Raw genomic sequence first — 54,451 nt, forward strand, 5'->3', positions numbered from 1 at the left:
ACAGGGTTTCCGCAACGCCGCGCTCGCCAACTACATCCGCAGCTTCGGCAACCTGCAACAGCCGGTCGACGCGGTCCTCGGCACCTATTTCCACCAGTGCGCGATCGCCATGTCCTGCCGCCAACTGGCACTCGCCGGGCGCTACCTGATGCTCGGCGGCCGCTCCCCCGGTGCGGGGCGGATCGTCACGCCGCAACGCGCGCGCCGGATCAACGCGATCATGCTCACCTGCGGCCATTATGACGCGTCGGGCGACTTCGCGTTCCGCGTCGGCCTGCCCGGCAAGTCCGGTGTGGGCGGCGGTATCCTCGCGGTCGCGCCCGGCCGCGGATCGATCGCGGTCTGGTCGCCCGGCCTGAACGCACAGGGCAATTCGCAGCTGGGCACGCTCGCGCTCGAACGCGTGTCGGCGGCGCTCGGCTGGTCGATCTTCGACCCGGTGACGGCATGACCGAACCCGCCAGCAACGAAGGCCCGGATCTCACCCGGAAGATCATCCATGTCGATATGGACGCCTTCTTCGCCTCGGTCGAACAGCGCGACGATCCGGCACTCCGCGGCAAGCCCGTCGCGGTCGGCGGATCACGTGAACGCGGCGTCGTCGCGGCGGCCAGTTACGAGGCGCGGCGCTACGGCGTGCGCTCCGCGATGGCGTCGGTCACCGCACGCCGCAAATGCCCCGACCTGCTGTTCGTGCGCCCGCGGTTCGACGTCTATAAATCGGTCAGCGACCAGATTCATACGATCTTCCGCCGCCACACCGACCGCATCGAACCGCTCTCGCTGGACGAGGCCTATCTCGACGTCACCGGCGTGCCCTCCGCGCGCGATGTGGCGGAGGCGATCCGCGCCGCGATCCGCGCCGAAACCGGGCTGACCGCATCGGCCGGCGTGTCGTACAACAAGTTCCTGGCAAAGGTCGCGTCGGACCAGAACAAGCCCGACGGCATCTGCGTCATCCCGCCGTCCGCCGGCCCGCGCTTCGCCGCCGCCCTCCCGATCGGCCGGTTTCACGGCATCGGCCCGGTCACCGCCGCCAAGATGACCGAACATGGCATCCTGACCGGTGCGGACCTGCTCACCCGCCCGGCCGACTGGCTCCGCACGCGGTTCGGCAAGGCGGCCGACTATTATCTCCGCGCCGCCGCCGGGCTGGACGACCGCCCCGTGCGTTTCAACCGTATCCGCAAGTCGATCGGCGCGGAACGGACCTTTTCGGCCGACATCAGCGACGATGACGGGCTGATGGCCGCCCTCGATCCGGTGCTCGACGCGGTGTGGGAACGGATTGCGCGATCGGATGCCGCCGGAAGGACCGTGACGTTGAAGGTCAAATATCAGGATTTCCACCAGATCACCCGCGCCCGCAGCAGCCTTCACCCGGTCGCCACACGCCCGGTGCTCGACGATATCGCGCGCGGCCTGCTCCGCGATCTGCTGCCGGTGCCGAAGGGGGTGCGGCTGCTCGGCGTCACGCTGTCCGCGCTCTGCGATCGCGAACCGGTCGGCGTGACGGGGCTGCTGCTGTGACGGCGCCCGGCACCTTCATCCGCGTCGTCGACCTCGAAACCACCGGATCGCGCCCGCCCGCCCATGCGGTCTGCGAAATCGGTTGGCAGGACGTCGTGCTGGGTGACGACGGCATCTGGCAGATCGGCGGCGCGGACGGCGCGCACCTCGTCAACCCCGGCCGCCTGATCCCGCCGGTGACGCAGGCCGTCCACCACATCATCGACGAGGACGTCGCCGACGCGCCTTACTGGCCCGACATCGCGCCCACCGTGTTGCGCAGCAACGCCGTCGCGCTCGCCGCCCACCGCGCCAGCTTCGAACAGCGTTTCTGCACGCCCGCGCTGTCCGGCAACGCCGCCTGGATCTGCACCTGGAAATGCGCGCTGCGGCTCTGGCCCGGCAGCCCCTCCTTCTCCAACCAGGTCCTGCGCTACTGGCGCAAGCCCGAGGGACTCGACCGCGACCGCGGCCTCCCCGTCCACCGCGCCTTTCCGGACGCCTACGTCACGGCGCACCATCTGCGCGACATGCTCCGCACCACGCCGGTCGAAACCCTGCTCGAATGGAGCGCCCTCCCCGGCCTCCTCCCCCGCGTCCCCGCCGGCCCCTTGCGCGGCACCGCCTGGACCCTGATCGACGCCGAAGCCCTCGCCCGCTTCGCCGGCGACCGCGACGAAGACGTTCGGTACTCCGCTCAATTCGAACAACGCCGCCGCACGGGGGAGACTGAGGCTATGGTCGTGGCAAGCCCGGACCAGTCGGAGCTGTTCTAGCCCCGCTTGCAGCTTCGCCTGCCGCCTGCAGCTCGCAGCTTGCCCTAATCCCTACCCCAAACCCGTTCGGTTCGAGCCTGTCGAGAACGCCGCGCAGCGTTCTCGACAGGCTCGAACCGAACGGGAAAGGGAAAGCGAAAGCGCTCGGGGTCAGAAAACACAAACCCCGCCCGTCCCGAGCGAAGTCGAGGGACCCTTCGAGCGAAGTCGAGAAGCCAACAGCACCCCTCCGCTACGCTCGGGGGAAAGCGCGCCGCGAGTGCGATCGGCATGAACGGGGTGGGGCTTCAGTCCTTAGCTAACCAACGCCCCCAACCCCTCAACGCGTAGCGTTATACCGCAGCTGATCCTCGGTCATCTGGAACCCCACCAGCAACTCGAAGCTCGCCCGTGCCACCGCCGCCCGCGTCGCCGGATCGTTCATCGGATCGATCGACGCATCCGCATCGGTCGGCTTCCGTCGCCGCGTGACCTTCTCCAGGATATCCGCCGGCAGCGTCGCCGCCGCCGCCTTCACGCTCGCACCGGCCGTACCGACTGCGCTCGCCCGCAACTGCCCCTCGGCAAAGCGCAAAGTCACCTGCTGTACCTGCTTGGACACCACCACCGTGCCGCCGCGCATCACCGTGGCGAAATAGGGCAGCACCACGTCGCGCGCCGGCCCGACGGTCGCGCGCCGCGCCTGCACGTCGAATGTCGCGTTCGTGGTGATCGGGTCGGTCGGCCCGCTGCAGGTCGACTTCAGGTTGGTGATCGTCGCGGTCACGTCGATCGCGCGCGCGTCCCGGCTGGCGGGCGGGTTGAACAGCGTGATGTCGCCCGTATAGGCCGGCACCGCCACCGCGGGGCAGGCGGATCGCGTGATCCGCACGCCGCCGGTTTCGTCGAATTCGCCCGCGGAGGAGCAGGCGGACAGCGATACGGCCGCGACGGCGCCGATCAATACGGGGGTCAACAGGCGCAAGGCGTCACTCCGAAACACGGGAGGGTGTAGAGCGCGATCATAGGAACCGGCTTCCGGACAGGCAAGCAATCGCGTAAAGCATGTGCCATGTCCGATCCGTTCACCGCCGCCGCTCCCGATGCCCCCGGCAACGCCGGCCCGGCACTCCCCCCGCTGACGCTGCTGATCGCGGCGCCGCGCGGGTTCTGCGCCGGGGTCGATCGCGCGATCCGCATCGTCGAACTGGCGATCGAGAAGCACGGCGCGCCGGTCTATGTCCGCCACGAAATCGTCCACAACAAGTTCGTCGTGGATTCGCTGAAGGCCAAGGGCGCGGTGTTCGTCGAGGAACTGGACGAGGTGCCGGACGGCGTCCCCGTCGTGTTTTCCGCGCACGGCGTGCCCAAATCGGTGCCCGCCGACGCCACCGCGCGCGGCCTCTATTATCTCGACGCCACCTGCCCGCTGGTGTCAAAGGTCCACCGCCAGGCCGAACGGCTCGTCGACATGGGCCGCCACATCCTGTTCATCGGTCACGGCGGCCATCCGGAGGCGATCGGCACGTTCGGTCAGGTTCCGCCCGGCGGCATGACACTGATCGAAACCGCCGGCGATGCCGAAATGCTCGTCCCGGCCGATCCGGAAAATCTCGCCTTCCTGACGCAGACGACGCTGTCGGTTGATGATACCGCCGACGTCATCGAAATCCTGCGCCGCCGCTTCCCCTCGATCCTCGGGCCGAAGGGCGAGGACATCTGCTACGCCACGTCGAACCGCCAGGCCGCGGTAAAGGCGATCGGGCCGCAGTGCGACGCCATGCTGGTGATCGGCGCGCCCAACTCGTCCAACTCGCTGCGGCTGGTCGAGGTCGCGGCCCGCGGCGGCACCAAGGCGAAGCTGATCCAGCGCGCGACCGAGATCGACTTCGACTGGCTCGCCGGCGTCCGCACGCTCGGCATCACCGCCGGGGCCTCCGCGCCCGAGATCCTGGTGCGGGAAGTCGTCAACCACCTCGCCACGCGCTTCGCGGTCGTGGAGCAGGAAGTCGAAAGCGTCGAGGAAACGATGGTGTTCAAGCTGCCGCGCAGCCTCGAAGCCGCCTGACGCCACCCGACCGAAAGACCTGCCATGGCCGTATTCACCCCCGTCTCCGCCGAGGAGCTGGCCGATCTGCTCGCGCGCTACTACGCCGGCACGCTCGTCTCGGCCAAGGGCATCGCCGAGGGGGTCGAGAACAGCAATTTCCTCGTCGACACCACGACCGGCCGCTACATCCTGACGCTGTACGAAGGGCGCGTCGATGTCGCCGACCTGCCCTTCTTCCTGACCCTGCTCGATCACCTCGCCGACCGCGGCCTGCCCGTACCGCGCGCGATCCGCGACCGGACGGGCGTGCAGGTCCAGACCGTCGCCGGCCGCCCCGCCTGCCTGATCGAATATCTGACCGGCGTCTCGGTCACCCACCCGACCGCGGCGCAGGCCCGCGCGGCGGGCGCGGCACTCGGGTCGCTCCACGCCGGCCTGCGCGATTTCGCCCCCCGCCGCCCGAACGCGCTCGGCATCACGGGCTGGAACGCGCTCGCCGACCGCTGCGGCGCCGATCTCGATCGCGTCGCACCCGGCCTCGCCGCGCGGGTGGCCGAGGAACGCGCCTATCTCGACGCGCACTGGCCGCACGACCTGCCCGTCTCGGTCATCCATGCCGACCTGTTCCCCGACAACGTCCTGATGCTGGGCGACGCGGTCACCGGCATCATCGACTTCTACTTCGCCTGCGCCGACATCCGCGCGCTCGACGTCGCGATCACCCACGCCAGCTGGTGCTTCGACGCGGACGGCAGCACCTTCCACGCCGACCGCGCGGCGGCCTTGCTGGCGGGCTACACCGAAACCTTCGGGCTGTCCGATGCCGAACGCGCCGCACTCCCCGTCCTCGCCCGCGGCGCATCGCTCCGCTTCGCGCTCACCCGCGCGTGGGACTGGCTCAACACGCCGGCCGATGCGCTTGTGACGCGCAAGGACCCCGCCGCCTTCGTCCGCCGCATGGACGCCTATCGCGACCGCCCGATGAAAGAACTCTTCCCGCAATGACGACCGACGACGCCGCCCTCACCACCGTCGAAGTCGCCACCGACGGCGCCTGCAAGGGCAACCCCGGCCCCGGCGGCTGGGGCGTCCTGATCCGCGCGGGGGCCAAGGAAAAGGAACTGTCCGGCGGCGAGCCGCTGACCACCAACAACCGCATGGAACTGATGGCCGCGATCCGCGGGCTGGAGGCGCTGACCCGCCCGTGCCACGTCATTCTGTCGACCGACAGCCGCTACGTGATGGATGGCCTGACCAAGTGGATCAAGGGCTGGCAAAAGAACGGCTGGAAGACGTCGGCCCGCCAGCCGGTCAAGAACGCCGACCTCTGGCAGGACCTCATCGCCGCCTCCGCCCGCCACCGCATCGAATGGAAATGGGTCAAGGGCCACGCCGGCCACCCCGACAACGAACGCGCCGACGTGCTTGCCTCGACCGCAGCGATGGCGGCGCGGCGGTAGGGGGCAGGCTCCCCCTGCCCCAAAAATCCGTTCGGTTCGAGCTTGTCGAGAACCCACCCCACCCCGTTCGGTTCGAGCCTGTCGAGAACTCGCGCAGTTCTCGACAAGCTCGAACCAAACGGGGTGGGGGACGTGCGAAAAAACACCGCCCATCCCGAGCGAAGTCGAGGGACCCTTCGAGCGTAGCCGAGAAGCCGACGCCCGAAGCAGCAGCTCACCCAAACCGCCCAGGCGCATACCGCTCCACATCGACCCCAGCCACCGCCCCCGGCAGCACCCCCCCGGTCAACAACGCAGCCCCGACCATCGCCGCGGCCGGCGCAGTCTGTATCCCGAAACCGCCCTGCCCCGCGAACCAGAAGAACCCCGGCGCACGCGCATCAAACCCATAAACCGGCGCCCGATCCGGCGCGAAACTCCGCAACCCCGCCCAGGCCCGCTCGCGCGCCACCACCGTCCAGTCGACCGTCCGCTCCAACCGGTCGATCGCCACCGCGACGTCAAGCTCGTCCGCCGCCGCATCGCCCGCCGGGGCCGGCGTCTCGTCATGCGGCGACAGCCACAACCGCCCGCCCACATCGGGCTTCAGGTAGAACCGCCCCGCGATATCGATCACCAGCGGCAGCGTCGGCGCAGGCGCAGGCGAGACCGCCAGCTGCACCATCGTCCGCCGCAACGGCGCGATCGCGATCGGCGACGCCCCCGCCAGCGCCGCGACCGCCCCCGCCCAGGCTCCCGCCGCATTGACCAGCACCCGCGCAGCGACCCGCCGCCCGTCCGCCATCACAAGGTCCCACACCCCGTCGCGCCGGTCAGCCGCCACGATCTGCGCATCGCACAACAGCTCCACCCCACCCCGCCGTCCGCGCGCCAGATAATCCGCATGCAGCGCCGCGACATCGATGTCGCACGTGCTGGCCTCCAGCAAAGCCCGGTCATACCCTTCGCGAAGTCCGGGAATCATCCCCTCCAGCGCGTCACGGTCCAGCCGCTCCAGCGCGATCCGATCCCCGAACGTCGCCAGCATCGCATCGAGCAGCCCGGCATCCCCCGGCCCGGCCAGATGCACCGCTCCACGCGGCGTCAGGAACCCGCCCGCCGCCAGCCAGTCGTGCGACGCGGTCGTCAGCGGCTGCACCGCCGGCCCGCCATAGCTCTCGGTCCAGAACGCCGCCGACCGCCCGGTGGCATGATAGCCCGGCTGCGACTCCGCCTCGATCAGCACGACGCGCCCCGCACCGAACAGCTCGCTCGCCAGGCTCGCCCCCGCCATCCCCGCCCCGATGATCGCAATGTCGTAGGTCATGTCGCGTCGTCCAGATGCGCGTCGATCCGCGCCAGCACCGCGTCGCGCACCGCATCCACCTCGCGCAGCAATTCGTGCGCCGCATCGCTCCGCATCACCAGGCTCGCCGCGGGCATCCGCGCCGCCGCCGCCCGAATCGCCCGCGCATCGACCAACTGGTCGCGCTCCGCCCCGATCAGCAGCGTCGGCACCCGGACAGCCTCCAGCACCCCCGCCGCCTCCAGCCGCCCAATCGACGCATAAGCCTCCGCCAGCCAGCGCCAGCGCGGCGGCAGCACGCGGTACGCCGGGTACAGCCCGACCCAGTGCGCCTCGTCGGCATAGCGTTCGCTATCCCCGGTTAGCCGCCCCTGCCGCCCGATCGCGCCCGCCGACCGCGCCGCCAGCAACCGGTCGCCCAGCCCCAGCGCCACGGCGGTCCGCGCGATCGCGCCGCCCACCCACGCCGGCAGACCATCCGCCTTCAACCCCAGCATCGGCGCGACCAGCACCGCCCGGTCCACCTCGAAACCCTCCGCCAGCAACCGCAGCAGCAGATGCCCGCCCATCGAATGCCCGACCGCGACATGACGCATCCCGTCCGCCCGCCGCCACTCCGCCGCGAACGCGCGCAGATCGTCCAGCATGGCGCCAAGACCGGCCTCCCCGCCGTCCTCCCGCTGCGACCCACCCTGCCCGCGCCAGTCGAACCCCGATATGTCCCACCCGCGCGCATGCCAGTGCGCCATCGTCTCGAGATACTTCTCCGCGAAATCCGCCCGCCCGGTCTGGAACAGCATCCGCTTGCGACACGGCCGGTCGACCGGTGCGGGCCAGTGGAAGCGCCGCAGCACCCAGCCGTCCGGCGCGGTCCACGGCGCAAAGGACAGTCCCGGCGGCATCGCGCGGCGATCGAAGGGCGGCGTCGGCATGGCCCCCGTTACGGTTTGCTAAGCAAGTCCGTCTAGGGGCCTTGGTCATGCCGACATCGATCGCCCTGCTGCTGGCCCTGTTTTCCGGGGCGCTGCTCTACGCCGCGTGGGGCGATATCCGCACGCGCACGATCCCGAACGCATTGAACGCCGGGATCGCGCTCGCCGCGCCGCTGTGGTGGTGGACGACCGGCGTCGATCCGTGGCCGGACATGGCGCTGCATCTGGCCGTCGGCGTCGTACTGTTCGCGGTGTTCGCGGGCTTCTTCGCGCTGGGCGCGATGGGCGGCGGCGATGTGAAACTGATCGCCGCGGTGGGCCTCTGGCTGCCGTTCGGCGCGATCATGCCCATGCTGATCCTGATGGCGCTGATCGGCGGCGTGCTGACGCTCGTCGTGCTGATCGCCCACCGCATGGCGAAAAAGCCGGGCCAGCCGGAGGTGCCGTACGGCGTCGCCATCGCCGCCGCGACGCTCTGCATCATCGCAAACGATATCTTAAGCACCCTCGCCCATTAAGGACGTCGGGTTGGTTAACCCGCTCAGGAGGCTGTTGACGACATGGATGGTAAGAAGCTTGGCCTGCTCACCGGGGCATTGCTGATGGCAGGCATTTCCGCCTTCGCCGTCCGGTCGATGATCTCCGGCGGCGGCGCGCCCAGCGCACAGGCCGCCAACGTCGAAGCCGTGCCGGTCGGGCCCGAAGTCCTGGTCGCGACCCGCGCGCTGCCCGTCGGCACCATCATCGGCCCGGAAAGCTTCCGCTACACCGCATGGCCGAAGGACCTGATCGAGAAAGCCTATTTCCTGAAGGGCGAGACCGATGTCGCCGCGCTTCAGGGCACCGTCGTCCGGTCGGAAATCACGGCCGGACAGCCGGTGACGCAGGGGTCGCTGGTGAAGCCCGGCGACCGCGGCTTCCTGGCGGCGGCACTCGGCCCCGGCATGCGCGCCGTCACGCTGGCGATCGACAGCGCAGCGGGCGTCGCCGGCTTCGTCTTCCCGGGCGACCGCGTCGACGTGGTCCTGACGCAGTCGGTCGCCGGCGGCGAGGGCGAACCGCTGAAGGCCGCCGAAACCATCCTGCGCAACGTCCGCGTGCTCGCCACCGACCAGCGCACCGACAACACCGTGAACGAGGAAGGCAAGTCGGTCGTGTCCACCTTCTCCAGCGTCACGGTCGAAGCCACGCCGAAGATCGCGGAGAAGCTCGCCGTCGCGCAGACGGTCGGCACGATGTCGCTGTCGCTCCGCTCGATCGCGGACAACACCGCCGAACTGGAACGCGCCATCGCCGCGGGCGAGGTCAACGTCCCCGACTCCGCCGATCCGAAGGCGGAACGCCGCATGCTGCTGGAGGTCGCGAACCGCCCGCAGGAAGGCGACTCCAGCTATTCGACCGGCGCCGACGTCTCGCGGTTCCAGCGGTCGACCGTCCCCCGCCCCGCCCCCCGCTCGGGTCCGTCCGGGCCGGGCATGCCGATGCCGGTCATGGTCGCCGCGGCCCCGACGGGCGGCGCCCCGATCATCTCCGGCGGCCCCATGGTGCGCGTCGCGCGCGGCAACGCCATCACCGTCGTTCCCGCAGGAGGGAAATAAGATGCGTCCGGATTTCACCGCGCCCCGCAACGGCGCGATCGGCCTGACGGTCGCGGCCGGCCTCGCCGCCGCCATCGCGCTCGCCACCCCGCTGCCGGCCTCCGCCGCCACCCGCACCGCACCCGTACAGTCCGAGATCGGCACCCGCGTGTTGCAGGTGTCGGTCGGCCGCGGTCAGATGATCCGCCTGCCCCGCGCCATGTCCGACCTATTCGTCGCCGACGAAAAGATCGCCGACGTCCAGGTCCGGTCCGCGAACCAGCTCTATGTGTTCGGCAAGGGTCCCGGCGAAACCACCGTGTCGGCCACCGACAAGTCCGGCGCCGTCGTCTGGTCGGCCACGGTGCGCGTGGGGCAGAACATCACGAATCTCGATCAGATGCTGCAACTGGCGCTGCCCGATGCCGCGATCGTGGCGACGCCGATCAACGGCATGGTCCTGCTGACCGGCACCGTCGCGACGCCCGACGACGTGGGGGAGGCCACCCGCCTGGTCCAGGCCTTCTCCGGCGCCACGACGCAGATCGTCAGCCGGCTCAAGACCGCCACCCCGCTCCAGGTGAACCTTCAGGTCCGCATCGCGGAGGTCAGCCGATCCTTCCTGAAGAATGTCGGCGTGAACCTGCTGACGAGCGACAGTACCAGCGGCTTCAACTTCGGTATCGCGCAGGGCAGCGCCATCGACGTCGATACGGGAAAGGTCACGCGCGGTAGCATCGGATCGACGCTGAGTTTCGCCGGCAAGCTGTTCGGGCTCGACATCATCTCCGCGCTCGACCTCGCCGAACAGAACGGCTTCGTCACGACGCTGGCGAACCCGAACCTGACCGCGCTATCGGGCGAAACCGCCAGCTTCCTGGCCGGCGGCGAAATCCCGATCCCGATCAGCCAGGGGCTCGGCGCCGTCTCGGTCGAATATAAGCAATATGGCGTCAGCCTGTCGTTCACGCCGTTCGTGCTGTCCGACGGCCGCATTTCGATGCGCGTCCGGCCGGAGGTGTCGCAGCTGTCCAGTGCCGGTTCTGTGACGCTCGGCGGCTATACGATCCCGGGAATCACCACCAGCCGCACCGAAACGACGCTGGAACTCGGCTCGGGTGAATCGATGGTGATCGGCGGTCTGCTGTCGAACAACCAGAACAATGCGATCACCAAGGCGCCGTTCCTGGGCGACCTGCCCGTGATCGGCGCGCTGTTCCGGTCGAACAGTTTCCAGCGCAGGGAAACCGAGCTGGTGATCGTCGTGACGCCGTATCTGGTGAAACCGACCGATGCCAACCGCATCGTGCTGCCCACCGACGGCTATCGTTCGCCGAACGACGCCGCGCGCATCCTGGGCGGCCAACTGGCGGAGGGCAGCAACAGCCCCCGTCCCGTCCCGCGCGCGGTACCGTCCGCGCCGGTCCGGCCGATGACCGTCGCGCCGGCCGCGCGCGGCGGCACCGCTGCCGTTCCGCCCGGCACCACGCCGCCCGTCGCCGCTCCCGGCTTCTCATTCTGACGACCGACGAAAAGGAAGCCGCTCCGATGCGCCCGATGCGTCCCCTCATCACCGCCCTCATTGCCGGCGGACTTGTCCTCACCGGTTGCGGCCCCGCCGCCCGTTCCGTCACGCGCGGCATGGAATCGATCAACCAACCGCTCGTCGCGCGGCAGGATTACGCGCTCGACGTCCGCACCGGCTATGACGGTCTGGCCGACGGCGAGGATCGTCGCCTGACCGGCTGGTTCGATGCGCTCAAGATCGGTTATGGCGACCGTATCACCGTCGACGACGGTGCGCGCGGCGGCCGCCCCGCGCAGGATGCGGTCGCCCGCGTCATTGCGCGCTACGGCCTGCTCGTCGGCGAAACCCCGCCCGTCACCGAAGGCGCCGTCGCCGACGGCATGGTTCGCGTGATCGTCAGCCGCAGCACCGCCTTCGTCCCGAACTGCCCGAACTGGTCCCGCGCGTCGCAGGCCTATGACGACGGCTCCACCGATCGCAATTTCGGGTGCGCCACGAACAGCAACCTCGCCGCGATGATCGCCGACCCGCAGGATCTGATCGCCGGCCGCAAGGGCCCCGCCGCGCGCAGCACGACCGCCAACACCCGCGCACTGAAGGCCTATAACGACCTCATCCCGACCGGCGTCAGCGGTGCGGTCAAGGCCGAAAGCGCCAAGGGGGGGGGCCAGTAATGAACGCACCCTTCCAGATCCGCAGCAGCGTCCTCAAGGAACCGTTCGCTGCCTATGTCTGCGACCAATCGACCGCCGACGTCCTGAAACCCGTCGCGGCCGAACTCGGCTGGCCGACGGAGAAGATCTTCCTCGGCGGCCTGCGCGCCGCGGTCCAGTCGCTCTCGGTCTCGGCCAGCCCCAACATCCTGTTCGTCGACATGTCGGAAAGCGGCGATCCGCTCAACGACATCAACGCGCTGGCCGAGGTGTGCGAACCCGGCACGATCGTGATCGCCGCCGGCATGGTCAACGACGTCCGGCTGTACCGCGATCTCGTCGCCTCCGGGATCCAGGATTACCTGCTCAAGCCATTCTCGACCGATCAGGTCCGCGACGCCTTCACCCACGCGCAGATGGTCGTGTCCGGCCCGCGCCATGCCGACCCGTCGACGGACCGGATGCACCTGATGTGCGCCGTCATCGGCGTCCGCGGCGGCGTCGGCGCGTCGACGGTGGCGACGTCCTGCGCCTGGCTGTTCGGTGAAAAGCATGGCCGCACCACCGCCTTGCTCGACCTCGACGTGCATTTCGGCACCGGTGCGCTGGCGCTCGATCTGGAACCGGGCCGCGGCCTGACCGACGCGATCGAGAATCCCGGCCGTATCGACGGCCTGTTCCTCGAACGCGCGATGGTGAAGGCGAACCAGCGGCTGTCCGTCCTGTCGGCCGAGGCCCCGATCACCAGCCCGCTCGCCAATGGCGGCGGCGCCTATTTCCAGTTGCAGGAGGAGATGAAGGGTGCCTATGAATGCACCGTCATCGATCTGCCGCGCCACGTGCTGGTCGAACATCCGCTGCTGATGCACGATGCGCACACCACGGTCGTCGTCGCGGATCTCACGCTCGCCGCCACGCGCGACACGATCCGCATCCTGTCCTGGCTCAAATCGTCCGCCCCGCAATCGCGCGTCATCGTCGTCGCGAACCGCGTCCCCGCGACCGGCCCGACCGAGGTCAGCCGCAGCGATTTCGAAAGCTCGATCGAACGCAAGATCGACGTCGTGCTGCCGTTCGATCCCAAGCTCGCGGCGCAGGCGGCAAAGCTCGGCAAGCCACTGGCGGAGGTCGCCAAGGCCACCAAGCTCGGCCAGCAACTGCAGGACATCGCGGCGCGCATGATGGAGACGGCCGACACGGCGGTCATCGCCGGCACACCCGCCGCACGCTCGCTGCTCGGCAAGTTCGGCGATCTGAAATCCATGCTGCCCGCGCGCAAGCTGAAGCCGGTCAAGGGCTGATGCATCCGGTCGCCCTCCACGCGCCCGGTTCCGGGGGAGGACTCCGTCCATGCCGATGATGCCGATGCTCGTCCTGCTGGGCGCGATGCTGTCGGCCGGCATCATGCTGGTCGCGGCCTTTTCCGGCCCGTCCGCGGTGAAGGCGCAGAACCGCCGGATCGGCGCGATCAAGCTGCGCCATGCCGAAGGCAACATCGTCGAGGCGCAGATGCGCCGCGTGCTGCAACAGCGCGAAACCCGGCTGGACAGCTACTTCACCCGCCTCCTGCCGAACCCGGAATCGATCGCGCGCAAGCTGGAGGCGACCGGCAAGGACTGGACGATCGGCAAATATGCGGTCGTATCGATCGCGATCGGCTTCGGCACCTTCATCCTGCTACTGTTGCGCGGGGCGCCGTTTCTGCTCTCTCTGTCGGTCGGGTTGTTCGCCGGCATCTGCCTGCCCTACAAATTCATCGGCATCGTCACGGCCCGTCGGATCAAGGCGTTCACCGCGAAGTTCCCGGACGCGATCGAACTGCTCGTCCGCGGCCTGCGTTCCGGCCTGCCCATCTCCGAGACGCTGGGCGTCGTGGGATCGGAGGTCCCGGGCCCGGTCGGCATTGAGTTCCGCAGCGTGGCCGACAAGATGAAGATCGGCCGCAGCATGGAGGCGGCACTCCAGGAAACTGCCGACCGGCTCGGCACGCCGGAATTCCAGTTCTTCGTCATCACCCTGGCGATCCAGCGCGAAACCGGCGGCAACCTCGCCGAAACGCTCAGCAACTTGGCCGATGTCCTGCGCAAGCGCAGCCAGATGAAGCTGAAGATCAAGGCGATGGCGTCCGAATCGCGCGCGTCCGCCTACATCCTCGGCTCGCTGCCGTTCGTCGTGTTCGGCATGATCTACATGGTCAATTCCGGCTACATGCTGAAATTCTTCACGGACCCGCGGCTGATGATCGCCGGCGGCGGCGGCATCGTCTGGATGTCGATCGGCGCCTACATCATGGCGCAGATGATCAACTTCGAAATCTGAGCGGGGACGGACGATCATGCAGACCACCGGCCCGACGCTCATGGGGATCGACGTCCTCTGGGCCGCCACGCTCCTCTCCGCCTTCGCCACCTTGTGCCTGGTCTACGCGATCTACACCGCGCTCAGCGTGCGCGATCCGATGGCGAAACGCGTAAAGGCGCTCAACGAACGGCGCGAACAGCTGAAGGCCGGCATCACCGCGTCGACCTCGCGCCGCGCGAAGCTCAAAAGCTCGAGCCAGGCGACCGACCGCATGCGGACGCTGCTCGCCTCGCTCAAGGTGTTGCAGGAATCGCAGCTCGAGGACGCGCAACGCAAGCTGGTGCAGGCCGGCCTCCGATCGAAGGACGCCGCGATCGCCGTCATCTTCGGCCGGCTCGTCCTGCCGATCGTCATCGGCGGGGGCGCGGCCCTCTACATCTACGGGATGGACGGGTTTCCGGAATGGAGTTCATTCAAGAAATTCGCGGTCTTCGCCGTCGCGCTGATCATGAGCTACAAGGCGCCGGACCTGTTCGTGCAGAACAAGATTTCGAAACGGTCGAAGGAGATCCAGAAGGGCCTCCCCGACGCGCTCGACCTGCTCGTCATCTGCGCCGAAGCGGGCCTGACCGTCGATGCCGCGTTCAACCGCGTCGCGCGCGAACTGGGCAAGGCCTACCCCGAACTGGGCGACGAATTCGCGCTGACCGCGATCGAACTCAGCTTCCTGACCGACCGCCGCTCCGCGTTCGAAAACCTGGCGCAGCGCGTCGCGCTCGATGCGGTCCGCGGGGTCGTCACCACCATGATCCAGACCGAGAAATACGGCACCCCGCTCGCCTCCGCGCTCCGCGTCCTGTCCGCCGAATTCCGCAACGAACGCATGATGCGCGCGGAGGAAAAGGCCGCGCGCCTGCCCGCGATCATGACGGTGCCGCTGATCCTGTTCATCCTGCCCGTGCTGTTCATCGTCATCCTCGGCCCCGCCGCCTGCTCGATCTCGGACAACCTAATCAAGTAAGACCGGCGTCCGGTTGCACGCCTCACCGACCGGTCGTAACCCGGGCGGAACGACTGTGCGTGCCGCGGTGTTTTTGCCGCACAGAAAAGGGAGGTTGAAGATGCCGGCTTTCACGACGAACCAATGGGCCATCCTGCTGCTCGTACTGGTGCTGGGCTGGCTGCTCGGTCTCGCCTCCCGCTCCGGTGGGCGGAAATGGCGCCGCGCCTATGAGGCGGAACGCGCCGACCATGCCGCCGCACGCACCGCGCACGACGCGCGCCTTGCCGCCGCGAACGACCGCATCGTTCAGCTCGAACGGTCCAACCACAACGGGAATGGCATCGCGACCGGCACCGGCCTCGGCGTCGCCGGCGGCCTCGGCGCGACCGGCGCTGGCCAGCGCGACGACCTGTCGCTGATCCGCGGTGTCGGTCGCGGCGACGAAGCGCGCCTGAACGACCTTGGCGTCCACAGCTACCGCGACATCGTCCGGATGAGCGCCGCGGACGAAGCCGCCCTCGAAAACAAGCTGGGTGCCGCCCCCGGCGTCATCGCCCGCGAACGCTGGCGCGAACAGGCCGAACTGCTCGACACCGGTCGCCACGACGACCACCGCCGCACCTTCTCGTAAGCCAACCAATAGCCCTCCCCCCACCGGGGGGAGGGAGCTAGCAGCTACCGAGCCCGCAACGCAGCCTGCGCCGCCGCCAATCGTGCAATCGGCACCCGGTAAGGCGACGCCGAAACATAATCCAACCCGGTCTTCTCGCAGAAGGCGATGCTCGCCGGGTCGCCGCCATGCTCGCCGCAGATGCCGAGCTTGATGTCCGGCCGTGCCGCACGCCCGCGCTCCGCCGCCAGCGCGATCAGCTCGCCGACACCTTCCACGTCCAGGCTGACGAACGGGTCCTTTGCGTAGATCCCCTGGTCGACATAGACCGACAGGAACCGGCTCGCGTCGTCGCGGCTGACGCCCAGCGTCATCTGCGTCAGGTCGTTCGTGCCGAAGCTGAAGAACTCGCCGTACTCGGCGATCTCGCCCGCCTTGATCGCGGCGCGCGGCACCTCGATCATCGTCCCGACCAGATATTCGACCGTCCGGCCCTTGTCGGCGAACACCGCGGCGGCGGCCTTGTCGATCACCGCCTTCATCAGTTCCAGCTCGCGCGCCGTGCCGACCAGCGGCACCATCACCTCGGGGATCGGCGCGGCACCCGTCCGCTCCGCCACGTCGACCGCCGCCTCGAAGATCGCGCGCGCCTGCATCTCGTAGATTTCGGGATAGGTCACGCCCAGCCGGCATCCGCGATGGCCCAGCATCGGGTTGAACTCGTGCAGCTCGGTCGACCGCCGCTTCAGCGCCTCCAGGCTCAGGCCGGTCGCCTTGGCCACCTCGACGAACTCCTCCTCCGCATGCGGCAGGAATTCGTGCAGCGGCGGATCGAGCAAGCGAATCGTGACCGGCAGGCCCGCCATGATCTCGAAGATCTCCGCGAAATCGGACCGCTGCTCGGGCAGCAGCAGCGCCAGCGCCTTCCGCCGGCCCGCCTCGTCCTCCGCCAGGATCATCTGGCGCACCGCGGTGATCCGTGCCGCGTCGAAGAACATATGCTCCGTCCGGCACAGCCCGATGCCCTCCGCGCCGAATTCCCGCGCGGTGCGGCAATCGTTCGGCGTCTCCGCATTGGTCCGCACCTTCAGCCGGCGGACCTTGTCGGCCCACACCATCAGCGCGGCGAAATCGCCCGACAGCTCGGGCTGCACCGTCGGCACCTCGCCCAGCATCACCTCGCCGGTCGACCCGTCGATCGTCAGGATGTCGCCCTCGCGCACCTCGCGCCCGCCGACCTTCATCACCTTCGCCTTGGCGTCGATGTTCAGCGTGCCGACGCCCGACACGCACGGCCGCCCCATGCCGCGCGCCACCACCGCCGCATGGCTGGTCATCCCGCCGCGCGCGGTCAGGATGCCCTTGGCCGCATGCATCCCGTGAATATCCTCGGGGCTCGTCTCGACGCGCACCAGGATGACGGACTCACCCTGTTCGGACCGCTTCTCCGCGGTATCGGCGTCGAACACGACCATGCCCGACGCCGCACCCGGCGATGCGGGCAGTCCCTTGGCGATCACGTCGCGCGGCGCCGCCGGATCGAGCGTCGGGTGGAGCAGCTGGTCGAGTGCCGCCGGATCGACGCGGTCGACCGCCTCCTCCTCCGAAATCAGCCCCTCGGCCGCCATGTCCACCGCGATCTTCAGCGCCGCCTTTGCGGTCCGCTTGCCCGCGCGGGTCTGCAGCATCCACAGGTGCCCGCGTTCCACCGTGAACTCGATATCCTGCATGTCGCGGTAATGCGTCTCGAGCAGGTCGAACACCTTGGCCAGCTCGGCATAGACCTCGGGCATCGCCTCTTCCATCGACGCCGCGCGGGCACCCGCCGCCTCGCGCGCCGCCAGCGTTAGATATTGCGGCGTGCGGATGCCCGCGACGACATCCTCGCCCTGCGCGTTGATCAGGAATTCGCCATAATAGGCCCGGTCGCCCTTCGACGGATCGCGCGTGAACGCCACGCCGGTCGCCGACGTATCGCCCATGTTGCCGAACACCATCGCCTGCACGTTCACCGCTGTGCCCCATGCAGCCGGAATATCGTTCAGCCGGCGATAGACCTTGGCGCGCTCCGACTGCCACGATCCGAACACCGCGCCGACCGCACCCCACAGCTGCTCGTGCACGTCCTGCGGGAACGGCTTCTTCCACTGGTCGAGCACGATCGCCTTGTATTCCTTGACCAGCGCCTGCCAGTCCTCGGCGCTCAGCTGCGTATCGAGCGTATAGCCGCGATCCTCCTTGGCGATCTCCAGCGCCTCCTCGAACGCGCCGTGATCCAGCTCCAGCACGACGTCCGAATACATCTGGATGAAACGGCGGTAGCTGTCCCACGCGAAGCGCGGATCCTCCGACACCGTGGCCAGCCCCTCGACCGTCTCGTCGTTCAGGCCCAGGTTCAGCACCGTGTCCATCATGCCCGGCATCGACGCGCGCGCGCCCGACCGGACGGACACCAGCAACGGATCGGCCGCATCGCCGAACGTCTTACCGGTGATCCTTTCGATATGGGTCAGCCCCGCGGCGACCTCGTCGCGCAACGACTGCGGAAACTGCTCGCCCTCGTCATAATAACGCACGCACATCTCGGTCGAGATCGTGAACCCCGGCGGCACCGGCAGCCCGATCGACGCCATCTCCGCCAGGTTCGCGCCCTTGCCCCCGAGCAGGTTCTTGTCGCCCTTGCCCCCATCGGACACCCCCCCGCCGAAACGATAGACGTAGCGCGGGGCCGCGGCGGTAGGATCGGTGGCCATGGGCATTCCTTCAAGCGATCAACAATGACCCCCACTTGGCGACCCCGACCCCGCAAGGACAACCCTGACAACGCTGGACAAGGGGAGGCTCACGCCGAGCTCCCACCCCCACCAGTTCCCCGGCGAAGGCCGGGGCCTAGGCGAAACAGCCCCACCAAGGCCCCGGCCTCCGCCGGGGAACACCAGCAAATCAAAACAGTACCCCCGCGGATGCGGGGGCCCAGCTAAGCGTCGAATACCGACGTATCCACCCGCCCAGCCCCAAGACCAACAACCAGAACTGGACCCCCGCCTACGCGGGAGAACAGCCCTACCCCTCGATCCTCGAAAAATCCGCCACCCGATGAACAGCCGCCCGGATCCGCCCCAACAAAGCCAACCGAGCCGCCCGCTTCCCCGGATCCACATCGTTCACGGTCACACCCTCGAAAAACGCATCGATCGGCCCCCGCAAACGACTAAGCGCCGCCATCGCCCCCGCAAAGTCCTCCGCCGCCACCGCAACCTCCGCCGCCGGCTCCACCGCATCCAGCGCCGCCACCAGCTCCGCCTCCGCCGGCTCCATCACATAGTCCGCCCCCGCAGACTCCGCCGGAGGCTCCTTCTTCAGAATATTGGCCGCCCGCTTATACCCCGCCAACAGGTTGATCCCCTCCGGCGTCTCCACAAACGCCTGCAACGCATGAACCCGCGCCAGCAACCGAACCAGATCGTCCTCACCGCCGAGTGCGAAGACAGCGTCGATCAGGTCGTGCCGGACACCGGCTTCTTTCTGCTGAACCTTCAACCGGTCAACAAAAAAGCTCTCCAGCATCGGAGCATACATCATGAAATACTGGGATACACGATACCCCCGCTCACTCTCCAGATCGACGGAAGAAAGTATCTCGGGTTCTCCAAACCGGAACTCAGGCTTATAAAGCCCGAACACAGCTTCTCTGAGAGCGCCATTCGCTTCGTCGTTCGCCGCTACGATAACTGTGCTTAGGATGAGGTCTAGCGCCTGCTCCCTAACGGTCGAGAGCGAACAGCGAAGATGATTGTGCGTCAACAACCGGATCACACCAAGCGCCGCGCGTCTCAACGCAAAGGGGTCGCTTGAGCCAGTTGGCCGCTCTTGGGCTCCAAAGAAACCGACTAAGCTATCCAGCTTGTCAGCCAACGAAACCGCCACCGTCACCGGAGCGGTCGGCACGTCGTCGCCCTGCCCGACCGGCTTGTAATGGTCGCGGATCGCGTCGGCGACCGCGTCGGGATAGCCTTCCGCGCGGGCATAATAGCCGCCCATGATGCCCTGCAATTCGGGGAATTCCCCGACCATGCCGGTGACGAGGTCCGCTTTGCACAGCCGCGCCGCGGTCTCGGCCATCTGCGCCAAACTAGGCGCAACCGGACTCCCTCCCCGCACCGGGGGGAGGGTTGGGGTGGGGGGCGTGGCCTGGGACGACGCCGCATCAAGCCGCAGCCCCCCACCCCAGCCCTCTCCCCGCAGGGGAGAGGGGGAAGAAGACACAATCCCCTCCTCCACCAACCACCGCGCCAGCTTCGCCACTCGGTCGACCTTGTCCGCCACCGTCCCGAGCTTCTCGTGAAACACGATCTGGTCCAGCTTCCTGGCGCTGTCCGCCAACGGAACCTTCAGATCCTGTTCCCAAAAGAACTTGGCATCCGACAGCCGCGCCGCCAGCACCTTCGCATTGCCCGCGACAACCCCCACGCCGCCATCGCGCGCCATGATGTTCGCCGTGCAGACGAAGTTCGGCGCCAGCGCCCCCGCGGCATCGACCAGCGCGAAATATTTCTGGTTGGTCCGCATGGTCAGCTGGATCACCTCGCGCGGCACCGCCAGATACGCCGGGTCGAACGCGCCCAGCAGCGGCACCGGCCACTCGGTCAGCCCGGCATTCTCCGCGACCAGCCCCTCGTCCGGTACCACGCTCAGCCCCGCCGCCGCCGCAACCGCCGCCGCCCCGTCGCGGATGATCGCGCGCCGTTCGGCCGGGTCCAGGATGACGTGCGCGGTGCGCAGCTTGAACGCATAGTCGTCCGCCGACCCGATCGTGATCGGCTCCGGATGATGGAACCGGTGCCCCACCGTGGCCGCACCCGACACGATGCCCGCGATCTCGATCGGCACGACCATCTCGTCGAGCAGCGCCACGATCCCCTTCAGCGGCCGGACCCAGCGCAGCGACGCGGTGCTGGCGGACTCCGCCCCCCAGCGCATCGATTTCGGCCACGGGAACCCGCGGATGATCGCCGGCACCGCCTCCGCCAGCACCGCCGCGGTCGCGCGCCCCGGCTTCTCCGTCACCGCGAACAGGATGATATTGCCTTTGGCATCCGCCCGCTCGACCAGCTGCTCGCGCGTCAGTCCGGTCTTGCCCAGGAACCCGGCCAGCGCCTGTGGCGGCGCATCGGCACGCGGCCCCTTCACCTCCTCGGCCACCGGCTCCGTCGCCAGCGGCAACCCGCGCGCGATTAGAGCAAGCCGCCGCGGCGTCGCATAGGTCTCGACCACGTCCGCCGCCAACCCGGCCTTCGCCAGCTCCGCCGCGAACAGCCGCGCCAGGTCCGCGCACGCCTTCTCCTGCATGCGCGCAGGGATTTCCTCGGACAGGAGTTCGAGCAGGAAATCAGCCATCAGTTCGCATCCTGACCGGTCGTGCCTGGGACCGTAGCGGCCAACTTCACGCTCTCGTCGTCCCAGCCATTGTGTTCCATCCACGCCTGGCAACTGCCCTTCGCCAGATCGCGCACCCGGCCCATATAGGCCGCCCGTTCCGCCACCGAGATGACGCCGCGCGCCTGCAACGTGTTGAAGATATGGCTCGCCTTGATCGCCTGGTCGTACGCCGGCAACGGCAGCTTCGCCTCGATCAGCGCGCGCGCCTCGTCCGCCGCCAGCGTGAACTGCTTGAACAAGGTCTCGGTGTTGGCCGCCTCGAAATTATACTTCGAAAACTGCTTCTCGTTCTCGAGGAACACGTCGCCATAGGTCACGCCGTCGTCGTTGAACGCCAGGTCGTACACATTGTCGACGCCCTGGATATACATCGCCAGCCGCTCCAGCCCGTAGGTCAGCTCGCCCGCCACCGGCTTGCAGTCATAGCCGCCGACCTGCTGGAAATAGGTGAACTGCGTCACCTCCATCCCGTCGCACCAGACCTCCCAGCCCAGCCCCCACGCGCCCAGCGTCGGGCTTTCCCAATCGTCTTCGACGAACCGGATATCATGCGCGGTGAAATCGATCCCGATCTTCGCCAGCGAGCCCAGATACAGGTCCTGCAGATCGTCCGGGCTCGGCTTCAGGATCACCTGATACTGGTAATAATGCCCCAGCCGGTTCGGGTTCTCGCCATACCGCCCATCCGTCGGCCGCCGCGACGGCTGGACATAGGCCGCCTTCCACGGCTTCGGCCCCAACGCGCGCAACGTCGTCGCCGGGTGAAACGTCCCCGCCCCCATCTCCATGTCATAAGGCTGCAGGATGACGCAGCCGTGGCGGCTCCAATAGTCGTGGAGTGTCAGGATCAGGCCCTGAAAACTGAGCGGCTTGAGGTCGGGCATGGGCGGCCTTCGGACTTTCACTAATTTAGTGATTCCCTTGCGTCAGCATGAGGCAAAGCGTCAAGGCAACGCACGACCAAGCCCCCTCGCCCCTCCGGGGAGAGGGTTGGGGAGAGGGGCTTAGGCTGGACAGACCCGCTACCCCGAGCGAAGCCCCCTCGCAGTCCGCACCCGCATTGCAAAATCCGCAAATTCCCGCTACGCGCGCCAATCCCCGCCATGGTCATCCCTGGAGGCGCGGCGTGGGGTCAACATCAATGTCTGGAGACATATTATGAGCGATCAGCTCACACTGTCGGCCGAGACGCGCGATCGGGCTGGCAAGGGAGCCTCCCGAGCCATGCGTCGTGAAGGCCGCGTACCCGCCGTGATCTACGGCAACAAGCAGGAAGCCCTCTCGATCCACGTCGAGGAAAAGGCCCTGGTCAAGATGCTCAGCACCGGGCATTTCATGAATTCGGTCATCATGGTCGACGGCGTTGCCGGCGCCGCGATCCGCACGATTCCCAAGGATGTGCATTTCCACCCGGTCACCGACCGGCCGATGCACGTCGATTTCTTGCGCATTTCCGAACATGCCACCGTCACCGTCTCGGTGCCCGTCGTGTTCGTCGATCAGGAAGAGTCGAAGGGCATCAAGCGCGGCGGCGTGCTGAACATCGTCCAGCATGAAGTCGACCTGGTCTGCGACGCGTCCGAGATCCCGGGCGAGATCACGATCTCGCTGGCCGGCGTCGAAGTCGGCGACTCGATCCACATCAGCAACGTCACGCTGCCGAACGGCGTCACCCCGGCGATCACCGACCGCGATTTTACGATCGCGACGATGGCCGCCCCGACGATCCCGAACGCCGAAGACGAAGCCGCCGACGAGGCGCTCGCCGCCGAGCAGTCGGCCGCTGCCGAGGCGGAAGCCGCAGCAGAGAAGGAAGACTGAGGCCCCTCCCGCTCCCTTCATGGGGGCGGGACAGCTTCGGTCCGCCGCCACCGACGTCCCAGGGGGGCGTTGGCGGCGGCGATCCTTTTACAGACGGGCAACGCAAAGCGGCCCCTCGACACCCAAACGTCAGCCCACCCGAACAGGACGCCAGCACATGCAGATCTGGGTCGGCCTGGGTAATCCCGGCGCGGAATATGCGCTCCACCGTCACAATGTCGGCTTCATGGCGGTCGATGCGATCGCCGAGGTCCACGGCTTCGGCCCCTGGAAGAAGCAGTTCCAGGGCTGGCTCGCCCCCGGCCGGATCGGTCCGGACAAGGTCCTGCTGCTCAAACCCGCCACCTTCATGAACGACAGCGGCCGCGCGATCGGCGAGGCGCTGCGCTTCTACAAGCTCGGCGAGGACGCGCTTACCATCTTCCACGACGAACTCGATCTCGCCGCGTTCAAGGTGAAGGTGAAGACCGGCGGCGGCAATGCCGGCCATAACGGCCTGCGCTCCGCCGACGCGCATATCGGCAACGCCTTCCGCCGCGTCCGGATCGGCATCGACCATCCCGGCCACAAGGACCGCGTCACCGGCCATGTCCTCGGCAACTACGCCAAGTCCGAGCTGGACCCGCTCGCCGCCATGCTCGGCGCGATCGCCGCGGAGGCCCCGCTTCTCGCAGCCCGCGACGACGTCCGCTTCATGAACGAAGTCTCGCGCCGGCTGGCCTGACCCGTTCAGCCGGGCATCTTCACCCGCTCGATCGCTGTGCCCGTGACCTTCCACGTCGCATCCGGCCCGGTCACCACATACAGCGGCAACCCGGTCGCGAGCGACACGAACACATGGATCTCGGTCGGCACGGGATCGAGGATGTGGCTGACCACCAAGGCGGCGGGCTTCGCGCCATCCGGCCCACGGCCGCCCAACGCGATACAGCTCTTCGTAAACGGCCGTTGCGCCACGACCTTGCCGGCCTGCGAAACCTCGATCCGGTAATGCCCCCCCGCCGGATAGCCCACACCATCGGTATGCGGTGATAGCAGATAACCGATATACGGCCCGCCGCTCGTTTCGGGCGGCAGGATCACGCTGTTGAACGCTGCCGGCGCGCACGGACGCAGGCCCAACTGCATCATCCGGTCGCGGACCCGGCTCTGCGTGACCAGCTCGGGCGCCAGATTGCGCGCGGCGTCCGCCGCTCAGACGCGCTTGTTATCGACCGAGTGTCCATCGGTGTCGGCCGTAAAGATCTTATAGGGCGTCGCACCCGTCATCCCGTAATAGGTCACGGTCAGCCGCCCCTTCGCAGCGGGTACGACCACCCAGCCGCGCACTTCCCGCTTCTGCGCGTCCGAAATCGTCGCCATCGCCACATCCGTCGTCACCCACGCCGCCTGGTCGTAGGCGTAGATGCTCTTCCCCCGCGCAAGCGCCCGCTCGATCGCCGCCCGTTCCCCGACATCCGCCGCAACGGCCGGCACCGCCATACATGCGATCGCCACAGCGCCGCCCAAAGTCCGTATACCCGCCATGCCACTCCCCCCGGATTTCGGGCGAACATGACGGACCCGGTGGCAACCGGTCCACTCGTTTCTTGACGGCGCGCCTTCGAGCTTCAGGCGCACGCTCGCGACCGTTGACACGCGCCTGTATCGAAGGCCCGGCCTCCACGATCCGGACAGGAAAAAGCCGGCCCACGGTTTCCCGCGGCCGGCCTTTCCCGTCTCGACCAAGCCGAAACACCTAACCTATTGGCGGCGGAACCTCAGGCCCCGCCGCCCGCAAGATCACATGCCCGACATCGCCGTCGTGGTCATCTGCTTCACGTGCATCAGGTGACGCTCGATCACCGGCACCGCGGTGCTGGCAACCTGCTTCAGCGCCGGATCGGTGCCGTCGGTCGCGTAACCGCCATGCAGCGCCCAAGCCGTCTGATGCGCCTGCATCTGCTGCTGCAGGTACAGATCGTCGAAGCTCGCCTTCGGTGCCTTCTTCAGCAATGCGATCTTCGCCTCGTTGCCGGTCGACATGCGCGTGCCGGGCTTCGCGATCGTGCGGTCCGGGTTCTTCAGCGCCGCCATCAGAGTCTTGGTGGTCGCGGTATGATCCGCCACCATCTCGCGCGCGAACGCCTTCACGTCGGGGCGCTGCGCCTTCGACATCGCCAGCTTGCTTGATGCGATCTCGTACATGTCGCTGTCCGCGGCCAGCTTGACATAGTCGGTGGCCGACGTCGCGGTCATCGGCTGAACGCCGACATCGGTCGGGCTCATCGTCTGGGCCATCGCCGCACCGCTCGTCGCCAGCATCATCGCGCCGGCAATCATCATCATGCGCTTCATCATGTTTACCTTAAAACTCTGTATCGAATGGCTGCCCAACACCGCGCGTCCACCGCTTGTTCCGCCCGGCACGGCTGGCGTCCGCGCGCGGTCCGGGCTATTCGCCCCGCAAACCGCGGCGTCACGCCGGCGGATCCGAACGCGTACAGGACGAACATCTTATGGGTTTCCGCTGCGGCATCGTCGGGCTTCCGAACGTCGGCAAGTCCACCCTTTTCAACGCGCTGACCGAGACCGCGGCGGCGCAGGCGGCGAATTATCCGTTCTGCACGATCGAACCCAATGTCGGCCAGGTCGCGGTGCCCGACCCGCGGCTCGACACGATCGCCAAGATCGGCGGCTCGGCCAAGATCATCGAAACGCAGCTCGGCTTCGTCGACATCGCCGGCCTCGTCCGCGGCGCGTCGAAGGGCGAAGGGCTCGGCAACCAGTTCCTCGCCAACATCCGCGAAGTCGACGCGATCGTCCACGTCCTGCGTTGTTTCGAGGATGGCGACGTGACGCATGTCGAAGGCAAGGTCGATCCGATCGCCGACGCCGAGACGGTCGAGACCGAACTGATGCTCTCCGACCTCGAAAGCCTCGAAAAGCGCGTCCCCGCCGCGCAGAAAAAGGCGACGCAGGGCGACAAGGAAGCCAAGGTCGCCGCCTCCGTGCTCGGCCAGGCGCTCGACCTGCTGCGCGAGGGCAAGCCCGCCCGCCTGACCGTGCCGAAGGACGAGGATGAAGCCCGCGTCTTCGCGCAGGCGCAGTTGCTCACCTCCAAGCCCGTGCTGTACGTCTGCAACGTCGACGAAGCCGCCGCCGCCGACGGCAACGAACTCAGCGCGCGCGTCGCGGTGAAGGCCGCCGCCGAAGGTGCCAAGTCCGTCGTCGTCTCCGCCGCGATCGAGGCAGAGATCGCCACCATGGCGCCCGCCGACCGCGTCGAATTCCTGTCCGACCTCGGCCTGACCGAAACCGGCCTCGCCCGCGTGATCCGCGCCGGCTACGACCTGCTCCACCTGCTCACCTTCTTCACCGTCGGCCCGAAGGAAGCCCGCGCCTGGACGATCGAGCGCGGCTCGAAGGCCCCGCAAGCCGCCGGCGCGATCCACACCGATTTCGAACGCGGCTTCATCCGCGCCGAAACGATGGCCTATGACGACTATGTCGCGTTGGGCGGTGAAGCGGCGGCGCGCGACGCCGGCAAGCTGCGCTCCGAAGGCAAGGACTATGTCGTCGCGGATGGCGACATCCTGCTCTTCCGCTTCAACGTCTGATCAGGCGGGGGTCACGTTCGACTGAACCGCGCCCCCCACCCCGTTTGGTTCGAGCCTGTCGAGAACTTCGCGCAGGTTTCTCCCAGGCCTGGGCCAAACGGAACACCCCGGTCGACCAAGGAAACCGGGTCCGCCAGATCCCGGCACCCAGACCTAGTCGAACAAGTCCCCCCGCCCGCTTTCCAGCCGCAACAACTGCGCCTTCACCGCCATCCCACCCGCAAACCCGGTCAACGCCCCCGCCGCCCCCACCACCCGGTGGCACGGCACGATGATCGACACCGGGTTGCGCCCGTTCGCCGCCCCCACCGCCCGCGAAGCGTCCGGCCGCCCGATCTGCCGCGCGATCGCGACATAGCTCCGCGTCTCGCCATAGGGGATCGTCCGCAACGCCGCCCAGACCTCCCGCTGGAACGCCGTCCCGCGCAGATCGAGCGGCACATCGAACGAAGTCGCGCGCCCGGCGAAATAGTTCGCCAACTGCGCCGCCGCCTCGTCGAGTATGGGATGCGGAACACCCTCCGGCCCGGCGACCAGCCGCACCCGCCGCGGCTCGTCATCCGGCCACAGGACGGCCGCCAGACCCGCATCGCTCGCCATCAGCGTCAACATCCCGACCGGTGACGGAACCACACGACTGACCAGTTCCATCCCCGCCTCCGCCATTCGCCGCAATCCTAGCAGCGCTACGGCGTCCGATCACTCCCCGGATCGGAACTCATATCCCGCACAAGTCTGAGCGCGCCCGCGCCGGTCCGGGAGCCGAGGCTGGACCGCACCGGATGTCTTCGCCATCATCGTATTCAGGCCTGCGCAAGTCAGGCTCTTACGGGAGACGGACATGGCATGGTTCGATGATTTCGCAGTCGGGCAGACCGCCGCCTTTGGCCGCTATGTCGTCGACCGCGACGAGGTCCTGGACTTCGCCCGGAAATACGACCCCCAACCCTTCCACCTCTCCGACGAAGCCGCCGCCGAGACCCATTTCGGCCGGCTCGCCGCCAGCGGATGGCACAGCACCGCGATGACGATGGCGATGATCGTCGCGAACATGGGCGACGACGGCGATGTCGGCGGCAGCCTGGGCGCGGCCGGAATCGATGAACTGCGCTGGCTCCGCCCCGTCCACCCCGGCGACGTCCTGCGCTGCGAAACGGAGATCGTGACGGTCACCCCGTCCCGCAGCCGCCCCGACCGCGGAGCCGTCCGCACTCGCGTCACAGTCCTGAACCAGGATGACGTCCCCGTCCTGACGTTCATCCCCACCGCCCTCTTCCGCCGCCGCCCGACCCAACCGGAAGCGTGAAGCCTGCAACTTGGAAAGTCCTGCGCGAACTCGCGACCCCGTCACAAACATTCCGTCGTCGCGGACCTGACCCGGGATCGCGCTTCAAACGCCGAACCCCGCCTCAAGGGGCGGAAGACGCACTCTTGGAAGCCGGCCGACTGATTCACGGTCGTTCACTTGGCAGGAATGCCTGCGTAGTCGGATAATTCCCCAACTCTCGGGACAGTCTCAGTGGCGTTAGCGACGCACACTCGATAATTCCGACCGGAACAGCCAATTCGAGCACTTGGCACGGTCCCTGCAAACACCTGGATGTTGCCGCGATCGACGCGGCACCGGCCACCGGCCGACAGCCAAGGGACCACCGCCATGTTCGATTTCGTCCGCTCCGACGCCCAGCGTATCGCTGTTTCCGCCGCCGGCGCGCTCCTCTTCTCCGGCCTCTGCATCAGCGGCGCGATCGCCCCGGCACAGGCGTCCGCCGCCCCCGCGACCGTGTCCGCATGGCAGGCCGACGCCGCCGACCGGCTCGACGCCGCAATGGTGACGATGCCGGCCAATGCGCGCAGCTTCGCTCGCACGGACGCTGCGATCGCCGGGACGGTCGCACCGGATGGCACGCTGTCCGACGCACAGATCGTGCAGAGCAGCGGCAGCCGCACCACCGATGCCGCGCTGCTGTCCCGCGCCGCCCGGCTTCGCCTCTCGCCGCTTCCGGCCGAAGCCACGACCCGGAACGTCGTGCTGCGGGTCGCCCTGACCGGCAACGATCGGGCCCGCTCGCTCCGCCAGCCACGCGTGGCTGTCCGCTACGCCGCGCGCTGAAACGAAAAGGGGCGGCCCGTCGCCGAGCCGCCCCCTTCGTCTGGCAGAAACCGAGATCAGCCCTGCGGCAGCGGCTTGGCCTTCTTGTCCGCCCAGATGTTCTGGTACGCGAAGTAGGCCAGCGTCGTCGCCAGCAGCAGGAACAGGATTACCGCCACGCCCGTGCGCTTGCGGTTCTCCAGCTTGGGCTCCGCGGTCCAGATCAGGAACGCGGACACATCCTGCGCCATCTGGTCCACCGTCGGCTTGGTGCCGTCGGCATACGAAACCTGACCCTCCGCCACCAGCGGCGGCGGCATTGCGATGTTCAGGTTCGCATAGACCGGGTTGTAGTACAGCCCCGGGCCCGGCCGTGCTTCGGCCGGCAGGTCGGCCGGCGGCTTGCGGTAACCGGTCAGCAGGCCGTGGACATATTCGGCATGCCCCTCGCGCGCCTTGGTCATCAGCGACAGGTCCGGCGGAAGCGCATTGTTGTTCGCGGCCCGCGCGGCGACTTCATTGGCATAGGGGCTGGGGAACATGTCGGACGGGATCGCCTTCCGCGTCGCGGGCTCACCCGTGTCCGGATTCACCGACGGCACTTCGATCGCCCAGTTCTTGGCGATCGCCTTCACTTCCGGCGCGGTGAAGCCCAGGTCGGTCAGATCGCGGAACGCCACATGACGCAGCGAATGGCAGGCGGCGCACACTTCCTTGTACACCTGGAACCCGCGCTGCAGCTGCTGCCGGTCGAACCGACCGAACGCGCCGTCACTGGCGAACGCCACTTCCTGCGGCTCCACATGGAAGTGATGCGCGGTATTCTCGACCGCGGGTTGGCGCGGGATGAGCATGGCGACGACGAGCGCCATGACGAAGACGAGCCCTGCAAGGAAGGCAATGATGCGAACCATCTAATACGACTCCCTTGGGGTTCAGGACGCGCGCGCGGGCACGGTGGCGACGCCACCTGCACCGAACGGCGCCGACTCCTGCGCCTCGCCGTGCAGCACGGACGTCGAGATCGACATCGGCAGCGGCTTCGGCTTCTCGATCTTGGACACGATCGGCAGGATGATCAGGAAGTGCGCGAAATAATAGGCCGCACAGAACTGGCTCAGCCGCACATAGGGCTCTTCCGCCGGGGCCTGACCCAGCCAGCCGAGCACCAGTACGTCGATGATCAGCGCGAAGAAGAACCACTTGTAGAGCGGGCGGTAGTTGGACGACCGGACCGGCGACGTGTCGAGCCACGGCAGCACGAACAGCAGCAGGATCGATCCGAACATCGCCATCACGCCCCACAGCTTGGCGGGGATCCACAGGAAGTTGACGGTGAACGACTTCAGGATCGCGTAGAATGGCAGGAAATACCATTCGGGCACGATGTGCGCCGGCGTCGACAACGGGTTGGCCGGGATATAATTGTCCGGATGGCCCAGCGCGTTCGGCATGAAGAACACGAACAGCGAGAAGGCGATCAGGAACACGCCGAGACCGAACCCGTCCTTGGCGGTGTAGTACGGGTGGAACGGCACCGTATCCTGCGGTCCCTTCACGTCCACGCCCGTCGGGTTGTTCGACCCCGGAATGTGCAGCGCCCAGATGTGCAGAATGATGACGCCCGCAATCACGAACGGCAGCAGATAGTGGAGCGAGAAAAAGCGGTTCAGCGCCGCATTGTCCGGCGCATAGCCGCCGAGCAGCCACTCGCGAATCGGCTCGCCCACCAGCGGGATCGCCGAGAAGAAGCCGGTGATCACCTGCGCGCCCCAGAAGGACATCTGCCCCCAGGGGAGCACATAGCCCATGAACGCGGTTGCCATCATGAGCAGGAAAATGACCACGCCGAGCAGCCAGATCATCTCGCGCGGGGCCTTGTACGACCCGTAATACAGCCCGCGGCCGATGTGCATGTAGACCACGATGAAGAAGAACGACGCGCCGTTGGCATGCGCATAACGCAGCAGCCAGCCCGAATTCACGTCGCGCATGATATGTTCGACGCTGTCGAACGCGATCGCGCCGTTGGCGGCATAATGCATCGCCAGGATGATCCCGGTGATGATCTGCAGGCCCAGCGCCGCGCCCGCGAGCACACCGAAGTTCCAGAAATAGTTGAGGTTGCGCGGCACCGGATAGCCGGCGCCCACCGCGTTGTAGACCAGGCGAGGCAGCGGCAGCCGCTCGTCGATCCACTGCGTGAACGCGCTTTTCGGCGCATAATGGGCGGCCCAGGGAAAGCTCATCTGTGTTTCCTCAACCGATCTGGACGACGGTGTCGGAGTTGAATTTATACTCCGGCACATTCAGGTTCAGCGGGGCCGGACCCGACCGGATCCGCGCGGCGGTGTCGTATGACGATCCGTGGCACGGGCAGAAGTACCCGCCGTAGGAGCCGCGATTCTCACCTTCGGTCACACCCAGCGGCACGCAGCCCAGATGCGTGCAGACCGCCAGCGTGATCAGCCAGTTCTCCTTGCCGGGCTTGGTCCGCTCGGCCAGCGTCGCGGGATCGCGCAGCGACGACACGTCGACTGCGTTCGCCTCGGCGATCTCCTTCGGCGTCAGGTTGCGGATGAACACCGGCTGCTTACGCCACGATGTCTTGATGCCCATGCCGGGCGTGATCTTGGAAATGTCGACTTCGATCGATGCCAGCGCCAGCACGTCGGCGGACGGGTTCATCTGGTTGATCAGCGGGATCAGCACGGTCAGCCCGCCGACCCCCGCCACGCTCACCGCGGCGATGTTCAACCAGTCGCGGCGACGGACGCCGACCCCCTCGACCTTCTCGGTCACTCCGGCCTGATCGACCACTTCGACATTCGCCATCCGCTGGAACCCTCGACCCTTCGCCCTGTTTACGCCGTCGTGGTTCCGCCCATCGGGCATCGCCAACGCGTCGCTTCGCCGCGCGGACATGGCCTGCGACCGGTGGTTGATAGCCGCGCGCCGTGGGCGTTGCCAAGTGCTTATGGCCACAGCATGACAGTTGCGACACGTTCGCATAGGGATGCGGCCATGCGCATCTGCCTCCATCAACCCGATATCGCCGGAAATGTCGGCACTATTTTACGCCTTGCGGCCTGCCTCGGCATCCCGGTCGACATCGTCGAACCGTGCGGTTTCGCGTTCGGCGATCGCGCGCTGAAACGTGCCGGCATGGACTATGCCGACGCCGGCGCGACCCGCCGCCATGCCGATTTCGACGCGTTCCGCCGCGCGACGCCCGGCCGCCTCGTGCTGCTCACCACCACCGGCGGCACCCGGCTGGACGCGGCGCAGTTCAAGTCAGACGACATCCTCCTGATGGGCGCGGAGGGCTCCGGCGTTCCGCCCCATGTCCGCGAGGCCGCCGCGCTGCGCGTCCGAATTCCGATGCGGCCGGGCTACCGGTCCTTGAATGTCGCGGTCGCGGCGGGCATCGCGCTGGCCGAGGCGCTGCGCCAGACCGCGGGGTGGCCGGCCGACGCGGGAACAGCCATGGAAGACAACGCATGATCCATCTCGACCCTGAACAGCAGGCGGCGCGCGACTGGTTCGAATCGCTGCGCGACCGGATCTGCGCAGCGTTCGAGGCGATCGAGCGCGAGATCGGCAGCGACGCCGCGTTCGACTACGCGCCGTGGGACCGTGAACCGGCGGGCGGCGGCGGCGGCGTGCGCGGCCTGATGAAGGGCCGCGTGTTCGAGAAAGTCGGCGTCAACGTGTCGACCGTCGGCGGCACGTTCGAACCGCAATTCGCCGCATCGATCCACGGCGCGGGCGAAAATCCCGAATTCTTCGCCACCGGCATCAGCTTGGTCGCGCACATGGCCAACCCGCACGCACCCGCCGTCCACATGAACTGCCGCTTCCTCACCACCACGAAACGCTGGTTCGGCGGCGGCGCGGACCTCAACCCCGCGATCGCCTATCCCGAGGACACCGAAGCGTTCCACGCCCGGATGCAGGCCGCCTGCGACGCGCACGACCCGGCCTACTACCCACGCTTCAAGCAATGGGCGGACGAGTATTTCTACATCCCCCACCGCAAGGTCCACCGCGGCGTCGGCGGCATCTTCTTCGATCATCTTGAGAACGATTTCACCGACGACTTCGTCTTCGTCCGCGACGTGGGCGAGGCGTTCCTCGACATCTTCCCGCGCATCGTCCGCGCCCGCATGGCCACCCCCGCGACGGAGGCCGACCGCGACGCCATGCTCGCCTTCCGCGGCCGCTACGTCGAATTCAACCTGGTCCACGATCGCGGCACGCTGTTCGGCCTCAAGACCGGCGGCAACATCGACGCCATTCTGATGAGCCTCCCGCCGACCGCGACCTGGGCATGACCACGTCCAGGAACCGTCACCCGGCGAAGGCCGGGGCCTTGACGCAACCGCTTCACTCAGCCCCCGGCCTTCGCCGGGAAGCCACAGCAGCGGTCACCCAACAATGACCCTCACCCCGGTCGCCCCAACCGACGTCGCCACGGTCGTCACCACGCTCGAAATGACCCGCCGCCCCCCGGCCCGACCGCTTCCCTCGGCCCCGCTCCGGCTCGTCGCCTGGCGCGCGCCCACCCCGTCCGCCTACCGCACGTTGTTCGCCCGCGTCGGCACACCCTGGCTCTGGTATTCCCGCCTCGTCATGGACGACGCGAAACTCACCGCGATCCTCGCCGACCCGCAGGTGACCGTCCACGCCGCGGTCGACCCGGCCGGGATCGAGGTCGGCATGCTCGAACTCGACCACAGCCTGCCCGGCACCTGCCGCATCGCCTATTTCGGGCTCATCCCCGAACTCGCCGGGCGCGGGCATGGCCGCTGGTTGATGGCCCATGCCCTCGCACTCGGCTGGCGCGCCGATACGCAGCGGATGCTCGTCCACACCTGCACGCTCGATCATCCGCGCGCGCTCGGCTTCTATCGGGCGCAGGGCTTCGTCGCGATCGCCCGCACGCTCGAAACATTCCCCGACCCGCGTGTGTCCGGGCTGCTACCGCCCGACGCCGCGCCTCAGATCCCGCTGCTCGCCGGCGCCAACGCGCGGTAGAGCAACGCCGCGAACACGCCCCACACCGCCTGCACCGCCGCACCGACCATCGCGGTGATCACCGACAGCACGACCGCCATCGGTGCCGCCTGGCCGGTCGCGCGCCCGACCAGCACCAGCACCGATCCCAGCCCGAACTGGATCGCGCTCATGATCGCAAGATAAGCCAGCGCGTACAGCACCGTCACCGCCGCCAGCCGGCTGAACAGCCCGCGCGTGCTGGCGAACGCCGCCTTCACCGTCTGGACCGGCGCCGGCCCCGCCGCCCGCGCCGCCAGCGCCGGCCACAGGGTCAGCAACCGGACCGCGACGTACAGCAACGGCGGCATCAGCAGGAACAGCCCCAGGTTCGCCGCCTGTTGCGGTGCCGCGCCGACCAGCATCCCGATCGCCATCGCCACGATGCTCATGATCACGGTCAGCCCCAGTGCCACCCCCATGAACAGCAGCAGCACGAGCAGCGCGTTGCCCAGCCGGTCGAACCCAGCGCGCAACGCCTCACGCACGCTCGTCCCCGCGCGGATCACCAGCGCGGCCGTCGCCACATTGCCGACCAGGAACAGCAAGGTCACCGGAATCAGCACCAGCATCCAAGGCCCCGGCTGCATACGTTGCGACACGGGTGCGGTCGGCACCGCCAGGTCCCACAGCAACGTGCCGAGCCCCGTTGTAGCGAACGCCAACGGCATCAGCAGACCCGCCTCGCGTTTCACGAAGGCGCGCGTCTGGTCGGCAATGTCGGCAAGGGTGAAACGTGGGGTCTCTGACATCGAAGTCCTCTGGCGCGCATCGAAAAAGTGCCGCCACCGCGCCTATCCCACCGCAACCGCCGCCGCGCAATGGAGCGGGACCGGTCGCGACGCCCCTTCGGTCGGGCCGGCGGCTTGCAACCAAGCGGCCGAACGATCAGATCGGCGAAATGACGGAACCGACCCTTCTCCCCCCGGCCAGTCCGGCCGACGCCGCGATCGAATGGCGGGTCTCGCCCGGCCTCGTTCCCTATCCGGAGGCGCTGGCCGAGATGGAATCGCGTGCCGAGGCGATCCGCGCGGGCACCGCCCCCGAACTGATCTGGCTGCTCGAACATCCGCCGCTCTACACCGCGGGCACCAGTGCCGTGACCGACGAACTGCTCAGCCCGAACCGCTTCCCGGTCTATCCAGCGGGGCGTGGCGGCAAATATACCTATCACGGCCCGGGCCAGCGGATCGGCTACGTGATGCTCGATCTCGCGGCGCGCGGGCGAGACGTGCGCGCCTATGTCCACGGGCTCGAAGGCTGGGTGATCGATACGCTGGCGACACTCGGTGTCCCGGCCCGGCGCGAACCCGGCCGGATCGGCATCTGGACCGACGCACACGGGCGAGAGGCGAAGGTCGGCGCGATCGGCGTGCGCGTCCGCCGCTGGGTCAGTTTCCACGGATTCGCCGTGAACATCGCGCCCGATCTGTCACACTTCGGCGGCATCGTGCCTTGCGGGCTGCCCGACTTCGCTGTCACGAGTTTGGCCGATTTGGGGAAACCTTTTGCGATGCGCGCGTTTGACCTAGCGTTGAAAGCCGAACTGCCCGGATTTCTGGGGTCTCTGCGGACTTGTCCGCACGGCCCTTGAGCGGTCCTTGCAGAAAGGCTAATGACGGAAGCGATTTGGGTATGAAGGGCTAGACCCAAACCAGATCGGATTATCTAGGGAGTCCCGACATGCGTAACTTTTCCAAGCTGATGACCGGTTCGATGATCATGGGCGCAGCACTGCTCGTCTCCGCTTGCGGCGGCAGCGAGACTGCGAACACGGCCGACACGAACATGACCGAAATGAACTCGATGGAGCCGATGGACGGCACCATGAACGACGTGACCGCCGTTGACGGCGCCACCGACAACATGGCGATGGACAACGGCATGATGGGCGGCAACATGTCGAACGACATGGGCATGTCCAACGACATGGGCAACATGACGTCGGGCAACATGTCCAACGGCATGTAATTCGTTCAACTCGAACGAATTCTGCGAAAGGCCGTCCGGGCAACCGGGCGGCCTTTTTCATGGAAAATACCGTGTTTCCCCTACGGCTGCGTCCTGCGATCGGCGCGAATAGCCGATCTGCGCCAATCGCCACCCGGACTGCGACCAAGCGACCGTCGAATCCCTTTGTGGGACGGCACGAAAGTGCGTAATCCTAGGCGCCTCAGCGTTGGGGTTCAGTCATGATCTTGCCTATGGTTTGCCGGCGTGTTGTTGCCGGTTTCGTCGCACTCTCCAGCGTGGTCGTCGCGACCGCTCCGGCCGCCGCCTCCTATCTGTTCTGGATACCCCCGAATTTCAGCGGCACGCCCGTTCGCGGCGGCGAACCGGGCCTCGGCCTGCCCCTGCCCGGCGCCACCGACAAAGAACTGAGCGCCCACCTCCTCTGGAACATGCGTGCCGGCCTAAACGTCGCCGCGTTGCAGTGCCAGTTCGCGCCCCCGCTCGCCGCGGTGAAGAACTACAATACGCTGCTCAAACAGCATGATGCCGAACTGACCGACGCGTACACCACCATCGAAAAATATTTCCGGCGGACCGATCCGAAGGGCTGGCAGGTCTCGCTCGATCAGTACACGACGCGCACCTACAACGGCTTCTCGACGCTCCATGCCCAGCTCGGCTTCTGCGAGACCGCGGCGTCGATCGGCCGCGAGGCGATCGGCCGCAAGCGCGGCGATCTGCATGAAACCGCCGAGCTCCGGATGCGCGAGTTCCGCAACAGCCTCGTCCCGATGGGTGACGCGATGTTCGTGATTCGCCGCACGAACTTCGCCAGCCTGCCGACGCCGCCGCTCGACCCGAAATGCTGGAACAAGAAGGACGTGCTGGTGAAAAAGTGCGTCGTGACCTGGAACATGACCCTCGCCGCCGCCGGCCGCCCCGTGGCGCTGGTCGACGGTACAGGAACTCCGAACGGCGGCTGAGCCCGCCCATTATCCGACGACAGGCTGACTACGGACGCACAGCTGCAACGCACTGTTCGTTCCCCGGCGGAGGCCGGGGCCTTGGTGAGAGGTTGCATCTAGGCCCCGGTCTCCGCCGGGGAACGCGTCGGATGTTGCTGCCGCAACACCCTCACGTATCCCCGCGAAGGCGGGGATCCAGGTCCGAGCGTCGAACTGGGCCCCCGCCTACGCGGGGGCACGCTGCATATGTCCAGTGGTGTTCCACGCCAATGTGGAATGAAACGGGCCGCCCGCTACCGCAGCCCCAAACTCTTATGCACCTGCGTCGACAGCCGCCACTTCGGGCGCGCCATGACGAAGTCGATCGCCGCCGCCACATTCTCCTGCACCGCCGCCCCGTCCATCGGCTGCACCAACCGGTGCGTGAAGTCCCACGACTCCATCTCGGCATAATCCGTCCCCGGCTGCGGCCACACCAGCTTCAGCTCGTCGCCGCGCCGCTGGACGATCGTCGTCCCCTGCTTCGGGCTGATGCACAGCCAGTCGATCCCGGCCACCGCCGGCAGCGTCCCGTTGCTCTCCACCGCGATCTCGAACCCCTGCGCATGGAGCGCATCGACCAGCGCGCCATCGAGCTGCAGCATCGGCTCCCCGCCGGTGATCACGATGAACGCCCGCTCGATCGGGTCCTCCATCCACGTGTCCCAGAACCCGCGCGCCGAGGCCGCCAGTGTGTCGGCGTCCGTGAACTTGCCGCCGCCGTCGCCGTCCGTGCCCACGAAATCGGTATCGCAGAACCGGCACTGCGCCGTCTCGCGGTCCTGCTCGCGCCCCGACCACAGATTGCACCCGGCAAAGCGCAGGAACACCGCGCGCCGCCCCGCCTGCAACCCCTCGCCCTGCAATGTCAGGAACATCTCCTTGACGGCATAGCTGCTCATTCGGACGCTGCCGCATAGCGCGTCGGATCGGTCAGCCCCGCGTCCGCGAACCCCTTGGACCGCAACCGGCAGCTATCACACCGCCCGCAATGCAAGCCCGCCGGCGTCGGATCGTAGCACGACCAACTCATCCCCGCGTCCAGCCCCAGCCGGTCTGCCTCACGCGCGATGTCCGCCTTGCCCAACGCCAGCAGGGGGGCGTGGACATGGAATCGGTCGCCCTCCACCCCCGCCTTGGTCGCGACATTGGCCATCGCCTCGAACGCGTCGACGAACTCCGGCCGGCAGTCGGGATAGCCCGAATAATCGAGCGCGTTGATCCCCAGGAACAGGTCGCGCGCGCCCACCGCCTCGGCCCAGCCGAGCGCCAGCGACAGGAAGATCGTGTTGCGCGCCGGGACGTACGTCACCGGAATGCCCGGCTGCACACCCTCCTTCGGCACCGCGATATCGGCGGTCAGCGCCGACCCGCCGAATCGCGTCAAGTCGATCGAAAGCACCACATGCCGTTCCGCGCCCAGCGCCGCCGCGACCCGCGCCGCGGCCTCCAGCTCGACCCGGTGCCGCTGATTATAGTCGATCGTCAACGCGAACAGCCGATGCCCGCGTTCGCGCACCAGCCCGGCGACCACCATCGAATCGAGGCCGCCCGAGAGCAGCACCACGGCTGCGCTGTCAAGAATCATGCTGTCTTCCATGCGCGCCGCGCTATTCCCGCGAAGGGAACCGCGCAATAAGAAAGGGCCGCTCCGATCGCGCGAAGCGGCCCAGGCCGATCCAACCGGACCGTCTTAGGAAGTCGTGCCCGACACGACATGAGTCGCATACGACCCTACCGCTTTACGTGCGGTGAACGGCGGCCCGTGGTCACCGTGAAAACCCCAGAAACCGTTATCCCGGACTGATCCCGGATCCCGCTCCTGCCGCGAACGCCTCAAGCTGCGCCCGCCTCCCCCTCGACCGCCGCCAGGCTCTCCAGCGTGATCCCGTACTTGCTCGAACAAAACTCGCACGCGACCTCGATCACGCCCGCCTCGTCCGCCATCCCGATCCGCTCGTCCTCCGGGAACCGCGCCAGCACCTCACGAAAATGATCCGGATTGCACCGGCACCCGCGCGTCAATGTCGCCGGCGCCAGCACGCGGACCTCGTCCTCCTCATGAAACAGCCGCCAGACGATATCGGTCAGCGGCAACGTCGGATCGGTCAGCTCCTCCGGCTTCGCCGTCGACGCCAGCACCGCGACATGGTCCCACTCCGGATGGTCGAGCCGCGTATGGATGCGGTCGCGGCCCTCCTCGCCCTCGGGCAGATGCTGGATCATCAGCCCGCCCGCGACATGCCCGTCCCGCGCGTTGCCGACGATGCTGAGCCGCACCAGGCTCGGGATCTGCTCCGACTGCGCGAAATAACGCTCCGCCGCCTCGGCCAGCGACGCGCCCTCCAGCGGCACGATCCCCTGATAACGTTCGCCCGACGTCACCTGGTCGAACGTGATCGCCAGATATCCCGGCCCGAACAGCGCGAACAGCGACGGATCGACCGGCATCTCGGCCAGCCGCTCGGCATCGTGCCGCACATAACCGCGCATCACGCCCGCCCGGTAATCGCACACTAGCAGATCGATCACCCCGCCCTCGGTCTGCGCCTGCAACGTCAGCTGCCCCGCCGCATCCTTCAGCAACGACCCGAGCAAAGCGGTCAGCGTCAGCGCTTCCGCCAAGACCCGTTCGATCGCAGGGGGATAGGCGTGACGGCTGAGGATCGAGTCGAGCGCCGGCCCGATCCGCACCACCCGCCCGCGCGCATGCCGCCCCGGGATCATGAACCCCAGCGCCTGGTCCAGATGTTCGGTCGGCGGCGGGGTCGGCCCGTCATACGTGCTGGCCAAGAGGCGTCATCCTGCGGTTTCAATTGAGGACAAAGATAGGGGCGACCGCGAGCCTTCTAAAGCCCCTCTCCTTCAAGGGAGGGGTTGGGGTGGGGGCAACAGCACCTCACCCGCAGCGTTGCAACAATGACGAGGTCAGCCCCACCCCAACCCCTCCCCTAAAGGAGAGGGGCTGAGAACAGCCCCCTACAACCGCCCGAAACACCACAGCAACACCGACTTCTGCGCGTGCAGCCGGTTCTCCGCCTCGTCCCAGATCGCGGACTGCGGGCCGTCGATCACCGCCTCGACCACCTCCTCGCCGCGGTGCGCGGGCAGGCAGTGCAGGAACACCGCCTCGGGCGCCGCATCCGCCAACAGCGCCTCGGTCACCTGATACGGCATCATCGCCGCCAGCTTCTCCTCGACATGGTCCTGCCCCATCGAGATCCAGGTGTCGGTCACGATCACGTCGGCCCCCGCCGCCGCCTCGGCTGCATCGCGCGACACCGCGAACCGGCTCCCCCGCGTCCAGGCGTTCGCCACCACCACCGGCGACGGATCATAGCCCTCCGGACACGCGGCCCGCACGTCGAACTTCATCAGGCTCCCGGCCTCCACGATCGAATGGAGCACGTTGTTGCCGTCGCCCAGCCAGGTCCACACCGTCCCGGCCAGCCGCCCGGTGCGGTCGAGCACGGTCAGCATGTCGGCCATGATCTGGCACGGATGGCTGAAATCGGTCAGCCCGTTGATGACCGGCACCGTCGCGTGCGCCGCCATCTCCTGCACCTTCTCGTGGTCGTCGGTGCGGATCATGATCGCGTCGACATAACGGCTCAGCACGCGCGCCGTATCGGCCACGCTCTCGCCGCGGCCGAGCTGCATCGTGCCGGCATCCATCACGATCGTCGTGCCGCCCAGCTGGCGCATCGCCATGTCGAACGACACGCGCGTCCGGGTCGAGTTCTTTTCGAAGATCATCGCCAGCGTGTAGCCGGCCAGCGGCGCATCGGCGTCGACACGCCCGCGTGGCCAGCCCGCGCGCGCCGCCTTGCGGTCCAGTGCGTCGGCCAGCATCGCGGCGATCCCGTCGGGGCCGGCGTCGACTAGGTCGATGAAATTGCGGTCGGTCGTCATGGTCATATCTGTCGCTCCACCCACGCGCCGCCCGGTTCGATCGTGCCCGGACGGGTGGGAAAAGATGGCTGCGTCCGGCGCCTGCACGCCGGACGCGTCTGTCACGCTGTCGCGATCACTCGTCGGCCGGCGGCACGTAGAGGCGCGCCGCCTCCGATACCGTCGCGACGAACTCGTCGATGTGGCTCTGCTCGATGATCAGCGGCGGCAACACGCGCACCACATTCTCGCCCGCCGCCACGGTCAGCACATGATGATGATCGCGCAGATGCGCCACGAACCGCCGACTGTCGGTCTTCATCTTCAGGCCGAGCATCAGCCCCGTGCCGCGCACGCTGTCGAACAGCGTATCGTGGTTCGGGATCATCTGCTCCAGCGCCTGCCGCAACCGCTCGCCGCTCGCCTGCACCTGCTCCAGGAAACCCGGTTCCAGGATCACGTCCAGCACCGCATTGCCCGCCGCCATCGCCAGCGGATTGCCGCCATAGGTCGACCCGTGCGTGCCCGCGACCATGCCCTTGGCGGCCTCCTTCGTCGCCAGGCACGCGCCCAGCGGAAAACCGCCGCCGATCCCCTTAGCGGTCGCGACGATGTCCGGCCGCACGTCGTACAACTCATGCGCATACATCGCGCCCGTCCGCGCGACGCCGCACTGCACCTCGTCCAGCACCAGCATCAGCCCGCGCTCGTCGCAGATTCGGCGCAGGCCGTGCAGGAACGCCCGCGATGCCGGCCGGATGCCGCCCTCGCCCTGGATCGGCTCGACCAGAAAGCCCGCCGTCGTCTCGTCCACCAGCGCCTCGGCCGCCGCCAGATCGTCGAACGGCGCATAGGCGAAGCCCGGCAGCAACGGCTCGAACCCGCCGCGCATCTTGTCCTGGTCGGTCGCCGAGATCGTGCCGAGCGTCCGGCCGTGGAACGCATTCTGGAACGTGATCAGCGTCGTGCGTTCCGGATTGCCGTTGACGAAGTGATAGCGCCGCGCGGTCTTGATCGCGCACTCCACCGCCTCCGCGCCGGAATTGGTGAAGAACACCGTGTCCGCGAACGTCACGTCGATCAGCCGTTGCGCCAGCTGCTCGCCTTGTGGACTGCCGTACAGGTTCGACACGTGCATCAGCGTCGCGACCTGCTCCTGCAGCTTCGCGGTCAGATGCGGATGGCCATGCCCCAGAAGGTTCACCGCGATCCCGCTCGCGAAATCGAGATAGCGCGTGCCGTCCTCGCCGATCAGGTAGCAGCCTTCGCCGCGCACCGGTCGCACGCCGCACCGTGGGTAGACGGGCATCAGCGGGGTGATCGGCATGACGGCAACTCCTGTCGGTACTGGAAACGGCTCCGGAAACGCAAAAAGGCGGCCGATGACGCGGCCGCCTGCGAATCGCTATAACGTCGGGAGAAGGCGGGGGAAAGCGTCATCCGCACCCCCCGCCTGCCCTCCAGTCAGGTGGCCGGGATCGTCGTCATGCCCGCGGCGGTCACCGCGCTGTTGTAACTGTCGACCACGCGCTGGCGATCGCTCTCGTCCTTGCGGGACTTGTAGTCGCGCCATGCCCCGATCATCGACGCGCCGTCGCCCGCCAAGATGGCGAAGCCCGCCTTGTCGCTCGCCGCGGTCGGGCCTTTGGGCGTCGCCTTCGACAATGCGGTCACCGCCGCCTCGAATTCGGGCAGCATCCGGTCCGCGGCGGCGATGTCGTTCGCAATCACGGCGCTCGTGAAGCGGTCGCCCTTCTGCATCATCTCAACCATGGCGGCGTGCCCGTCATAGCCCGCCTTGCGCAGCGCGGCGATCCTCGCGGTCGCGGCCACCTGCTCCTGCTCGCGCAACGCCGCGTCGAACGCGACCAGCGCCTGCTCGACCTCGTCCATCGCCTTCAGCAGCGGCGCATCCGCCGCCTTGCCCTTGGCCAGCGCATCCTCGCGATACGCCCGCGTCTTGTAATAGGTATCGAGCGTCTCGGCCTGACCGAACAGCGCCTCCAGCTTGGCGATCAACGGGGCCGCCGCTGCATCGGCCGCCGCGGTCGTTTCATCGCCGGGCAGCGCGCGCGCCTCCTTCAGCTTGCTCGTCGCCAGCGTCAGGTGCGTGGAGGCGGGGAAATAGATGTCGCGCTTCGGATCGGCCTGCGGGATGTTCAGCTCGCGATATCCGGTCGCGAAATCGCGCAGGCCCGCCTGCGGATCGATCAGGTCGTTATACGCCTCGGTGTACATCTTGCGCTTCTGCGCCGCGGCTTCGCCGGGCTGGTTCCCGGACCCGACCGCCGCCGTGCCGTTGCCCGGCAAGCCCTTGTCGCACGCGCTCAGCCCAAGCGCCGCCAAGACCGAAACCATCAGTACGCCATATCTGTAGACCACGTTCATTCTCCCCCCAGGAAACAACGAATCCACAGCTCCAGGTCAGCTCTTCAGCCGCCATCCCTTGCGGATCAGCGTGTAGCACAGCGCGCCAAGCGCCACGTTCACGCCCAGCAGCACCAGCCCACCCAGAAGCACAGGCGAATCGGTCGTCCCGATGAAGCCGTAGCGGAAGCCGGAGATGACGTAGAAGAACGGGTTCAGATGGCTCAGCGTCTGGAACACGCCGTGCAGGCTGTCGATCGAATAGAACGTCCCCGACAGCAGCGACAGTGGCGCCACGACGAAATTGGTCACCGCCGCGGCATGATCGAACTTGTCCGCCCAGATCGAGGTCAGCAGCCCCAGGAACCCGAGCATCGACGCACCCAGCAGCCCGAACCAGATCAACGCCAGCGGATGATGCGGCACGATCTGCACCCCTGGCCAGAACGCCATCGCCAGCCACACCGCAAAGCCGACCAGGATCGCGCGGGTCACCGCGGCCCCGACCAGCCCGGCGACCAGCTCACCCGTCGACAGCGGCGGCATAAGGTAATCGACGATCGTCCCCTGCATCTTGCCGACCAGCAACGAGAAGCTCGCATTGGCGAACGCATTCTGCATCATGCCCATCACGATCAGGCCCGGTGCCACGAACGTCGCGAACGGCCGGCCGAGCACGGTGCGCTCCCCGCCGCCCAGCGCGACCGTGAAAATCACGAGAAACAGCAGCGTGGTGATCGCCGGCGCCCAGATGGTCTGCAGTTGCACCTTGAAGAAACGACGCACCTCCTTCACATAGAGCGCTGTCATTCCCCCCCAGTTGACGAACGGGATCACGGGCACGCCCGGTGGGGACAAAGTCATCTTTGGGGGCTGTTCGGTCGTCGGTGTCATGGGCTGATGCCTAGCGCCGGACCAGGCCCCCCGCAAGGAGCGTACGACCATGAGCTGGACCGACGAGCGCATCGAGCAGCTCCGAAAGCTGTGGGAAGCCGGCAACACCGCCAGCCAGATTGCCGAGGAACTGGGCGGGGTCAGCCGCAACGCCGTGATCGGCAAGGCCCATCGCCTGGGTCTCCAGTCGCGCCCGTCGCCAGTGCGCTCCGCCGGTGCCGCCAGCTCGGCCGCACCCGCCGCCCCGGCCGCAGCAGCACCCGTTGCACCGGCCCCGGTCGCTGCTCCCGTGGCAGCACCCGTCGCCTCGGCCCCCGTCGCAGCGGCACCCGTTCGCGCTGCACCGCCGGTCGCACCGACCCCCACCGCGCCGACCCCGGCCGCCGCCAAACCCGCCGACGAACCCGCGCCGTTCGACGAGGATGACGCCGACACCCAGACGGATGCCGAAGCAGCACCCGTCCGCTCGACGGTGCGCGAGATCGAAACCGCGATCTCCACCATGCCGGTCGCCGCACCGCAGCCGGTGATCCGCTCGGTCGGCCCCGGCGGTTTCCTCCGCCAGGGTCCCGGCGATCAGCAGCCGCCCGCCACGCCCGCCCCCCCGCGTCGCTTGGTCCCCGCCAAGCCGTCGTCCGACATCGCCGGCAAGACCGGGCTGCTTGATCTGAGCGACAAGATCTGCAAATGGCCGATCGGCCACCCGGGCGAGCCGGACTTCCACTTCTGCGGCAAGCCGATCAACCCCGGCTTCCCCTATTGCCTCGACCATTGCTCGGTCGCCTATCAGGCGCAGCTCCCGCGCCGCGACCGCCGCCCCCCGCCGCCCCTGCCGTTCGGCGGCCCGCGCGTCCGCTAAACCGATGCGCCCGTACCCCCGCGCAGGCGGGGGTCCAGAGCCACAAGCGATACCGTGTGTGGCTCTGGCCCCCCGCCTGCGCGGGGATACGGACGGTAGCCAGTTTACCCTCGATCAGTCCTACGTGAAACGCCCCGGACTCTTGCCGGGCGCACGACAAACCCCCTCGCATCACCGGCGTCCTGTCCATATAGGACACCGGGATGGACCTGACCCCGCTCGATCCCGATGATGCCCCCCGCCCCGGCTCCGGCCCCGGCTGGCACGGCAGCCCCGGTCCCCATTCCGGCGCCCAGGGCGGCGGGCAGCATCCGAGCTACGATCCCACCACCCATGTCCTGACTCCCATTCCGCCGCGCCGCCGTCGCTGGCCGCGCTGGCTCGGCTGGCGGCGCGTCGTCGGCGGCGGCTTCCTGCTGTTCCTCGTCATGATCGCCTGGCTCGCGATTACCGCGCCGCTGTCAAAGTCGCTCCGCCCGATCGCCCCGCCCAGCGTCACTTTGCTCTCCGCCGGCGGCCGCGCGATCGCCCGACGCGGCGCGGTGATCGACAAACCCGTCGACGTCACCAAACTCCCCGACCATGTCGGCGAAGCGTTCATGGCGATCGAGGACCGCCGTTTCCGTTCGCATCTCGGCATAGATCCGCAGGGGATCGCGCGCGCCGCCTGGGCCAATGTCCGCGCCGGCGGCGTCCGCGAAGGCGGCAGCACGATCACGCAACAGCTCGCCAAGGTCGCGTTCCTCGATTCGGACCGCACCGCCGGCCGCAAGCTGCGTGAGGTCATGATCGCCTTCTGGCTCGAGGCGTGGCTGACGAAGGACGACATCCTCTCGCGCTACCTGTCCAACGTCTATTTCGGCGACAACGTCTACGGCCTGCGCGCCGCCGCCCGCCACTATTTCGACAAGCGCCCGGAACAGCTCAACATCGGCGAATCGGCCATGCTCGCCGGCCTGATGAAGGCCCCCTCGCGGCTCGCGCCCACCTCCAACCTGGCCGGTGCCCGCGCGCGGCAGAAGCTGGTCGTCGCCGCGATGGAGGATGCCAAGTTCATCGACGCCGCCACCGCCGCGCGTGTCCGCCCCGCCCGGCTCCACGTCCGCACCGTCGGCTCGCTCCCCACCGGCACCTATTTCGCCGACTGGGCGATGCCCCAGGCGCGCGACCGGGCCGGCACGCTCTATGCCGAACAGACCGTCGCCACCACGCTCGACGATCGGATGCAGCGCGCCGCCGTCCGCGCCGTCAACCGCGCGGCACTCGGCGGCGCCCAGGTCGCCCTCGTCGCGATGCGCCCGAACGGCGAGGTCGTCGCGATGATCGGCGGCCGCGACTACAAGGGCAGCAGCTTCAACCGCGCGACGCAGGCCCGTCGCCAGCCGGGATCGACGTTCAAGCTGTTCGTCTACCTCGCCGCGCTCCGCGCCGGCATGTCGCCGACCGACATGGTCGCCGATCGCCCGATCACCGTGGAGGGCTGGTCCCCCGCCAACAGCGACCGCAAATATCGCGGAGACATCACGCTGCGCCAGGCTTTCGCCGTGTCGAGCAACGTCGCGGCCGTGCGCCTCCAGGAACAGGTCGGTCGAGACAAGGTCATCCGCGCCGCCCGCGACCTGGGCGTCGTCAGCCCGCTGCGCTCCGATCCCAGCCTCGCGCTCGGCACGTCGGGCATGACCCTGCTCGAACTCACCTCCGCCTTCGCCGCGGTCGCGGACGACGCCTATCCGGTCAAGCCGCACGGCCTGCCCGCGGAGGAACGCAGCTGGTTCGACAAGGTCTGGGACCGGCAGAGCAGCTTCGGCCGGGCGCGCCACGACGCGCTGCTCGACCTGCTGTCCGCCACCGTGAACCAGGGCACCGGCCGCAACGCCGCGCTCCGCACGCAGGTGTTCGGCAAGACCGGTACGACGCAGAACAACCGCGATGCGATCTTCATCGGCTTCGCGGGTGATATCGTGACCGGCGTCTGGGTCGGCAACGACGACAACACGCCGCTCAAGGGCGTCGCCGGCGGTGGCCTGCCCGCCCGCATCTGGCGCGATTTCATGGCCAGCGCGATCGGCAGCGCGCCGCTCGTCCCCGCCGCCACCAAACGCCCCGCCACGCGGGTGGACGAGGTCCTGCCCGGCCTGGACGTGGACATCCCGCCGATCACCGTCGGCGACGTCACGATCGGGCTCGACCGCGACGGCCTGACGGTCGCCCCCGCGGGCGGCCCGGACCTGCGCCGCGATACCGCCCCGGACCGCGAACCGGCCGAACCGCAGGACCGCCGGCTCGACACCCCGCTCCCGCGCGGCGACCCGGAGGACGCGGAACCATTGCTCCGCGACGAACGCTAACCGGCCATGACCGACACCATCGCCGACCTGCGCCGCCGCATGGAGGCCGCCGCCGCGGCACTCGATTTCGAGGAGGCGCAACGCCTCCGCAACGCGCTCGCCGCGCTCGAAACCGACGGCCTGCGCGAACAGCAGCCCGGCGCCATGGGCCTCGGCACCAGCCAGCAGCGCATGCAACCACCCCCCGGCTGGGTCCGCCCCACCAAACCCGACAACATGACCACCGGCCGCCCCAAACCCCGCCGCCCCGGAACGTAAGAGCGCGTCACACCCAACAACGCCAAATCGTTCCCCGGCAAAGGCCGGGGCCTAGACGCAACAGCGCCCCGTTCCACCTCACCACAAACACGTCATCCCGGCGAAAGCCGGGATCTCCCTCAGTTGAGGCGCGTACCCCTAGCCAAAGGGAGATCCCGACCTACGCCGGGATGACGGATGTGGTTCGGGTCAACGACCCTCAAGTCACGACCCCCCTCACCGAAAACCGCGGCTCCCGCCAAATCCCGCTCCCGACCACCTCCGCCAGCACATCCACCGCCCGCCAAACATCCGCCAGCCCCACATAAAGCGGCGTCAGCCCGAACCGCAGGATATCGGGCGCGCGGTAGTCCCCGATTACCCCGCGCTCGATCAGCGCCTGCATGATCGGAAACGCATCCGCATGGCGGAACGAGACATGGCTTCCCCGCGCACCAGCCGCCCGCGGCGTCACGCACACCAGCTCCGGCAACAGCATCGCCATCCGCGCCACAAACAGATCGAACAACGCCGCCCCACGCGCGAACAGCGCCTCCCGCGGCGCATCCCGGAACAGGTCCACCCCACTTTCCAGCGCCAGCATCGCGATCACCGACGGCGTCCCCGCCAGGAACCGCGACACACCAGCCGCCGGCGCATAGCCATCGCCGAACGCAAACGGATCAGCATGACCCATCCACCCCGTGATCGGCGAGTCCAGCCGCGCCTGCAACGCCTCGCACACATACAGGAACGCCGGCGCCCCCGGCCCACCGTTCAGATATTTATACCCGCACCCCACCGCCATGTCCGCGCCGTCGGCATCCAGCGCCACCGGCACCGCCCCCACCGAATGGCTGAGATCCCACACCGACAACGCCCCCGCCGCCCGCGCTGCAGCGGACAACGCCGCCATGTCATGCCGCGCGCCATGCTTGTAATGGACGTGGGTCAGCAGGACGATCGCGGTCCGCGGCCCGATCGCCCCGGCAATGTCCGCAGCATCGACGGTCCGCACCGTCACGCCCGGCAGCAGCGAAGCCACCCCCTCGGCGATATGCAGGTCGGTCGGGAAGTTCCCCGGTTCCGTCAGGATCTCCGTCCGCCCCGGCTGCGCACGCATCCCCGCGACGATCAGCTTGAACAGGTTGACCGACGTCGAGTCCGCCACGATCACCGACCCCGGTGCCGCCCCCACGATATCGGCGATCTTCGCGCCGATCCGCTGCGGCGCACCGATCCAGTCCGCCTCGTTCCACGACCGGATCAGCCGCTCGCCCCACTCGCGCGTCACGACATCGGCGGTCCGCGCCACGGTCTGCACCGGCAAGGCACCCAGCGAATTGCCGTCGAGATAGATCACCCCCTCCGGCAACGCGAAGCGCGCACGGAACGGCTGCAGCGGGCTCTTGGCATCGACCGCCACCGCCTCGGCAAGGCTCCGCGGCAGGCTCACCGCGCCAGGCCCAGCGCGCGCCGGATCAACCCGACCTCAATACGCCACGCATTCGTCCCCGGCGCGATCAGCTCGACATGCCCCGCCTCCGGGATCGACACATGCCCGACGCTATCGCCCGCCCCCCGCGCTTTCACGGCATAGGCCGACGCCAGCACCGGCGGCGCGATCCGGTCATGCACCCCCGTCACCAGCGTCTGCTCGGTCCCGAGCGGCAACAACGACGTCACCGACGTATCAGACAACACGTTCGGCCGCTCCGCCGTCGCACTGCCAACCAGCAACGGCACCCCCGTCACGCCGCAGTCATTCCCCGGCAAGGTCCGCGCCGCCTCCAGATCGGGCAGCGCCCCCAGCCCGATCGCGGCATGCAGCCGGATCGGATCGGCGGTCCACAAAGTACTGTTCAGCGGCAACCGCGGCCGCCCCGCCAACCACAGCGCCAGATGCCCGCCCGCCGAATGGCCCACCGCGACGATCCGATCGGTGCGCAGCCCATATTGCGGCCCCAGCGTCCGCAGCATGTCCGCCGCCTGCGCGACATCCTGGAACGTCCCCGGATAGCCGCCACCGGGCCGATCCACCCCGCGATACTCGATGTTCCACACCGCAATACCCTGCTTCGCAATGTCCGCCGCCGCCCAGTCCATCAGCGTTCGGTTCGCGATTGCACTCTGCCAGCAGCCGCCATGGATCATCAGCACCACCGGCCGCGGCCCGCGCGCGCGCCCACGCGGCAGCCACAGGTCGCCGACCTGCAACGGATCGGCCCCGTACGCGATCCGGATCGCCCCGCGCGGATGCGGCCGCCCGGTCAGCGCCGACCAGCCCATCGTCGGCGAGCGAACGGCCGCAGTAAGCGGCGCGGCCGCGAGGCTCAAAAGAGCGGCCAGACTGGCGACCCGCTGCAACTTCCCCATGGCCGCCCACTCCCCCGTCGTTCCCGCCGAGGCGGGGTCATCATCACGCCCGCCCAGCTAGTCCGACCAGCGCCGAAACGCCAAGCGCCTTACTTGAACAGCACCAGTTCCTCGGCCATCGACGGGTGCAGCGCCACCGTATCGTCGAACGCCTGCTTGCTCAGCCCGGCCTTCACCGCCACCGCGGCGGCCTGCAGGATCTCCGGCGCATCCGGCCCGATCATGTGCAGCCCCAGCACGACATGCGTCTCCGGGTGGCACACCATCTTGTACAGCGCCCGCTCGTTGCGCTGCGCCAGCACGTTCTTCATCGGCCGGAAATCGGACGTGTAGACCTTCGCCGCGCCGTAGCGGTTGCGCACTTCCGCCTCGGTCATGCCCACTGCCGCGATCGGCGGGTGGCTGAACACCGCGCTCGGGATGTTGGTATAGTCGACGCGGTGCGGCTTGCCGCCGAACACCGTGTCGGCGAACGCCTGCCCCTCGCGGATCGCGATCGGGGTCAGCTGGACCCGGTCGGTCACGTCGCCGACCGCATAGATGCTCGGCACGTTCGAGCGGTTGTCCTCGTCGACGATGATCGCCCCACGCCCGCCCAGCGTGACGCCCGCGGCCTCCAGCCCCAGGCCCTGCGTATGCGGCCGGCGCCCCGTCGCGAACATCAGCAGGTCCGCCTCGATCGGATCATGGTTCGCGGTAAAGATCAGCAGCGACCCGTCCGCCTGCTTCTCCACCTTCTCGAACGCTGCATGGAACTTGAAATCGATCCCCTTCACGGTCGAAATCTGCAGCAGCCGATCGCGGATCTGCGCATCGTACCCGCGCAGGATCACATCCGACCGGTTCACCAGCGTCACATGCGACCCGAACTGGTGGAAGATCCCAGCGAATTCGTTGGCGATATAGCCCGCCCCCGCGATCACCATCCGCTTCGGAATCGCGTCGAGGTGGAACACCTCGTTCGATGTGATGCCGTGCTCGGCGCCCGGAAACTCCGGCGTATCGGGCCACGCCCCCGTCGCGATCAGGATATGCCCGACGCTGATCTCGCGCCCCGTCGCCAGCTTCACACTATGCGGCCCGGTCACCGTCGCACGCTCGTGGAACAGCGTGACGCCGTTATTCTCCAGCGTGTTGGTGTACAGCCCCTCCAGCCGCGTGACATCGGCCAGCACCGCATCGCGCAGCCGGATCCAGTCGAACGACGTCTCCGGCACGTCCCACCCGAAATGGCGCGCGTCGGCCAGATCCTCGGCGAAATGCGCGCCGTAGATCAGCAGCTTCTTCGGTACGCACCCACGGATGACGCACGTCCCGCCGACGCGAAACTCCTCGGCCAGCGCGACCCGCGCGCCATGCGCCGCCGAAACCCGCGCCGCCCGCACGCCCCCCGAACCGCCGCCGATGACGAACAGGTCATAGTCATAATCGGACATGCAGGACTCCAGAATTGCTTGAGCCCCTCTCCTTCAGGGGAGGGGTTGGGGGTGGGGGCAACAGCACCCCGAATGCGAACTATGAAAATGGGGAGAGGTTGGCCCCACCCCAACCCCTTCCCTGAAGGAGAGGGGCTAATAAAGCATCAGCCGCGCACCCGCGCCATCAACGCCCGCGTGGAGGCATCGAACCGCTCGGTCCCCTCCTCGACGATCGACCGCGCGATGGTCTTGCCCAGCTCCACCCCCCACTGGTCGAACGGGTTGATCCCCAGCAGCACCGCATTGGCAAAGGTCCGGTGCTCGTAGAACGCCAGCAACGCCCCCAGCCGCGCCGGATCGAGCCGGTCGATCAGGATCGTCGTCGACGGCCGATCCCCCGGATAGGCGCGCTGCGGATCGTCGTTCGACTGCCCCGCCATCAGCGCCGCACCCTGCGCGAAACAGTTGATCAGCAGCGCCTCGTGATGTGCCTCGTCCAGCGCATCGCCCGGCTCAATCACCGCGACGAACTCGACCGGCACCAGATGCGTCCCCTGGTGGAGCAGCTGGAACACCGCATGCTGCGCGTCCGTCCCCACCCCGCCCCAGGTGATCGGCGCGCTCGGCACCGCCAGCGCCGTCCCGTTGACGCCGACGCGCTTCCCGTTCGACTCCATCTCCAGCTGCTGGAGATAGGGCGGCAGCAACGCCAGCCGCTCGTCATAGGCGAACACCGCGCGCGTCTCCGCCCCGCGCACCACCGCATAATAATAGTCCACGAACGCCGCCATAAGCGGCGCATTCTGCAACGGCGCGGCTAGCCGGAAATGCCGGTCCATCGCCGCGGCCCCCTCCAGCAACGTCTCGAACGCATCCCAGCCAAGCGCCAGCGCGACCGGAAACCCGATCGACGACCACAGCGAATACCGCCCGCCCACACTCTCCGCGAACGGCAGGATGCGCGTCTCGTCCACGCCCCATTCCACCGCGCGGTCGGGCGCGGCGGTCAGCGCCACGACCTGCCCATAAGGATCGGCAACCCCGTTCTCCGCCAGCCAGGACAGCGCGCTTTCCGCGTTCAGCATCGTCTCCGCCGTCGTGAACGTCTTGGACGCGACGACGATCAGCGTCGCCGCCGGGTCGAACCGCCGGAACACGCGGTCCAGCGCCATCCCGTCGACGTTCGACACCACCGCCACATCGTACCGCTCGGCATCGTCACCCAGCGCATCAATCAGCAGGTTCGGCCCCAGCGCCGACCCACCGATCCCAATGTGCAGGATATGGCGGAACGGCCCGATCGCCTCCGCCTCGATCACGTCGATCAGCCCGCGCATCCGGGCATGCAGCATCCGCGCCGCCGCCACCGCATCGGGCGCCCCCTGCCCGCGCTCCGCGACATGCTCCGCCGCCCGCCCCTCGCTCTGGTTCACGACGTCGCCCGCGAACAACGCATCGCGCCGCGCTGCGAACCCCTGCGCCTCGGCCAGGTCCGCCAGCCCGTCGAGCATCGCCGCGTTCAGATGCGTCTTACAGAAATCGAACCGCAGCCCGGCCTCCTCGATCACCATCCGCGACAGCCGATCCGGCTCGTCGGCGAACAAGGTGGTCAGCGTCGGCACCGGCATCGCGCGCAAGGCGTCCCAACGTGCGGCCGGTCCGGGGGTGGCATCGTCCATGATCAAAGTCCTGCGCCTGTTGTTGGCTGCGTCTTACGCCCGCGGCCACCGTCCGTCATCCCCGTCCGCGCTTGACGACGACCCGCCGGAGCCGTCATCCCACCAACATGCCCGCGACCGCCGCCCGTTCCCGTTTCGCGACGCTCCGACTGGTCGCGATCCTGTTCGTCGCGGGCTGGCTGGTGCGCAGCTTCGTGGTCGGAGGAATGGCGATCCACGACGGGGCGATGCTTCCGCAACTGCGCCCCGGCGACGCGCTGCTCGTGGCGAAATGGCCCTATGGCTGGTCGCGCTACGGCCTGATCGGCGGCGCACCGCTGTTCAAGGGGCGTTGGTCGCCACGCGATCCGGTCCGCGGCGATGTCGTGGTGATCCGTGACGTCGGCCCGAACGGCAGCCGCAACGTCGTGATGCGCGTCATCGGCCTGCCCGGCGACCGCGTCGCGATGCGCGCCGGCACCGTCACGCTCGACGGCCGCCCGCTCCCGCGCATCCGGATCGGCGACGTCCTGATTCCGATCCGCCCCGGCACACTCTGCCGCGGCGTCCGGCACGAAGGCCGCGAATGCCGCTACCGCCGCTTCACCGAAACCATGCCCGACGGCACCAGCCACGCCGTCCTCGACAGCGCGCCCGGCCCCTCGGACGACATGACGGCCCGCACCGTCCCACCCGCCACGCTCTTCCTGCTCGGCGACAACCGCGACGCCAGCGCCGACAGCCGCATCGACCCGGACGCCGGCGGCCTCGGCATGGTGCCCACCGACCGCCTCCTCGGCCGCGGCGCGATCCTCGCCTGGTCCACCGACCGCTCCGCACGCCGGGCTTCACCGAAAAGCTGGTGGACCACGATCCAGTGGAGCCGCATCGGGCTAGGTATTGATTAGAGGGTCGGCTCCAGACTCTCAGGGGAGAAGCGCGCCCCTCTTCACCGTCATCCCGGACTTGATCCGGGATGACGGATGGGAAGAGGACCCGACCACCTCAAACCGACGGGCGACGCTCACCCTACCCAATCGAATCGATCACCGCCCCGATGATATCCGGCGAAGGCCCACTCAACCGCTTCGAGGGCTGCGCAGACTTCATCCCGTCCGCCAGCGGCGCACCGTAGATGAAGCCGTAGGTCGGATAGCTCGACCCGCCCAACGCCTCGTTCTGGTGATACCAGACGCGCACCCGGCTCCAGTCGCCGCGCGGCGACACGTCGGTCATCGTCACGTCGCGCTCGACCTGGCCGCGCGTGCCGCCGATCCGTGACCAGTTGCTGTGCGTCACCATCACCACGCGCGGGCCGATCACCTGGCTCACCACCGCGACATGGCCCAATTTCATCGCGCCGGACGGACGGAACACCAGCACTGCGCCCATCTTCGGCGTCGTCCCGCGGGCATAGCGCCCGTCGGCCTGCGCCCACCATGTCCAGGCATTGCCGTACAGCTGGATACCCGACATCAGCCGCGCGAACGGCACGCACTCGCCCACCGTCTCGCCGGTTACCTCGGCACGCACGCTGACGGCATGCAGCGATGCGACCACGAACAGGAAACTGGACCAGCGCATCGCGACCCCGACCATTAGGAGAGTCCGTCATGGCCGGGGGATGCTTAACAAATCGTAGCGTCACCCACGCCGCCCTCGTGGATGCGCCCGTCGGATGTTACCGCGCGGCGAACTGCGATGCGCGCGCCAGCCCGGCGGTCGCCAGGTCATGCGACCAGGCCGGCGACCCGTCCGGCTTGCCCATCTGGACATT

General features: G+C 68.0%; 56 protein-coding genes (2 of these 56 cut by a window edge). 29 read left to right on the top strand and 27 right to left on the bottom strand.

Going from position 1 to position 54,451, the window contains the following annotated elements:
- The 3 genes in view from ACFSGX_RS11000 to ACFSGX_RS11010 are tightly spaced (each overlapping or abutting the next) and all read left to right on the top strand, a layout consistent with a single transcriptional unit that may run on beyond the window.
- Window positions 1-451: the 3' portion of a glutaminase gene (locus tag ACFSGX_RS11000; RefSeq protein ID WP_380929826.1), read on the top strand. 482 nt of this gene lie to the left of the window's left edge; only the last 451 of its 933 coding nucleotides appear in the window; its start codon lies off the left edge, out of view; the stop codon is at window positions 449-451.
- On the top strand, window positions 448-1,530 hold the full coding sequence (dinB, locus tag ACFSGX_RS11005) for a DNA polymerase IV (protein ID WP_380929828.1): 1,083 nt from the start codon (window positions 448-450) through the stop codon (window positions 1,528-1,530). Before ACFSGX_RS11000 ends, dinB begins: the two co-directional genes overlap by 4 nt.
- Window positions 1,527-2,285 carry a 3'-5' exonuclease gene (locus ACFSGX_RS11010; protein WP_380929830.1) on the top strand — a complete coding sequence of 253 codons (759 nt, stop codon included), beginning with the start codon at window positions 1,527-1,529 and terminating at the stop codon, window positions 2,283-2,285. Before dinB ends, ACFSGX_RS11010 begins: the two co-directional genes overlap by 4 nt.
- 319 nt (window positions 2,286-2,604) lie before the next feature.
- Here the strand turns inward: ACFSGX_RS11010 and ACFSGX_RS11015 are convergent, their stop codons facing one another.
- Window positions 2,605-3,249: a hypothetical protein gene (locus tag ACFSGX_RS11015; RefSeq protein WP_380929832.1), complete on the bottom strand. Its 645-nt coding sequence runs from the start codon at window positions 3,247-3,249 to the stop codon at window positions 2,605-2,607.
- A gap of 87 nt (window positions 3,250-3,336) precedes the next feature.
- Here ACFSGX_RS11015 and ispH point away from each other — a divergent pair, with 87 nt between their 5' ends.
- The 3 genes from ispH to rnhA are packed head-to-tail and all read left to right on the top strand — an operon-like array spanning window position 3,337 to window position 5,774.
- Complete coding sequence (ispH, locus tag ACFSGX_RS11020; protein ID WP_380929834.1) at window positions 3,337-4,332, top strand: 4-hydroxy-3-methylbut-2-enyl diphosphate reductase; 996 nt, start codon at window positions 3,337-3,339, stop codon at window positions 4,330-4,332.
- Window positions 4,333-4,356: 24 nt separating this feature from the next.
- Entirely contained in the window at window positions 4,357-5,319 is a 963-nt protein-coding gene (gene thrB, locus ACFSGX_RS11025; protein WP_380929836.1) for a homoserine kinase, read from the top strand.
- Window positions 5,316-5,774, top strand: coding sequence for a ribonuclease HI (gene rnhA, locus ACFSGX_RS11030; RefSeq protein ID WP_380929838.1), 459 nt, complete (start codon window positions 5,316-5,318; stop codon window positions 5,772-5,774). The genes thrB and rnhA overlap by 4 nt, the downstream gene beginning before the upstream one ends.
- 214 nt (window positions 5,775-5,988) lie before the next feature.
- On the opposite strand, the gene ACFSGX_RS11035 is transcribed toward rnhA, so the two are convergent.
- Window positions 5,989-7,080: an NAD(P)/FAD-dependent oxidoreductase gene (locus ACFSGX_RS11035; RefSeq protein WP_380929840.1), complete on the bottom strand. Its 1,092-nt coding sequence runs from the start codon at window positions 7,078-7,080 to the stop codon at window positions 5,989-5,991.
- Window positions 7,077-7,991 (bottom strand): alpha/beta hydrolase, encoded by a 915-nt coding sequence (locus ACFSGX_RS11040; RefSeq protein WP_380929842.1) that lies wholly within the window; start codon window positions 7,989-7,991, stop codon window positions 7,077-7,079. Before ACFSGX_RS11040 ends, ACFSGX_RS11035 begins: the two co-directional genes overlap by 4 nt.
- A gap of 47 nt (window positions 7,992-8,038) precedes the next feature.
- Between ACFSGX_RS11040 and ACFSGX_RS11045 the strand changes: the two genes are divergently transcribed.
- The 8 genes from ACFSGX_RS11045 to ACFSGX_RS11080 all read left to right on the top strand — a co-directional run bounded on the left by ACFSGX_RS11045 (window position 8,039) and on the right by ACFSGX_RS11080 (window position 15,684).
- Window positions 8,039-8,509: an A24 family peptidase gene (locus tag ACFSGX_RS11045; protein WP_380929843.1), complete on the top strand. Its 471-nt coding sequence runs from the start codon at window positions 8,039-8,041 to the stop codon at window positions 8,507-8,509.
- A 42-nt stretch (window positions 8,510-8,551) separates the two neighbouring features.
- Window positions 8,552-9,589 (top strand): Flp pilus assembly protein CpaB, encoded by a 1,038-nt coding sequence (gene cpaB, locus ACFSGX_RS11050; RefSeq protein ID WP_380929844.1) that lies wholly within the window; start codon window positions 8,552-8,554, stop codon window positions 9,587-9,589.
- A gap of 1 nt (window position 9,590) precedes the next feature.
- Window positions 9,591-11,090 carry a type II and III secretion system protein family protein gene (locus ACFSGX_RS11055; RefSeq protein ID WP_380929846.1) on the top strand — a complete coding sequence of 500 codons (1,500 nt, stop codon included), beginning with the start codon at window positions 9,591-9,593 and terminating at the stop codon, window positions 11,088-11,090.
- Between the two features lie 26 nt (window positions 11,091-11,116).
- Window positions 11,117-11,770, top strand: coding sequence for a CpaD family pilus assembly protein (locus ACFSGX_RS11060; protein WP_380929848.1), 654 nt, complete (start codon window positions 11,117-11,119; stop codon window positions 11,768-11,770).
- Complete coding sequence (locus ACFSGX_RS11065; protein ID WP_380929849.1) at window positions 11,770-13,050, top strand: pilus assembly protein CpaE; 1,281 nt, start codon at window positions 11,770-11,772, stop codon at window positions 13,048-13,050. Before ACFSGX_RS11060 ends, ACFSGX_RS11065 begins: the two co-directional genes overlap by 1 nt.
- 49 nt (window positions 13,051-13,099) lie before the next feature.
- Window positions 13,100-14,068, top strand: a complete 969-nt coding sequence (locus ACFSGX_RS11070; RefSeq protein ID WP_380929851.1) for a type II secretion system F family protein — start codon at window positions 13,100-13,102, stop codon at window positions 14,066-14,068.
- A gap of 16 nt (window positions 14,069-14,084) precedes the next feature.
- On the top strand, window positions 14,085-15,071 hold the full coding sequence (locus ACFSGX_RS11075; RefSeq protein ID WP_380929853.1) for a type II secretion system F family protein: 987 nt from the start codon (window positions 14,085-14,087) through the stop codon (window positions 15,069-15,071).
- Window positions 15,072-15,171: 100 nt separating this feature from the next.
- The gene (locus tag ACFSGX_RS11080; RefSeq protein WP_380929855.1) at window positions 15,172-15,684 is read left to right on the top strand and encodes a hypothetical protein; all 513 of its coding nucleotides are present in this window, start codon (window positions 15,172-15,174) and stop codon (window positions 15,682-15,684) included.
- 44 nt (window positions 15,685-15,728) lie between these two features.
- Here the strand turns inward: ACFSGX_RS11080 and ppdK are convergent, their stop codons facing one another.
- From ppdK to ACFSGX_RS11095, 3 genes are all read right to left on the bottom strand, one after another.
- Window positions 15,729-18,416: a pyruvate, phosphate dikinase gene (gene ppdK / locus ACFSGX_RS11085; protein ID WP_380929857.1), complete on the bottom strand. Its 2,688-nt coding sequence runs from the start codon at window positions 18,414-18,416 to the stop codon at window positions 15,729-15,731.
- A gap of 310 nt (window positions 18,417-18,726) precedes the next feature.
- A complete protein-coding gene (gene glyS / locus ACFSGX_RS11090; RefSeq protein ID WP_380929859.1) occupies window positions 18,727-21,060 on the bottom strand; it encodes a glycine--tRNA ligase subunit beta in 2,334 nt (777 codons plus the stop codon).
- Window positions 21,060-21,986 carry a glycine--tRNA ligase subunit alpha gene (locus ACFSGX_RS11095; RefSeq protein WP_380929861.1) on the bottom strand — a complete coding sequence of 309 codons (927 nt, stop codon included), beginning with the start codon at window positions 21,984-21,986 and terminating at the stop codon, window positions 21,060-21,062. Before ACFSGX_RS11095 ends, glyS begins: the two co-directional genes overlap by 1 nt.
- A gap of 274 nt (window positions 21,987-22,260) precedes the next feature.
- Here ACFSGX_RS11095 and ACFSGX_RS11100 point away from each other — a divergent pair, with 274 nt between their 5' ends.
- Both ACFSGX_RS11100 and pth read left to right on the top strand, forming a co-directional pair.
- Complete coding sequence (locus ACFSGX_RS11100) at window positions 22,261-22,923, top strand: 50S ribosomal protein L25/general stress protein Ctc (protein ID WP_380929863.1); 663 nt, start codon at window positions 22,261-22,263, stop codon at window positions 22,921-22,923.
- 157 nt (window positions 22,924-23,080) lie between these two features.
- Window positions 23,081-23,647: an aminoacyl-tRNA hydrolase gene (gene pth, locus ACFSGX_RS11105; protein ID WP_380929865.1), complete on the top strand. Its 567-nt coding sequence runs from the start codon at window positions 23,081-23,083 to the stop codon at window positions 23,645-23,647.
- Between the two features lie 5 nt (window positions 23,648-23,652).
- Here the strand turns inward: pth and ACFSGX_RS11110 are convergent, their stop codons facing one another.
- The 3 genes from ACFSGX_RS11110 to ACFSGX_RS11120 form a co-directional block, all read right to left on the bottom strand.
- Window positions 23,653-24,054: a hypothetical protein gene (locus ACFSGX_RS11110; protein WP_380929866.1), complete on the bottom strand. Its 402-nt coding sequence runs from the start codon at window positions 24,052-24,054 to the stop codon at window positions 23,653-23,655.
- 63 nt (window positions 24,055-24,117) lie between these two features.
- Window positions 24,118-24,405 carry a hypothetical protein gene (locus ACFSGX_RS11115; RefSeq protein ID WP_380929868.1) on the bottom strand — a complete coding sequence of 96 codons (288 nt, stop codon included), beginning with the start codon at window positions 24,403-24,405 and terminating at the stop codon, window positions 24,118-24,120.
- A 300-nt stretch (window positions 24,406-24,705) separates the two neighbouring features.
- The gene (locus ACFSGX_RS11120) at window positions 24,706-25,251 is read right to left on the bottom strand and encodes a DUF4142 domain-containing protein (protein WP_380929870.1); all 546 of its coding nucleotides are present in this window, start codon (window positions 25,249-25,251) and stop codon (window positions 24,706-24,708) included.
- A 170-nt stretch (window positions 25,252-25,421) separates the two neighbouring features.
- Between ACFSGX_RS11120 and ychF the strand changes: the two genes are divergently transcribed.
- Window positions 25,422-26,522 carry a redox-regulated ATPase YchF gene (ychF, locus tag ACFSGX_RS11125; RefSeq protein WP_380929872.1) on the top strand — a complete coding sequence of 367 codons (1,101 nt, stop codon included), beginning with the start codon at window positions 25,422-25,424 and terminating at the stop codon, window positions 26,520-26,522.
- 153 nt (window positions 26,523-26,675) lie between these two features.
- Here the strand turns inward: ychF and ACFSGX_RS11130 are convergent, their stop codons facing one another.
- Window positions 26,676-27,173: a methylated-DNA--[protein]-cysteine S-methyltransferase gene (locus tag ACFSGX_RS11130; RefSeq protein ID WP_380929873.1), complete on the bottom strand. Its 498-nt coding sequence runs from the start codon at window positions 27,171-27,173 to the stop codon at window positions 26,676-26,678.
- 190 nt (window positions 27,174-27,363) lie between these two features.
- Here ACFSGX_RS11130 and ACFSGX_RS11135 point away from each other — a divergent pair, with 190 nt between their 5' ends.
- Both ACFSGX_RS11135 and ACFSGX_RS11140 read left to right on the top strand, forming a co-directional pair.
- Complete coding sequence (locus ACFSGX_RS11135; protein WP_380929875.1) at window positions 27,364-27,828, top strand: MaoC family dehydratase; 465 nt, start codon at window positions 27,364-27,366, stop codon at window positions 27,826-27,828.
- Window positions 27,829-28,179: 351 nt separating this feature from the next.
- Window positions 28,180-28,635, top strand: a complete 456-nt coding sequence (locus ACFSGX_RS11140; RefSeq protein WP_380929877.1) for a TonB family protein — start codon at window positions 28,180-28,182, stop codon at window positions 28,633-28,635.
- Window positions 28,636-28,691: 56 nt separating this feature from the next.
- Here ACFSGX_RS11140 and ACFSGX_RS11145 read toward each other — a convergent pair whose 3' ends face one another.
- Genes ACFSGX_RS11145 through petA form a run of 3 tightly spaced genes read right to left on the bottom strand, consistent with a single transcriptional unit; the run spans window position 28,692 to window position 31,449 of the window.
- Complete coding sequence (locus ACFSGX_RS11145; protein WP_380929878.1) at window positions 28,692-29,528, bottom strand: cytochrome c1; 837 nt, start codon at window positions 29,526-29,528, stop codon at window positions 28,692-28,694.
- A 21-nt stretch (window positions 29,529-29,549) separates the two neighbouring features.
- Window positions 29,550-30,863: a cytochrome b gene (locus ACFSGX_RS11150; protein WP_380929880.1), complete on the bottom strand. Its 1,314-nt coding sequence runs from the start codon at window positions 30,861-30,863 to the stop codon at window positions 29,550-29,552.
- Window positions 30,864-30,873: 10 nt separating this feature from the next.
- Window positions 30,874-31,449 carry a ubiquinol-cytochrome c reductase iron-sulfur subunit gene (gene petA, locus ACFSGX_RS11155; protein WP_157175402.1) on the bottom strand — a complete coding sequence of 192 codons (576 nt, stop codon included), beginning with the start codon at window positions 31,447-31,449 and terminating at the stop codon, window positions 30,874-30,876.
- A gap of 189 nt (window positions 31,450-31,638) precedes the next feature.
- Between petA and ACFSGX_RS11160 the strand changes: the two genes are divergently transcribed.
- From ACFSGX_RS11160 to ACFSGX_RS11170, 3 genes are all read left to right on the top strand, one after another.
- Complete coding sequence (locus ACFSGX_RS11160; protein WP_380929881.1) at window positions 31,639-32,118, top strand: tRNA (cytidine(34)-2'-O)-methyltransferase; 480 nt, start codon at window positions 31,639-31,641, stop codon at window positions 32,116-32,118.
- Complete coding sequence (gene hemF, locus ACFSGX_RS11165; RefSeq protein ID WP_380929883.1) at window positions 32,115-32,948, top strand: oxygen-dependent coproporphyrinogen oxidase; 834 nt, start codon at window positions 32,115-32,117, stop codon at window positions 32,946-32,948. The genes ACFSGX_RS11160 and hemF overlap by 4 nt, the downstream gene beginning before the upstream one ends.
- Window positions 32,949-33,051: 103 nt before the next feature.
- A complete protein-coding gene (locus tag ACFSGX_RS11170) occupies window positions 33,052-33,651 on the top strand; it encodes a GNAT family N-acetyltransferase (protein ID WP_380929885.1) in 600 nt (199 codons plus the stop codon).
- Here ACFSGX_RS11170 and ACFSGX_RS11175 read toward each other — a convergent pair.
- Window positions 33,615-34,421, bottom strand: coding sequence for a hypothetical protein (locus ACFSGX_RS11175; protein ID WP_380929887.1), 807 nt, complete (start codon window positions 34,419-34,421; stop codon window positions 33,615-33,617). The genes ACFSGX_RS11170 and ACFSGX_RS11175 overlap by 37 nt on opposite strands.
- A gap of 149 nt (window positions 34,422-34,570) precedes the next feature.
- Here ACFSGX_RS11175 and lipB point away from each other — a divergent pair, with 149 nt between their 5' ends.
- From lipB to ACFSGX_RS11190, 3 genes are all read left to right on the top strand, one after another.
- Window positions 34,571-35,263, top strand: a complete 693-nt coding sequence (gene lipB, locus ACFSGX_RS11180; RefSeq protein WP_380929889.1) for a lipoyl(octanoyl) transferase LipB — start codon at window positions 34,571-34,573, stop codon at window positions 35,261-35,263.
- A gap of 89 nt (window positions 35,264-35,352) precedes the next feature.
- Window positions 35,353-35,640, top strand: coding sequence for a hypothetical protein (locus ACFSGX_RS11185; RefSeq protein ID WP_380929890.1), 288 nt, complete (start codon window positions 35,353-35,355; stop codon window positions 35,638-35,640).
- Window positions 35,641-35,873: 233 nt separating this feature from the next.
- Window positions 35,874-36,605 carry a hypothetical protein gene (locus ACFSGX_RS11190; protein WP_380929892.1) on the top strand — a complete coding sequence of 244 codons (732 nt, stop codon included), beginning with the start codon at window positions 35,874-35,876 and terminating at the stop codon, window positions 36,603-36,605.
- Window positions 36,606-36,880: 275 nt separating this feature from the next.
- On the opposite strand, the gene queE is transcribed toward ACFSGX_RS11190, so the two are convergent.
- The 7 genes from queE to ACFSGX_RS11225 form a co-directional block, all read right to left on the bottom strand.
- On the bottom strand, window positions 36,881-37,528 hold the full coding sequence (queE, locus tag ACFSGX_RS11195; protein WP_380929894.1) for a 7-carboxy-7-deazaguanine synthase: 648 nt from the start codon (window positions 37,526-37,528) through the stop codon (window positions 36,881-36,883).
- Window positions 37,525-38,214, bottom strand: coding sequence for a 7-cyano-7-deazaguanine synthase QueC (queC, locus tag ACFSGX_RS11200; protein ID WP_380929895.1), 690 nt, complete (start codon window positions 38,212-38,214; stop codon window positions 37,525-37,527). The genes queE and queC overlap by 4 nt, the downstream gene beginning before the upstream one ends.
- A 248-nt stretch (window positions 38,215-38,462) precedes the next feature.
- Window positions 38,463-39,419 carry an Hsp33 family molecular chaperone HslO gene (gene hslO, locus ACFSGX_RS11205; RefSeq protein WP_380929897.1) on the bottom strand — a complete coding sequence of 319 codons (957 nt, stop codon included), beginning with the start codon at window positions 39,417-39,419 and terminating at the stop codon, window positions 38,463-38,465.
- A gap of 186 nt (window positions 39,420-39,605) precedes the next feature.
- Entirely contained in the window at window positions 39,606-40,538 is a 933-nt protein-coding gene (argF, locus tag ACFSGX_RS11210; protein WP_380930040.1) for an ornithine carbamoyltransferase, read from the bottom strand.
- 115 nt (window positions 40,539-40,653) lie between these two features.
- Complete coding sequence (locus tag ACFSGX_RS11215) at window positions 40,654-41,844, bottom strand: aspartate aminotransferase family protein (protein ID WP_380929899.1); 1,191 nt, start codon at window positions 41,842-41,844, stop codon at window positions 40,654-40,656.
- A gap of 137 nt (window positions 41,845-41,981) precedes the next feature.
- On the bottom strand, window positions 41,982-42,899 hold the full coding sequence (locus ACFSGX_RS11220) for a DUF3829 domain-containing protein (protein ID WP_380929901.1): 918 nt from the start codon (window positions 42,897-42,899) through the stop codon (window positions 41,982-41,984).
- A gap of 42 nt (window positions 42,900-42,941) precedes the next feature.
- Window positions 42,942-43,778, bottom strand: a complete 837-nt coding sequence (locus tag ACFSGX_RS11225) for an ABC transporter permease (protein WP_380929902.1) — start codon at window positions 43,776-43,778, stop codon at window positions 42,942-42,944.
- Between the two features lie 49 nt (window positions 43,779-43,827).
- Between ACFSGX_RS11225 and ACFSGX_RS11230 the strand changes: the two genes are divergently transcribed.
- From ACFSGX_RS11230 to ACFSGX_RS11240, 3 genes are all read left to right on the top strand, one after another.
- The gene (locus ACFSGX_RS11230; protein WP_380929904.1) at window positions 43,828-44,637 is read left to right on the top strand and encodes a GcrA family cell cycle regulator; all 810 of its coding nucleotides are present in this window, start codon (window positions 43,828-43,830) and stop codon (window positions 44,635-44,637) included.
- A 203-nt stretch (window positions 44,638-44,840) separates the two neighbouring features.
- On the top strand, window positions 44,841-46,985 hold the full coding sequence (locus tag ACFSGX_RS11235) for a transglycosylase domain-containing protein (protein ID WP_380929906.1): 2,145 nt from the start codon (window positions 44,841-44,843) through the stop codon (window positions 46,983-46,985).
- 6 nt (window positions 46,986-46,991) lie between these two features.
- A complete protein-coding gene (locus tag ACFSGX_RS11240) occupies window positions 46,992-47,243 on the top strand; it encodes a UvrB/UvrC motif-containing protein (RefSeq protein ID WP_380929908.1) in 252 nt (83 codons plus the stop codon).
- A 199-nt stretch (window positions 47,244-47,442) separates the two neighbouring features.
- Here the strand turns inward: ACFSGX_RS11240 and kynU are convergent, their stop codons facing one another.
- The 4 genes from kynU to pgi form a co-directional block, all read right to left on the bottom strand.
- Entirely contained in the window at window positions 47,443-48,678 is a 1,236-nt protein-coding gene (gene kynU / locus ACFSGX_RS11245; protein WP_380929910.1) for a kynureninase, read from the bottom strand.
- On the bottom strand, window positions 48,675-49,598 hold the full coding sequence (locus tag ACFSGX_RS11250; protein WP_380929911.1) for an alpha/beta hydrolase: 924 nt from the start codon (window positions 49,596-49,598) through the stop codon (window positions 48,675-48,677). The genes kynU and ACFSGX_RS11250 overlap by 4 nt, the downstream gene beginning before the upstream one ends.
- Window positions 49,599-49,687: 89 nt before the next feature.
- Entirely contained in the window at window positions 49,688-51,034 is a 1,347-nt protein-coding gene (gene gorA, locus ACFSGX_RS11255) for a glutathione-disulfide reductase (protein WP_380929913.1), read from the bottom strand.
- Window positions 51,035-51,180: 146 nt separating this feature from the next.
- Window positions 51,181-52,695: a glucose-6-phosphate isomerase gene (gene pgi, locus ACFSGX_RS11260; protein WP_380929914.1), complete on the bottom strand. Its 1,515-nt coding sequence runs from the start codon at window positions 52,693-52,695 to the stop codon at window positions 51,181-51,183.
- A gap of 107 nt (window positions 52,696-52,802) precedes the next feature.
- Between pgi and lepB the strand changes: the two genes are divergently transcribed.
- On the top strand, window positions 52,803-53,582 hold the full coding sequence (gene lepB, locus ACFSGX_RS11265) for a signal peptidase I (RefSeq protein WP_380929916.1): 780 nt from the start codon (window positions 52,803-52,805) through the stop codon (window positions 53,580-53,582).
- Between the two features lie 121 nt (window positions 53,583-53,703).
- On the opposite strand, the gene ACFSGX_RS11270 is transcribed toward lepB, so the two are convergent.
- Both ACFSGX_RS11270 and ACFSGX_RS11275 read right to left on the bottom strand, forming a co-directional pair.
- Entirely contained in the window at window positions 53,704-54,258 is a 555-nt protein-coding gene (locus tag ACFSGX_RS11270) for a CHAP domain-containing protein (protein WP_380929918.1), read from the bottom strand.
- Between the two features lie 97 nt (window positions 54,259-54,355).
- Window positions 54,356-54,451, bottom strand: the 3' end of a protein-coding gene (locus ACFSGX_RS11275; RefSeq protein WP_380929919.1) for a tetratricopeptide repeat protein. 240 nt of this gene lie beyond the right edge of the window; only the last 96 of its 336 coding nucleotides appear in the window; its start codon lies beyond the right edge, outside the window; it ends in the stop codon at window positions 54,356-54,358.

The sequence above is a fragment of the Sphingomonas arantia genome (assembly GCF_042682045.1).
GTDB lineage: Bacteria > Pseudomonadota > Alphaproteobacteria > Sphingomonadales > Sphingomonadaceae > Sphingomonas_R > Sphingomonas_R arantia.

What these genes read in the sequence shown, in the direction of transcription:
- ACFSGX_RS11250 (WP_380929911.1), bottom strand. Translation starts at nt 49,598, where the DNA reads ATGGGGAAGTTGCAGCGGGTCGCCAGTCTGGCCGCTCTTTTGAGCCTC.
- ACFSGX_RS11140 (WP_380929877.1), top strand. Translation starts at nt 28,180, where the DNA reads ATGTTCGATTTCGTCCGCTCCGACGCCCAGCGTATCGCTGTTTCCGCC.
- ACFSGX_RS11065 (WP_380929849.1), top strand. Translation starts at nt 11,770, where the DNA reads ATGAACGCACCCTTCCAGATCCGCAGCAGCGTCCTCAAGGAACCGTTC.
- hemF (WP_380929883.1), top strand. Translation starts at nt 32,115, where the DNA reads ATGATCCATCTCGACCCTGAACAGCAGGCGGCGCGCGACTGGTTCGAA.
- ACFSGX_RS11190 (WP_380929892.1), top strand. Translation starts at nt 35,874, where the DNA reads ATGGTTTGCCGGCGTGTTGTTGCCGGTTTCGTCGCACTCTCCAGCGTG.
- ACFSGX_RS11115 (WP_380929868.1), bottom strand. Translation starts at nt 24,405, where the DNA reads ATGGCGGTGCCGGCCGTTGCGGCGGATGTCGGGGAACGGGCGGCGATC.
- ACFSGX_RS11150 (WP_380929880.1), bottom strand. Translation starts at nt 30,863, where the DNA reads ATGAGCTTTCCCTGGGCCGCCCATTATGCGCCGAAAAGCGCGTTCACG.
- gorA (WP_380929913.1), bottom strand. Translation starts at nt 51,034, where the DNA reads ATGTCCGATTATGACTATGACCTGTTCGTCATCGGCGGCGGTTCGGGG.
- ACFSGX_RS11135 (WP_380929875.1), top strand. Translation starts at nt 27,364, where the DNA reads ATGGCATGGTTCGATGATTTCGCAGTCGGGCAGACCGCCGCCTTTGGC.
- ACFSGX_RS11040 (WP_380929842.1), bottom strand. Translation starts at nt 7,991, where the DNA reads ATGCCGACGCCGCCCTTCGATCGCCGCGCGATGCCGCCGGGACTGTCC.
- queC (WP_380929895.1), bottom strand. Translation starts at nt 38,214, where the DNA reads ATGATTCTTGACAGCGCAGCCGTGGTGCTGCTCTCGGGCGGCCTCGAT.
- ACFSGX_RS11145 (WP_380929878.1), bottom strand. Translation starts at nt 29,528, where the DNA reads ATGGTTCGCATCATTGCCTTCCTTGCAGGGCTCGTCTTCGTCATGGCG.
- pth (WP_380929865.1), top strand. Translation starts at nt 23,081, where the DNA reads ATGCAGATCTGGGTCGGCCTGGGTAATCCCGGCGCGGAATATGCGCTC.
- ACFSGX_RS11095 (WP_380929861.1), bottom strand. Translation starts at nt 21,986, where the DNA reads ATGCCCGACCTCAAGCCGCTCAGTTTTCAGGGCCTGATCCTGACACTC.
- ACFSGX_RS11235 (WP_380929906.1), top strand. Translation starts at nt 44,841, where the DNA reads ATGGACCTGACCCCGCTCGATCCCGATGATGCCCCCCGCCCCGGCTCC.
- ACFSGX_RS11215 (WP_380929899.1), bottom strand. Translation starts at nt 41,844, where the DNA reads ATGCCGATCACCCCGCTGATGCCCGTCTACCCACGGTGCGGCGTGCGA.
- ACFSGX_RS11110 (WP_380929866.1), bottom strand. Translation starts at nt 24,054, where the DNA reads ATGATGCAGTTGGGCCTGCGTCCGTGCGCGCCGGCAGCGTTCAACAGC.
- thrB (WP_380929836.1), top strand. Translation starts at nt 4,357, where the DNA reads ATGGCCGTATTCACCCCCGTCTCCGCCGAGGAGCTGGCCGATCTGCTC.
- ACFSGX_RS11055 (WP_380929846.1), top strand. Translation starts at nt 9,591, where the DNA reads ATGCGTCCGGATTTCACCGCGCCCCGCAACGGCGCGATCGGCCTGACG.
- petA (WP_157175402.1), bottom strand. Translation starts at nt 31,449, where the DNA reads ATGGCGAATGTCGAAGTGGTCGATCAGGCCGGAGTGACCGAGAAGGTC.
- pgi (WP_380929914.1), bottom strand. Translation starts at nt 52,695, where the DNA reads ATGGACGATGCCACCCCCGGACCGGCCGCACGTTGGGACGCCTTGCGC.
- dinB (WP_380929828.1), top strand. Translation starts at nt 448, where the DNA reads ATGACCGAACCCGCCAGCAACGAAGGCCCGGATCTCACCCGGAAGATC.
- ACFSGX_RS11230 (WP_380929904.1), top strand. Translation starts at nt 43,828, where the DNA reads ATGAGCTGGACCGACGAGCGCATCGAGCAGCTCCGAAAGCTGTGGGAA.
- ACFSGX_RS11045 (WP_380929843.1), top strand. Translation starts at nt 8,039, where the DNA reads ATGCCGACATCGATCGCCCTGCTGCTGGCCCTGTTTTCCGGGGCGCTG.
- queE (WP_380929894.1), bottom strand. Translation starts at nt 37,528, where the DNA reads ATGAGCAGCTATGCCGTCAAGGAGATGTTCCTGACATTGCAGGGCGAG.
- ACFSGX_RS11160 (WP_380929881.1), top strand. Translation starts at nt 31,639, where the DNA reads ATGCGCATCTGCCTCCATCAACCCGATATCGCCGGAAATGTCGGCACT.
- ACFSGX_RS11170 (WP_380929885.1), top strand. Translation starts at nt 33,052, where the DNA reads ATGACCCTCACCCCGGTCGCCCCAACCGACGTCGCCACGGTCGTCACC.
- lipB (WP_380929889.1), top strand. Translation starts at nt 34,571, where the DNA reads ATGACGGAACCGACCCTTCTCCCCCCGGCCAGTCCGGCCGACGCCGCG.
- cpaB (WP_380929844.1), top strand. Translation starts at nt 8,552, where the DNA reads ATGGATGGTAAGAAGCTTGGCCTGCTCACCGGGGCATTGCTGATGGCA.
- ACFSGX_RS11240 (WP_380929908.1), top strand. Translation starts at nt 46,992, where the DNA reads ATGACCGACACCATCGCCGACCTGCGCCGCCGCATGGAGGCCGCCGCC.
- ychF (WP_380929872.1), top strand. Translation starts at nt 25,422, where the DNA reads ATGGGTTTCCGCTGCGGCATCGTCGGGCTTCCGAACGTCGGCAAGTCC.
- ACFSGX_RS11080 (WP_380929855.1), top strand. Translation starts at nt 15,172, where the DNA reads ATGCCGGCTTTCACGACGAACCAATGGGCCATCCTGCTGCTCGTACTG.
- argF (WP_380930040.1), bottom strand. Translation starts at nt 40,538, where the DNA reads ATGACGACCGACCGCAATTTCATCGACCTAGTCGACGCCGGCCCCGAC.
- ACFSGX_RS11100 (WP_380929863.1), top strand. Translation starts at nt 22,261, where the DNA reads ATGAGCGATCAGCTCACACTGTCGGCCGAGACGCGCGATCGGGCTGGC.
- ACFSGX_RS11120 (WP_380929870.1), bottom strand. Translation starts at nt 25,251, where the DNA reads ATGATGATGATTGCCGGCGCGATGATGCTGGCGACGAGCGGTGCGGCG.
- ACFSGX_RS11225 (WP_380929902.1), bottom strand. Translation starts at nt 43,778, where the DNA reads ATGACACCGACGACCGAACAGCCCCCAAAGATGACTTTGTCCCCACCG.
- glyS (WP_380929859.1), bottom strand. Translation starts at nt 21,060, where the DNA reads ATGGCTGATTTCCTGCTCGAACTCCTGTCCGAGGAAATCCCTGCGCGC.
- ACFSGX_RS11175 (WP_380929887.1), bottom strand. Translation starts at nt 34,421, where the DNA reads ATGTCAGAGACCCCACGTTTCACCCTTGCCGACATTGCCGACCAGACG.
- ACFSGX_RS11060 (WP_380929848.1), top strand. Translation starts at nt 11,117, where the DNA reads ATGCGCCCGATGCGTCCCCTCATCACCGCCCTCATTGCCGGCGGACTT.
- ACFSGX_RS11185 (WP_380929890.1), top strand. Translation starts at nt 35,353, where the DNA reads ATGCGTAACTTTTCCAAGCTGATGACCGGTTCGATGATCATGGGCGCA.
- ACFSGX_RS11075 (WP_380929853.1), top strand. Translation starts at nt 14,085, where the DNA reads ATGCAGACCACCGGCCCGACGCTCATGGGGATCGACGTCCTCTGGGCC.
- ppdK (WP_380929857.1), bottom strand. Translation starts at nt 18,416, where the DNA reads ATGGCCACCGATCCTACCGCCGCGGCCCCGCGCTACGTCTATCGTTTC.
- ACFSGX_RS11070 (WP_380929851.1), top strand. Translation starts at nt 13,100, where the DNA reads ATGCCGATGATGCCGATGCTCGTCCTGCTGGGCGCGATGCTGTCGGCC.
- ispH (WP_380929834.1), top strand. Translation starts at nt 3,337, where the DNA reads ATGTCCGATCCGTTCACCGCCGCCGCTCCCGATGCCCCCGGCAACGCC.
- ACFSGX_RS11035 (WP_380929840.1), bottom strand. Translation starts at nt 7,080, where the DNA reads ATGACCTACGACATTGCGATCATCGGGGCGGGGATGGCGGGGGCGAGC.
- ACFSGX_RS11130 (WP_380929873.1), bottom strand. Translation starts at nt 27,173, where the DNA reads ATGGAACTGGTCAGTCGTGTGGTTCCGTCACCGGTCGGGATGTTGACG.
- ACFSGX_RS11270 (WP_380929918.1), bottom strand. Translation starts at nt 54,258, where the DNA reads ATGCGCTGGTCCAGTTTCCTGTTCGTGGTCGCATCGCTGCATGCCGTC.
- rnhA (WP_380929838.1), top strand. Translation starts at nt 5,316, where the DNA reads ATGACGACCGACGACGCCGCCCTCACCACCGTCGAAGTCGCCACCGAC.
- lepB (WP_380929916.1), top strand. Translation starts at nt 52,803, where the DNA reads ATGCCCGCGACCGCCGCCCGTTCCCGTTTCGCGACGCTCCGACTGGTC.